Origin of the sequence: Sulfuricurvum sp. (assembly GCF_023229695.1) — a bacterium.
Lineage (GTDB): Bacteria > Campylobacterota > Campylobacteria > Campylobacterales > Sulfurimonadaceae > Sulfuricurvum.
This window is the reverse complement of record NZ_JALNYS010000001.1, coordinates 57,672-113,243: the sequence shown is the minus strand read 5'-3', so window position 1 is coordinate 113,243 and position 55,572 is coordinate 57,672. Positions and strand designations below refer to the sequence as shown.

Sequence of the window (55,572 nt, the reverse complement as noted above, 5' to 3'; positions counted from 1 at the left end):
AGTTATTCTTATCAAGATTTTGTTGAGGGAATTAGTGTTGAAACTACAGAGAAAAATCAAATTATTTACAAAGCAAAAGATGGGATTTTCAAAAAAATTTGTGATAGGGCGATAGGGAATCCAACTTATAATTATGTCCTGATTATTGATGAAATTAATAGAGGTGACATCTCCTCTATTTTTGGTGAGCTTTTTACACTACTTGAGGATAGTAAGCGAGCAGGTGAAAAAGAGGTAATGTCTATCAATTTACCTTATTCCAAAGATGACAAAGGGAATCCAAAAAGATTAACTGTCCCAAAAAATTTACACATAGTCGCTACAATGAACACCGTAGATAAATCCATTGCTCTTATTGATGTTGCTTTAAGAAGACGATTTGACTTTATAGAGTGTATGCCTGACTACGATCTTGAAGAATTCAAAAAATGTAAAGAGGTTGATTTAGCAAAATTACTACGAACGATCAATGAACGGATCATGATACTCAAAAATGAACATTATCAGATTGGTCACTCTTATTTTTTAAATATTGATAACCGTGAAAAATTTGTAGAAGTTATGAAAAAAAGTATCATTCCTCTCCTTCAAGAGTATTTTTACGATGATTGGAAATCTATCTGTGCAGTTTTAAATCAGTCCTATGATACGTCTACCGATAATAGACTTTTTACTGTCAATCAAAAAAATACAACACTTTTTAGAAAAGAATTCGATGAATTGCTTGAATATCAAAATAAAAAAATATTTATATTAAAAGAAACTTTCACAATTGAAGATATAAAATCAATCTATGCGTGATATTTTAACCGTTAGTGAACATCAAGAAATTTTGGTTGCTTCCAAAAGAGATGTTGAAAATAATACTATTTCAAATGAGGACAAAGAGCTTTTATTTGAAGTTGTCCATCGTGATAGACAAAATAAAAAGCGGAATATTGTTTCTCATAATGGTAGGAATAAAATCAAAGCCAACGCTATCGTAGGGACAATCTCCCTCAAAACAGGTTTAACATTAGAGATATTGCCAAAATTTTCCAAAAATAATTTAGATAAAGAATCAATAAAAAAACATCGTAAGATGTTGCTTCAAATATTGAGAGTTTCTCATGAGAAAAATTTTATTAGTTCCTCTTCGCAAAGTTCAAAAGTATCAGCGGATGAAATGCCCCTTATCCACTACATTATTGAACTTTTTAGTGAGGAATTATTACATACTCTTAGAACGGGAGTGTATTCAACTTACAATAAAAAAGTAGAAAATAGTCCTCATATTAGAGGGAATATTTTAATCTCAAAAACCATCCAAAATAATAATATTGATAAATCAAAAGTGTATACATCCTATAATAAACATTCATCAAATAATCACCTAATGCAAGTTTTTAGAACACTTGCCAAGATATTACTTAACGATAATAACCTTTCCTATAAAGCCAAGCAAACATTGCATGAAGTTTATTTGTCGCTTGATGGTATTGATATTATCTTACTGAAACAACAAGATTTTAAATCTGTTACTTTCAATCGATTAAATGAGAAATTTGAGGTACTTTTCAAGCAAGCAGAGTTTATCTTTAATCGTTATATGCCTTTTAGTAGCCATATAAATTCAACCCCTTTTTGGTCAATTCTTTTCAATATGGATTACCTGTTTGAAAAATTTTGTGCTTATCTTTTTAGAAAATCAGATTTAGAAATTGAAGCACAAAGTAGTATCAAATGTTTTGAGAATCACAAATCAAGTGTAAGCGCAAAGCCTGACTTTATTGTTAAGGGAAATAGAAATCTATTTGGTACAGAAATCATTAATGTTGTTGATGCGAAATGGAAACTATTGAATAGTGATAAAAATTTATATGGGCTAGATGCTCAAAACTTTTGGCAACTTTTTAGTTATATGAATTTACTCAATCATGATCAAGAACTTCATGGATATTTTATCGTCCCTAAAAACAGTAAAGATTTTGAAGATGAAATCATTTTTACCCCTATCAAAGAAGGAAATAAATCTATTACTATTTTGAGCATTGATTTTTCTTTAAGCTTTGAAGAGTTGATCGAAAAATATCGTTTTAGAATTATTGATAAGGTATTGAAGTTAGATATTAGGATTGTTGAAGAAATTGTAGTAGTCAAGGAAGAAATTTTTGAAGACTCAATAGAGATTGAAAAAAGTAGTGAAGAAGTGTTTGCATTTAGTTTTGAAAATTTTATTACTGAACTAGAAATCTTACATAATAATAAAAATATACTCAAGCAATTATCTCCAGCAAAGAAAGATGAAAGATTTAGAAATATTTTTTATTTAAAAGAAATATATAATGCAAATAGTCAAGTTTTCAAGGTAGCAATTAAAGAAAATTTAACTAAAGAATCTTGGGATTTAGAAGGCCTAGCAATAGATACTATCCCAAATAATATTATAAAGCTTAAAGGTCTTGTTAGATTAAGCTTAAAAGATAACCGTATCCAAGTGCTGCCAGAACCGTTCTTTAAGTTAAAACATTTAGAAAAATTAAACTTATCCAAAAATCTTACTAAAGATTTACCCAATGAAATACTCAATCTAAAATCACTAAAAGTTTTATCGATAGATAAAGATATTGTTGAAGCAAATCTAAAAGTTATAACAGAGTTACAAAAAAATAACGTACTGATTAAAGACGAAGAAGATAATGATTTGAGTGAGTATATTGATTCACTTCTAAAGCTTATTGAAATTAGAAGTATAGAAGGAATTATTGATCCTGAAGAGGTAAAAGAAAATGTCCATGATAAAACTATGGAAGTAATAACTTTTAATAGCGAAGATGTAGAACAGTATTATAGCAATAATTATGACACTATTATATCTTTGGCTAATTATAAAAATTTACCTGATGAGTATAAAATTATTTTGTTTTTTCGTGAATATGATGACGTGAAAATAAAGAATGAAGTTCGAAAGATTTTAAAATCACATGCAAACCAAGAATTAAAAGAACTATTTGAACTTTCAATTAAATCATTTATAATTGATATACTTGAGGTGAATTTTGAACAAATATCTGAAAAGCATATTTCATGGCTTAGAGGTTTTGTCTACTGTAATAACAATAGTGCTTTATTTAAAATAAAAGTTATTATCGCTAAGCATACCGACAATCAGGAGTTGATTGAAAAATTAAGTAATGAAACCAATGAAAAGAAAATCATATTTGCACTTTTGACAAACTTTAATAAAAATGGAAAAGATGATTATGTTGTAAATAGTGCTATTTTAAGAAAAATATTTATCAATTCAATTAATAACTTTGACTACAAAATAGCTATTGCTATTTTGAAAAGAAAAGAATTGGAATATTCCTTATTTTATGATATTTTTAAACATTGTAAAGACGAAATAAGTTTAACACGCTTACAAAATAATGAGTATTTTGATACAAAAATTACCCAATACATTGAAGAGCAATTAATCTCAATTGATAAGAAGCAAAAAAATATTTATGAAGAGACAAAAGTAGCCATTGATCCTCCTAAAATTACTTTAGATGATTATCAAAGTATGAACGATCATGAAAAAATGAATTTTTTAGAAAATGTCGATTTTACTTCAATAGACTCAAATGTTATGAAAGATATTATCTATCATGAAAAAAATGAACAAATCTTTTTAAAAATTATTCAACAAAAAATACATTTAAGATTTATCATACTTATTTATTTACTAAATCTTGAAAATAAAATTATTCCTGAGAAGATAGATGAAATTATTCCATTGGAACAAGAGTATATCGCCGATCATTTTATTGGTCAGTTAAATAAAAATTTCAATACGATTGATAGAGAAATACTTTTAGGTTATGCTATGACAGCAGGAAAAAAATTTTATGATATCAGAGAAAAAATTTCTGAATTAACAAATGATTTGGATGTTTTAAATGAGCTATCAAAACACAGAGACGACCAAAAAGTTTTAGAGATAATTAGGTATAAAAATACAACTACAAAGTATGAATATTTTAGAAAAAAAGACTCAATTTATTCTACTGAAATTCTTGATCGAATCGCTAGATACGAAGAATACTATGAATTTGAAAATACTTTTTGTCTTATAATTAAACTTGCACGTAATTTTTCTTTACTAGAAGAAACAAAAGAATATTTATTTGAAAAATATAAAAATGATAAGATTTTTTTAGAAGCACTTTCTCAAAATAAATCTTCTAGGGAATTACAAAATAAAATTGAGAGTGCTCTACATGACCCTTATAATGAGCGTAGCAATAATGAAATTTTTAATGGAATAAAACTTAATTAAATAAACATATAAAAACATAAACAGGGGTCAGCTATTCAATCTTCACTTTTAGAAATTTAAATGGAATGCCAATTGGATATGCGATAATGCTTTAGAAGATTATGCCCGTAGACACAATAAATCATCTCCATGCTTATCGGTATAGGTACGAAAACCAAATTGCTCGATATAATGGAGTTTTAGTCGTTCATTATCGGGGACTAAGACAAGCCATCGTACTGCTGAAAATGCTCGGGTATTTGGGATAACAACACTGGTAATATACGCCATCAAATATTCAGAAGCACTTCCCCCTAAATCGTCGATTATGCTTCCCCGAAAACTCGGATTGACAAAAATAAAATCGACGAGTAATGCAGGAAGATGATCGACTTTTGAACAACTAAGCCCGACTAGTGCGATGATAGTTTCCTCAGCATCGATGAGAATATGGATAGTTGAGGATTTGTTTTCGGAGTCTTTGATAAGTTTTTTGAGGAAACCGCGTTCACGCTCATTGGTGGAGAGTTTTAAAATTCTTTGTTTATAGGTAACGCTGTAGTGAATGATCTTAAAAGTCATATACTACTTTTGCGTTCTTGATGATACTTTTAGCACGCTTCAAGAATTTTTCACCTTTTGGGTTTTCTTCAACAGAGGCAATAAATTCTTTCGGGAGCTTATTGGGCAAATTGACACGAACGATATGTCCAGCTTGGGTCATTTTATACGCCATATCTTTTTCTCCTTTTTTAAAAATATGTAGAAATATTATAACATATTATTTACGGTCTAAAAACCTCTATCTCCACACACTTTGATGGATACCATTAGCGGTAAGGAGTTTCATCCCGTATGTCGTATATCATAAGGGTTAAAACGCTCTACGTTTTCGCATATTTCGCACTAGCGTATCAACATCATCATTTAGCTCACTCCACATCCCAAACATCGTATCGTCTTTCGGTGTTTGTTTAGAGTCGTCATACGAGATAAGCTTGGCTCCACGGTGTGTGATCGTCACATCTTCCCCTTTGTTGAGGACATCAAATAAAAATGAGACATTAAAACGGAGGTCTTTGGCGGTTACTGTCATCAAAGATCCTTTAACTATATACTTGAAGTATAAACTATATAGCTTTATAAACGATTAAAAAGAAGCAACAGGTGATAACTATAGCTATCGCCGATTCAAGTAGTAATTGCAATACCCCAACACATTAATTTTTCCCGCATTTGCGGGCAAAGTGCCCTTTTAGATAAATCTTCAACCCCTTAATAAACCTTAAACCCCAACTGCGCTAAAATCTCCCAATTTTTCTTTTGGAGATTTTCCCTATGAACGAAGCCAAATTTATTTGGATGAACGGTAAATTAGTCCCGTGGAATGACGCAAAAATTCACGTCCTTTCTCATACGCTGCATTACGGCAATGGTGCCATTGAAGGGACAAAAGCCTACAAAACCCCAAAGGGGTATGCTATTTTTCGTCTGAATGACCATACGAAACGTCTGCTTGAATCCTCAAAAATCACGTTGCTTGATGTCCCCTATACCCTCGAAGAACTCAATGAAGCCCAGATTCAACTGCTGAAAGCAAATGAATTTACCGGTGAAAATGTCTATCTTCGCCCGATCGTTTATCTAGGATACGGAGTGATGGGTGTGTATCACAAAGAGGCACCGGTAGATGTTTCCATCGCGGCATGGGAATGGGGCGCTTATCTGGGTGAAGAGGGGCTTAAAAAAGGGATCCGCCTTAAAATATCCTCCTTTAACCGTACTTCCAACCGTTCCAATATGGGAAAAGCCAAAGCGGTAGGAAACTACCTCAATTCCCAAATGGCAAAATATGAAGCGGTTGAATCCGGATACGATGAAGCACTTCTTCTTGATGATGAAGGGTACGTCGCCGAAGCAACCGGTGCCAGCTTCTTTATGATCCGAGACGGAGAGATCATTACCCCCCCTAGCGATAATGCCCTCCAATCAATCACCCAGAAAATGGTCATTGAAATGGCCGAAGATATGGGATATAAAGTGATCCGCCGTCGTATCAGCCGTGAAGAGATTTACGTTGCGGATGAAGCATTCCTTACCGGAACGGCTGCAGAGATCACACCGGTACGTGAAGTCGATGCACGTATCCTAGGTGGCGGAGGATGCGGACCCATTACCGAAAAGATCCAGAGCGGCTATTTTGATATCGTATATGGACGCAACCCCGAGTACGATCACTATTTGACATATATTGACTAATTTAAGATATAACACCACGAGACGTTTCTTTTAGAAACGGACAACATAAAGGAATTACAATATGGCGAGTGATATGAATGACTATTTCAACAAGAAAAAGAATGAGGGTCAAAAAGGGGGAGGATTTCAATCTCCCAAACCTCCTAAGTTCGATTTTAATATGAACGGACAAAAAACCGGTATTTTTTGGCTTATCGGCGGAGTCATACTATTTCTTTTCCTTGCAAAACCTTTTGTTATTATCACCGAGGGTGAACGTGGTATTTTGTCAACCAACGGTAAATATGAGGAACATACCTTATTGCCGGGGCTCCATTTTTTGATCCCCGTCATCCAAAAAGTTTATTTGGTTGACACCAAAGTCCGTATTATCAATTATGCCGATAAAGTTGATCGTGCTTCCACAACAGGGGATGGGATTTTACTCAAACCGGCAATTACCGTTTTGGATAAACGGGGCTTGCCGGTTTCCATCGATATGACGGTTCAATACCGCCTCAACGCACAATTGGCGGCACAAACCATCTCCAACTGGGGTTTTAGCTGGGAAGATAAAATCATCGACCCCGTAGCTCGTGACGTAGTCAGAAATGTCATCGGGCAATATGAAGCCGAGTCGTTACCGATCATGCGCAATGCGATTGCCCAAAAGATTGAAGAAGGGATACGCAATACGGTAGAAGGGCAGAAGAATGCACCTGCCGAACTTGCATCGATCCAGCTTCGCGAAATCGGTTTACCGCAAAAAGTAAAAGATCAGATCGAACGGGTACAGGTAGCAAAACAAGAAGTTGAACGGGCTCAGCAGGATGTCGAACGGGCCAAACAAGAGGCTCTGAAAAAAGAGACCGAAGCACAGGGGAGCGCCAATGCCGTTACCATTGAGGCAAAAGCCAGAGCACAAGCCAACCATCTGATCGCACAATCTCTCACTCCGGGTTTGCTCAAGCTTGAACAAATCCAGGTTCAAGGTAAATTCAACGAAGCGCTCAAAGAGAACAAAGACGCCAAAATTTTCCTCACCCCGGGAGGATCTACTCCAAATATCTGGATCGATACCAAAACGCCGGATTCTCAAAAAATCACTTCAGCGCAACACTAACTCTCCCTTCGGAGAGTTTATCCCGCCTCCACTCGTGGAGACGGGATAAATACTTAAAAGGTCACCTATGAATCTCGATCACATCGATTGGCAAAAATCCGCGCTTCTTCCCGTCATCGTTCAGGACTCTACCTCTCTGGAAGTGTTGATGATGGCCTATATGAACCGTGAAGCGCTTGAGCTCTCCCTCTCAACCAAGACGGCTCACTATTTCTCCCGTTCCAAACAGCGTCTATGGAAAAAAGGGGAGAGCAGCGGACATCTTCAGCATATTGAGCAGTTTTTACTCGATTGCGATAACGACACCCTCCTCATCAAAGTACGGCAAGAGGGAGTTGCCTGCCACACAGGGCGCAAATCGTGTTTCTTTACCGATATCGAATCGGGTGAAAGTATCAGCCGGCCGGAAATTGACACGACTGCCGCATACGGTGTGATCGATGAGCTTTACCACACCATTCTGTCGCGAAAAAACGCAGACCCCTCTACATCCTGGACGGCAAAGCTTCTCTCGAAAGGGGATAACGCCATTCTTAAAAAAGTGGTCGAAGAGGCCGGCGAATTCAGTTTCGCGATCAAAGACGGCAATGAAAATGAAATTATTTATGAATGCGCCGATTTAGTCTATCATGTCCTCGTTGCACTGGGGCATAAAAACATCTCTCCCGATCGCATCAAACAAGAGCTTGCGCGCAGATTCGGAACAAGCGGTATTGCGGAGAAAAATTCCAGGGACCAATGAAAGCACTTATTCAAGACTTTATCGCCCGTTTAATCATCTACGATTACCTTCTGATAGGAGGTGTTGTCGTTCTTTTTATCATTTTGCTTCTTTTGGCAATTCTCATACGGCATAAAATGCGCTTGGCAATTTTTCTCGTCATACTTGCATTTGGTCTGCTAACCGCAGGATCCGTTTGGGGATACATGGCGCTGCATCACTATCTGTTTCAGCACACGATTCTCCTCAATGAAGTCAAAGCGCTTGAATTTACCGAAGCTCTTCTGATTAAAGGCGATCTTAACAATACCTCTCAACGCCCTTTTCATGAGTGCACCATTACGGCGAAAGTGTATAAAGTGAGTCATAACAAATTGATCGATCCGATTTATCCCTATATCCCGTTCAAAAAAAATACCTTAACGATGGCAGAGGAGATTCTTCCGGGTCACTCGGCCTCTTTTAAACTTTTTATTGAACCGTTTCGCTACGCAAAAGACTATAACGTTACCGTAAAGGGAGAATGCAGATGAGCCCGTTAACCTATTGGCACTACCTGTTTATAAGTACGCTGTTGCTTATTTTTATTTTAGGGGTTGCGCTGTCATTTCGCAGCGATTCAAAATGGTCAATTATTACCAGTATTAGCCTCGCTCTTTTATTGATAGGTATTTTTGGATGGATCACCATTAACGGTAACGTATATCACGTCGAAATTATCCGTTCCGATCACCATCGAAATTATCAAACCGAACAAATCGTCATTACGGGAGTAGTCAAAAACACCGGAGAATTTCCCGTATCAAACGTTATCGGTACGGTCAAGCTTGTCAATTCACGGGGAGGCAACGAAGAAAAAGCAAGTCAATTTCGCCAGCCTACCGCTTTTGCAGAAATCATGGGGGATGATCCCCACTTTAAAGCTCAAAATATTACAACCCAGCATGTTATTGCCAATGCACTGAGCCCCAAAGCATCAAAGTCTTTTACAATCATCATAGATTATCCCCCCTATTTTGGGCACGGAGCCTATGAAATCGAAGCCTCTGCAAATTAATATTTGAGATTTGCCTCTTTGAGGCTCTTGTTGATCATTCGAAATTGCTCATTTTTATCTTTGCACCACTCCGGTGCAATCAGGGAATCATCGCCGATCCCCGCACTGATACGTTGGACGCTTACCCTTTCAGGCTTGAGAAGAAGGGCCTCTTTTAGAACCTCGGTGTAAAGTTCTTGCGTAATCGGAACAAATTCCCCCCGCCCGTACTCATTTGCCAGAGCGGTCCGCTTCACGACATAAAGCGGATGATATTTGACGGAATCAATCTCAAGATCGTACGCCTCTTTTGCCGTTTCCAGCATCATCTCTTTCGTCTCTCCAGGAAGGCCGAAAATCAAATGACCGCATACGTTAAGGCCATAACGTTTTGCTTTCATTATCGCCTCTTTGACATTCTGACTGTCATGACCTCGATTAATCCGCTTTAGCGTTTCGTCATAGATAGATTGAATTCCAAATTCGAGCCACACCTCTGTTTTTTTTGAGAGTTCGCTCAAATATTCCAACGTCTCTTCGCTAATGCTGTCTGAGCGGGTACCGATACTAATCCCTACAACACGATCAAAGGTCAATGCTTTGTCGTAAAGGGCCTTTAGCGTCTCTTGCGGTGCATAGGTATTCGTAAAACTCTGAAAATAAACCAGATACTTTTGTGTACCCTGCTCAGAAGCGAGTTTTTTAGACAAGGCGTTAAATTGCCATTCAAGCTGCTGCAGTTGCTGATCTAGGTAAGGATTGTCTACAGAGTGAAGGTTCAGAAAGAACCCTTTTAGCGGCTTTGCTTTGTCCAAACTCGGACTAAAAGAGTCGTTTTCGCAAAAGGTGCACCCCCCTTTTGCAACGGTTCCGTCGATATTCGGACAGGTAAATCCGGAGATAGAGATGGGAACTTTAGAGACTTTCCCACCGAATTTGCGGTTCAGATATTGTCCGAACGTAAAGATCTGCTTCCGCATTAAACCCTCTCTATTTTGTACATCTCAAAAAACAAAGTTTTTTGTAGCTTTAGGGGGTTGCAAGGGACATTTGTCCCTGCCATTAAAACGGACGAGTTCGTTTTAATGTGTAGCATTAAATAATATACTTGCCGGTAAAACAGGCGGTACAGTAATTTTCTTCTTTCCCGTTAACACTGAAGAGAAGCGATTCATTACTAAGATATCCGAGAGAATCGGCTTCGATAAACGCACAAATCTCATCGATTGTCATATTTGCCGCAATTAGTTTCTCTTTATCCGGAGTATCTACCCCATAATAACACGGGTCCGTCGTCGGAGGGCTCGAGATACGCATATGCACTTCAGAGGCACCGGCCGCTTTTAACATACGGACAATTTGACGGCTCGTCGTCCCGCGAACGATCGAATCATCGATAACAATGAGCCGTTTCCCTTTAATGAGCCGTTCAATCGGGGAAAGTTTCATTTTCACTTTTAGATCGCGCATCTCCTGTGTCGGTTCGATAAAGGTACGACCGATGTAATGATTACGCATAATCGCCATCTCAAAGGGAATGCCGCTTTCTTGTGAGTAACCGATTGCTGCAGGAACTCCGCCATCGGGGACCGGGACAACCATATCGGCTTCAACCGGCTGCTCTTTCGCCAACTCTTTTCCCATCGCTTTACGCATTTCATACACATTTTGCATATACACGTTGGAATCGGGACGGGCAAAATAGACATACTCAAAAATACAATGCTTCGGTGTAGGCTCAAATACTTTAATGGATTTCGGCGCTTTGTCTTTTTCAAAAATCAACAGTTCGCCTGGCTCTACATCACGAATGTACTCAGCTCCGATCAAATCAAAGGCACAGGTTTCGGATGCAACAACATATCCATCCCCCACCCTTCCGAGACTTAGGGGACGAAATCCGTGAGGATCGCGCATTGCAAACATTTTTGATCGGCTCAAAAAAACAAGAGAGTAAGCCCCTTCAATCTTTTTAACCGCATCAATGATCCGATCTGTCAAATGGTGCTGGTCACTTTTTGCGATCAGATGAATCAAATTTTCGGTATCCATAAAGGTTTGAAAAATTGCCCCTTTTTTAATCAAAGCATCACGTACCTCTTTGGCATTGGTCAGATTACCGTTATGGACAATCGACATCTCTCCTAAATCATACCGCGCAAAGACGGGTTGGGCATCAAGGATGGAGTCATCACCCGCTGTTGAGTAACGGGTATGTCCGATTGCCATCTCCCCTTTGAGGGTATGAAGCTTTTGATTGTCAAATACCTGTGTTACCAAACCGCGATCTTTGATCGTATACAATTTTTCACCGTCACTCGTACTAATCCCAGCTGCTTCCTGCCCTCGATGCTGCAGAGCATGAAGGGAAAAATACGCCAATTTAGAGGCCTCAGTATGGTTAAAAATACCAACTACCGCACATTTTTCATTTAAGCTACGCACAAAAAAATCCTTACCGTCAGAGTTATTTTGAACTCTATTTTTGAACACCAAAAGGATCACACCCCTTTGGCAACACTAGCCGATTAGGCACTGAAACTTGCTTCTACAAAGCAGAAATCAACTATCCAAACAATCACTGATCGAATAAAGCCCATTAGGCTTGCCTACGATCCATTTTCCGGCACGGATTGCCCCTTTTGAAAATGTATTGCGACTCGTTGCGGTATGGTGAAGCTCAATAAACTCACCGTCATTGTAAAATCCGACTGTATGACGTCCGACAATGTCGCCGCCGCGTAATGCCATAACGGCAATTTCATCCTTACTTCGTTCCCCGATGTTACCGTTGCGTCCGCTGACACGGACGGTATTTAAATCCAAATCACGGCCTGCGGCGGCTGAATGGGCCAACGTCAATGCGGTTCCGCTTGGGGCATCTTTTTTGTGTCGGTGATGCTGTTCAACAATTTCAATGTCAAAACCGGAAAGTGTTTTGGATGCGGTATAGACCAGCTTGTTCAATAGCGCCACCCCCAATGACATATTGGTTGCATACAAAATCGGCATAGACTCACTTGCCGTTTTAAGAAGATTCATTTGATGTTCATCCATCCCTGTCGTCCCGATCACAAGAGGACACGGATGTTTCATTGCCTCTTCCAGCAATAATTGCGTCGCTTCAGGAAGAGAAAAATCGATAATAACATCGGAGCTTTTGAGCAATGTGGCCATGTCATTAGTCACCAATACCGACGGATCAATTGAAAAATTCAATTCATTGCGGACATATACGGCCGCTAACGAAATTGCTTTTTCTTCTCGCAAATCATCGATCAACAATCTCCCTACACGGCCACCTGCTCCAAATACTCCTGCTTTCACCATATCAGTCATCCCCAATTCTTATTCTAACTGATGTTACGCACATTAGGAACAAATCCCCTAAAGCTACCCGCACCTTTCGGATGCGGGAGATTAACCGATCTTTATTTGCACTTTTCACTCATAGCCCGTAAAGTACGTAACATCAGATTCTAAAATGTATTCTATCTTTTTAGTGTTTAAAAGGACGAAATTTTTCTCTTCTCACAATAATTTGCGTAGAAACCGATTTAATCAAATACTTTTCACCTATTCGGATTAATGACTCTGTTCGTCCACATACGCAATTGCCTGTAAGGCCGCTACGGCACCGTCACCCGCTGCACACACCACCTGCTTCGGTGCTTCCGCACGCATATCCCCCGCTGCAAAAAGACCCGGTACGGAAGTTTTCATGCTGAGATTGACATTGACTTCTCCCCATGGGGTCATATCACACAAAAAGGTGCCGTCTTCTTGAAGCAATACCTGATTATTAACGTTATTTCCGACAAAAACAAATACACCGGGAACATCAATATGACGCGTTGATCCATCCTTAAGAGCAACACGTATTCCCGTTACCCCCATTTTGTCTCCTAACACCTCTTCAGGAATCGCATTGACGACAAGCTCAATATTGGAGGTATTTTTCACCCTCTCAATCGTATTGGGAGCGGAACGGAACGTATCGCGTCTGTGGATAAGATAGACACGAGAACAAATTTTGGCCAGATAAAGTGCCTCTTCCAAAGCGGTATCGCCGCCGCCGATCACGGCAACCTCTTTCCCTTTATAGAAAAAACCGTCACACGTCGCACAGGTACTGACACCGCGCCCGAAATAGAGATCTTCACCGACGAATCCGGCCCGTTTAGGGGTGGATCCGGTACAGACGATGACGCTTTTGGCTTCATCACTGCTTCCGTCCGATTTATTCACGATAAAAATACCGTCTTCACGGCGAGAGACCCGGATTACTTCCGACATCTCATGCTTCAATCCGAAACGTTGGCACTGCTCCGGCCAGGGAATCATCAAATCCATACCGGTCATATGGCCGGTCACCCCAGGATAGTTCTCGATCTCCGAACTCATCGTAATTTGCCCTCCGGGCATCCCTTTTTCAAACATAACAACGTTCTCTAACCCGCCTCGCGTAGCATACAGTCCTGCTGTCAGCCCTGCAGGACCTCCTCCGATAATAGCACAATCCAACATCCAAGTCCTCCGCTTTTGTAATTTCAAATGATACCCTCTTGTAGTTAAAACCGACTACACGAAGAAGAGGATAACAATTGCTTTAGAAAACTTTTAGAAGGGGGGGGGAAAAATAAAAATATAACTGATGTTACGCACATTTCTTTAGCAAGTGCTACATGGGGAATTATTCTCCCGTATCCGAAAGATACGGGAAGCTTCAGGGGGTTGTAGGGACTTTAGTCCCTGCCACTTTACGGGCTTCGCCCGAAAAGTGCGTAACATCAGAATATAAGAGAGGATTCTGACCCGAAAGGGTCAAGCTTTAGTGCCATAGAGGCAAGTGTAGACGAGGAAATGGATCCCCTCAGAGTTGAAAATTATAGTAATGCGTTTAATTTATCAGCGAATGCTTGCTTGGAAGCTGCGCCGACCATTTGCTCAACCACTTCGCCGTTTTTAAAGAAAAGGATAGTCGGGATAGAACGGATACCGTATTTTACAGCGATATCTTGTTCTTCATCTGTATTAACTTTACAAATTGCCGCTTTTCCCTCAAATTCAGCAGCCAGTTCTTCAATTACCGGAGCGATCATACGGCAAGGTCCACACCATGGAGCCCAAAAATCAACTAACGCGACACCCTCTTTGGTTACTTCTTCAAAATTTGATACTGTCAATTCAATGTATTTACCCATTGTACTTCCTTGCGTTTATGAATATTTATGGGAACCATTATAACGCCTCAATCTTTAAAATGTCTTATTATGTATGTTGAGCGTTTTTTCTCAGCAATGCTACCGATTTAACCCATCCGATTCAATTTATTCGGACTCCGGATTATCCTCTGATGTTACGCACTTTCCGGGCATAGCCCATAAAGTGGCAGGGACTAGAGTCCCTACAACCCCCTAAAGCTACCCGCATCTTCCGAATGCGGGAGAATTCCCCCTTTTCGCACTTGCTACAGCAAGGTGCGTAAGGTCAGTTATTCTCTCTCCTGCACGATTCTTCGCTCAGCATATAGGCATACTTGCTTTTAATCTCTTCCAGAGTCAACTCTCCGGGCGGTTTTCTCACAGCGATAAATCCGCAATGTTCTCCGTGTTCATCATACTTCGGGGTGACCAAAACGATGACCCAATAAAAAGCGCCATCCTTTCGCAAATTCTTCACATACCCTTCCCACGGCTCACCCTTCAAAACACTCTCCCACATCGATCGAAAACAACATTTCGGCATATCCGGATGGCGTAGAAGCGAGTGAGGCTTGCCGATCAATTCATCCTTCTCATACCCTGACATTTTTATAAATAGACGATTGACATAGGTGATTCTCCCGCGTAAATCAGTTTCGGTAATCATATTACCACCCTCAAATTTCACTTCAACATCCGTCGGGGTAGGCTTAGCCATTTTAAAACCTTCTATCACTAAAATGATTACCCAAGATTATATCAATGAAAGCCGGTTCTGTCAAATAAAATATAACTACAATCTATAACTTAAAGTTTTTAGAGTGTAGTATTTTCAATCCATTCAATCCCTTCATCAGAGATAATAAGGGCATCAATGCAATACTCTCCATCCCATTTTATTTTTTGTAGATATGCCTGAATCGCGCGGTTAAGTTTTTGCAGTTTGGCGGGGGTAATATTGTAAACGGCCTGCTCATAACTTTGAGCGCTTTTGACCTCAATAAAATGGAGCACTCTCTCTTTTAAGGCGATAATATCGATCTCTCCGAATCGGTTATACACATTGCGATCGATAATTCGTATCCCGCGTCTTCGTAGGTATTCACATCCGCGTTCTTCGGCAAGCGTCCCCTTGGCGCGGCTCATCGGTCAATCCAGATAATCGGGCTTGATCACCTCGACTTTGACTGACTTGAAGCGTGCTGTTTTAATCAGCTCATCATACTCATCACCGAATAAAAAGTTAATCCGGCTCTTAGCATGGTGAAACGTTGTAAAAAGGGTCCCTTTTTTCACCGTCGAACTCACTTTTACCCGCAAAGGGGCACTTTCACCGTACTGGCTTTTGAGGACGACAAAATCTTTATATTCGAAAAATTCTTCATCGTCAACACTGACGAGAAGGATATCTTCACTATGACTTCGCCCCAGCTTCTCACACGCATTGGTCTGAGCGGCATTATTGTAATGGACCAGGACCCGCCCTGTTGTCAGATAATACCCTTCATACTCCGGCCCCTTCAACAGCTCTTCAATCTGACCGCGCGGCTCATATTGTTTGTAGCGAAATGCCCCTAATCCGTCCTTGGTACGGAAATCATGCAGATGCAGCACGGGAGTATCCTCGTCTTGAACGGGCCATTGAAGCCCTCTAAGGCGGTTGGCTTCGAGTTTTTCATAACTCGCTCCGCCAAAACGCTCCGGAGCATCAACCCGTACCGATTCCCATACATCGCGTGAACTTTTGACACCGAGATCTTTGCCGTAGCGCTTGGAAATCTCGGCGATCACTTCCCAGTCATCAGGCATCGTGACATGAATAAACGGCTGTGAAAGGTGCAACCGCCGCTCGGCATTGACGTAGACACCCGTCTTTTCATAGGCGCTTTTGACCCCGAAAATAATGTCCGCAAATTTGGTGATCTCGTTATCAAAAAGCTCATTGACAATCAATAAATCGAGATTTTTGAGTGCCGAATGGATTTTGTTTTGGTTCGGATGGATATGGGCGATATCCTCGCTGATATTAAAAAGAGCTTTGATTTTACCCTCGATCATGGCATTGATCAAATCGGGAGTCATCATACCGACCTCCTTGGGAGGCTGATAATCGGGGGCATAATAGGGGAGCATTCCGACATCGCAGGTCCCCTGAACATTATTCTGCCCCCGAAGCGGCATTAGCCCGGCCCCCCGTTTTCCGATATTCCCCGTCAATAAAGCCAAATGGGTAATCGCCATTACGGCATACGACCCGTCCAGATGCTCCGTAATACCCAGACCCCAGAAAAAAAGGCTTTTTCGCGTCGCGTATTTTCGGGCAACGCTGTGAATCTCTTCCCTCAACGATTCATATCCGGGGATCTGAAGGAGGTAATCGGGATTGGCATACGGATCGTTCAAGATCGATTGTTTGTACGCTTCGTACCCCTTGGTACGGGCCGCAATAAAATCGGCATTGACCAGATTTTCGGAAATGATGACGTAGGCCATCATATTGAGCATCATCAGGTTCGCTTCATACGGGATACTCAAATGGTGGGTCGCCGATTTGGAAAGCTGAATCCGCCGCACGTCCATAACCGCCAGCTCAACCCCTTTTTGTTTGATCACATCGAGCATTCGATTGGCAACAATCGGGTGTCCTTCGGTCGTATTGGACCCCATTACCACCAAAAATTCGGTTTCGTAAATATCATCGAACGGATTGGTAGCAGCCCCTTCACCGATTGTCAGACGCATCCCCTTGAGTGAAGGGGAGTGACAAACGCGGGCACAGTTGTCGACATGCGGAGATCCGACGACATGACGGGTAAAATGCTGGAAAAGATAAGAACTTTCGCAGCTGGTACGAGCTCCTCCGATCGCGGCAAATGTATGGGAACCAAATTCATCGGTTAAGGATTTCAGTTTTCGGGCGGCGAGCTCATAGGCGCTTTCATAGCTGATTTCGTAAAAATCGTGATCGACCGGTTCAAGATAATCCATATCAAAATCCGAAAACAGTGCCGCATTGGCACTTAAAAACGATTTACGCACCCGTGCATTACGCAGACGCTTGGGGTGGGTTACAAAATCCCATCCCTGTTTCCCTTTGATGCACAACCGCCCTTGAGAAACAACCCCCTCTTCTTTTGCAAACATTTTGAGGATTTTGTTCTCTTCCACCTCAGCGGAAATATCACATCCTACACCGCAATAGGTACACACGCTGTCGATAACCATCGGATATTTCCTTGATAGTACGGGTTATGCACCCTTTTTAAAATTAGTGAAGTTTACAATTTTGTCTCTTAAGGACTGCGGAAATAGCGAGACAATTTGAATCATTAAGTAAAATCTAAAAGGGAAAGCGTATCGGATTTTTTTCCGTTCAATCGCATGGGCAATTCGGGCTACCCCCTCCTCCGTCTTCATGAAAAACGGCATTTTAAACCGATTCTTCCGCGTCATCTCCGTATCGATAAATCCGGGCAGTATCGTCATAACACTCATTCCATACGGGTGAAGCTGATAATGGAGCCCCTCCGCATAGGCATTAAGTGCCCGTTTGGAACTGCTGTAAGCGATAGAGGTCGGCATGGTAAAGAGTGACGCAAGTGAGGATATAAAAACAATCTCTCCGGATGTTTGCTTTATTAGTTTAGGAATGATCGGTTCCAACAGCGCATGGATACTCAAAAAGTTGGTTTGAAAAACTCGATGAAAATCATCAAACGGCGTCACACCCCCCGCATGCCCCACCGATACTCCCGCATTAAGGATAATCCGATCGATAGGTGTTTGGGCCAATTGTTTTCCAATCTCCCCCATCTTCTCGAAATCGTTGACATCGGACACCACCGTTTCGACTGAAGCCCCTTTGTCTCGGCAGCGGCGTGCGACCTGCTGCAATTTCTCTTCTCTGCGTGCAATCAAGACAAGTTCAGTCCCCTTCGTCGCATAGTGCAAAGCCATCGCTTCACCCAATCCGCTGCTTGCCCCGGTAATAACTATTCGCATGTCTCTCCCTACAGTGAATCTCGATATAATTATATCCATGAATGAAACATTAGCCATCGGGGAAATCAATACCCTCGTTATCGACCGCAGTACCGTGCCGGGACTTTTTCTCAGAACCCTGGGTGAAGAGGATGTACTCCTCCCCAACCAATACGTCACTGATGCGATGCATATCGGCGATACCATCGACGTTTTCGTTTATACGGACAGCGAAGACCGCCCTGTTGCGACGACACTAAAGCCTAAAGCGATGCTAGGAGAGATCGCGTTTCTCGAAGTGATCGATACCGCCTCTATCGGGGCCTTTGTCGACTGGGGATTGCCAAAAGACCTGTTTGTCCCAAAAACGCTTCAAAAGCGCCCCTTTGTCGTCGGTGAAAAACGGCTGATCCGTGTCATCCTCGATGAACAGACCAATCGCCTCGTCGGAACCGAAAAAATCAGCGGCGCCCTCATCGATGCCCCGAGGGATTTTTATCCCAATACTCCCGTCTCGTTTAGAATCATCGCCAAAACCCCCCTCGGGTACAAAGCGATCGTTGAGCATAAATATGAAGGGATGATTTACACCAACGAAATTTTTGAAACCGTCCGTGTCGGCGATATCAAAAACGGTTTTGTCAAACAGCGGCGCGATGACGGCAAACTCGATCTGTCGCTGCAAATGATCGGCAAAGCAAAAGTGGGGAATGCGTCGGCAAAAATTTATGAAATGCTCCGGCAAAACGGCGGCATGCTCCCGTACAATTACAAAAGCGATCCTGACGCGATTCAGCGGACGTTCGGCTTAAGCAAAAAGAACTTCAAAAGCGCCCTTACCGAACTCAGTGAGGGCGGAAAAATAACCATCAAGGAGAGCGGAATTTATGGGATATAGACCTCGAAAAAGCCCTTTTACCCATCTGAAAGCACGCAACTTATCGTACAGTGAAAATGATCAAACCTTTACCCTTATTAGTTTTAATCGCGATACAATGACACTTGAAATGCACATTGCCGATGGTAAATCCGAAAAAACCCTTACCGATTTTCCGTTTGCCCACCTTCCCAAAAAGATCAAGCAAGAACTCAATCCGCTATAATTGCGGCACACAATTACAAAAGGGGCTACATGTCACAGTTCACCAATATCACCATCGATAAAAAAGCCAACGTCTATTTTGACGGTAAAGTTACGAGCCGTACCCTTCATTTTGTCGATGGGAGCATTAAGACTCTCGGAATTATGTATCCGGGTGAATACACCTTCGGAACGGGTGATAAAGAGATCATGGAGATAATGAGCGGAGAGATGGAGATTCAGCTTCCGGGTTCAGAAGAGTGGAACACGATTGTAGGACCTCAGTCATTCGAAGTCCCTGCGAACAGCTCTTTTAATCTTAAAGTGAAAACGCTTAGCGATTATTGTTGCAGTTATATTAAATAATTGATGTTACGCACATTAGGAACAAAGTCCCTAATGTGGCAGGGACAGATGTCCCTACAACCCCCTAAAGCTACCCGTATCTTTCGGATACGGGAGATTAACTCCCCTTGAAGTACCTGTTAAGGCAAGGTGCGTAAGGTCAGTTAAATAATTTACCCCCGTTCAACAATCAGTGTCGAATGTCGACACTGTTCTCATCAATCCACCCCTCTTTTGGGTACCCTTTCCATTTACCGTTCATTACGATTCCGCTGATTTTATAATACTCCCCTTTTTTCTCTTTTGTTGTTAATACACTCCCTTTTCTCAATATATCGCACTCCCCTTTATTCTTGTATTGGGTGCATACACTGCTTTTCTTTTTGCAAATCAGTGTTAAAGGGGCAATAAATATTTCATTCTCAGCCATCAGGCTCATTTGCATCTGCGATTCATCCGTTTTTTCGGACTTCTTATCCACTTCTTGATCAATCAATTGTAAAAGCAATCTACGGGCTTCCTGATCTCCTTGCTTTGCGGCAAGGCCAAGCCACATTATCGCAAATGCGTCACTCTTCTCTACCCCACGCCCGGTAGCATATAAAATACCTAAATTGTATTGACTATCGATGTATCCTTGAAGTGCCGACTTTTTGTACCACTCAGCTGCGTGTGATGTATTGACCTCTACCCCAAGCCCCCGTTCATACATTACCCCGGTCTGATACTGGGCAACCTTGTCTCCTCTAAGGGCATCGGTATAGCGCTTCCATAGGATATCTTGGCTTTTTACTTCGTCGCTGTTTTGCGCTTTTGCAAAGAGACTCTCGCTCAAGCACAGTATGTATATTATGATTGCTATCCACTTTATCATAGCCGTTCCCCTATCTGTTCAGTGCTCGTATCTGCTTATCAACGGATAAAGCAATTTTCATTGCAGTGTCAAATTTACACTTATGATTGTCGGAAGGAGATGTGAAGGTGCAGGTAGGAAGCATTTATCCCCTTTGGGTTTAAGTGCACTATTATAATCAATAATTCCCTATGATTCGCCGCCTGCAAAGAGCAGGGGTGAATTATTTGTAGCGATAGGTAATTCGCCCTTTATCAAGACTGTAAGGGGTTAATTCGATTTTCACTGTATCTCCGGGGAGAATTTTAATGTAATGCATCCGCATTTTACCTGCGATATGACACAATATTACATGGCCGTTTGGCAACTCAACACGAAACGTTGCGTTTGGTAGTGCCTCAATAATCTTTCCGTCAACTTCAATGACATCATCTTTTGCCATAATGATCCTTTTTACGCGATTGATAATATTTCAGCTCTACCGTTGATAATCGCAACCGTATGCTCATAATGAGAGCCTCTCAGCCCATCCGTACTCACTACATCCCAGCCATTTGCCAAAATTTTGGATGTCCCCTCTTTTTGACAAATCATCGGTTCCAGACAAAAAACCATTCCGTTTTTAATTTTTGGTCCCGCTTTTGCATTCGGGCCATCCATATAATTTGGTATTTCCGGTTCTTCATGCGGTTTTTTTCCGATTCCGTGACCACAGAACCCTCTTAGAGGAACGAACCCACGCCCTTTAATGAACTGTTCAATCTCATACGAAAGTTCTTTAAAACGCATACCGTCCCGGATGATATCAATGGCAAAATAGAGGGCATCTTTTGCACACGCGATTAATGCTTCATCCTCCGGAGTGATTTTTTCCACTCCGACCGATATGGCAGCATCGCCGAAATAGCCATCTTTTTGTGTTCCTACATCATAACCGACGATATCGCCCTCGCGAAGGGCATAATCGGTTGGGATTCCATGAATGATCACATCATTGACAGAGGTACAGACAGCACTGGGAAAACCGTAGAGACCTTTAAAAGAGGGCTTTGCGCCAAGGCTCCGGATATGCTCCTCACCCATTGCATCAAGTTCTTTTAACGTGATCCCCGGTTTAGTATGTTGAGCCAATAACTCTAACGTCGATCCGACGATTTTATTCGCCGCTCGAAGCTTTGCTATTTCATCATTTTTGCGTAGCGCAATCGCCATTTTTAAAGGCCAACCGCACTAAGGGTTTGATATTTGCTCATGTAAATCTGAGCTTCAATCCGTCTCATCGTATCCAAAGCTACCTGAACAACGATCAAAACTGCCGTCCCTCCGAAGAAGAAAGGAACACCCATCGCCTTGACCGCTACCCACGGAAGAGTCGCAATCAAACCAAGATACAACGCCCCGGTAAATGTTAATCGGCTCGCCGTTTCATTCAAAAAATCTTTGGTAGAATCCCCCGGACGTACACCCGGAATAAAACCACCTTGGCGTTTCAGATTATCGGCAATATCTTTTGCATTAAAAACGATCGATGCATAAAAATAGGCGAAGAAGACAACAAACAAAAAGGTCAAAAAGTTAAAGAAATAGTGGTTCGGATTCAAAACATCCGCCACCGATTGGACCATCGGATTGGTACTGCTTGAGAGCACCGTCATCGGAAACATCAAAATAGCCGAAGCAAAAATGACCGGGATAACCCCTGAAAGATTCACTTTGACCGGAATATAGTTCATAACCCGCTTATTTTGATTTTGGAGCATTGTCTTTTTCGCATAGGTAACCGGAATACGGCGTTCACCCAGTTCCACATAGATAATGACCAGAATAGTTCCCACAATCAGCGCTAGAATCGCCAATACCGCTAAAAAGCTCATTGCTCCGGTATTGACCATCGTTATGGCCTGAGAAATCGCACTCGGTATGGCCGAAACGATACCCGCAAAAATAATCAACGAAACACCGTTGCCGATACCGCTTTGAGTAATCTGTTCGCCGATCCACATCAACAGCATGGTTCCTGCCAACATCGAGACAACCGCCAGAAGCATAAACGTCGAATGATCGACCAAGATAGCGCTGCTGCCGTCTTTTCCGGTCATACTCTGCAATCCGACACTCACACCGATCGCTTGTACAATCGTAATAGCAATGGTTGCATAGCGGATAATCTGCATGTACTTCACCATACCGTCACGCTCTTTTTTCATTTGCGCTAAATTGGGGAATGTAGCTGCTAAAAGTTCCATGATAATTGATGCGGTGATGTAGGGCATGATACCGAGAGAGATAATCGAGAGGCGTTCTACGGCATTTCCGCTGAACATATTAAATAGACCCAACGCGTCTGCTTGATGTTGATCAAAGAAAGAAGCGATAACGGCTGTGTCAACACCCGGTACCGGCACGTATGCCAGTAAACGGAAGATAAAAAGAAAACCGATCGTTATTAAGATCTTGTTTACAAGTTGTTGGTTCATTATTTACCAGTAGTTGTAACGTTTTCATCTTTGATTTTAGATGCTAAATCTTTAGCGCTTGCGCCGACAAGTTTAACACTTGTGCATGACTTTTTAAGTCGATGTACACTACGAATAGTTTCCATCGTGATCTCTTCGAGTGCCGCAACTTCTGTCACGCGCTCAACATTGATCACATACGGTTTAATCACACGTGATTGAAAACCGATTTTCGGCAAACGGCGCGCAAGTGGCTGTTGTCCACCCTCAAAGTTACGTTTTTCGTTGTAACCTTTACGCGCTTTTTGACCTTTGTGCCCTTTACCGGCAGTTTTACCGGTTCCGCTCCCTTGGCCGCGACCAAGACGTTTTTTGTTGTGGGTTGACCCCTCAGCAGGTGTAAGATTTTCGAGTGCCATAGCTTATCCTTTGATACGTGAAAGCGCATCGATTGTTGCGCGAACCACGGTATTTGGATTGTTTGAGCCCAAAGACTTCGTTAGGATATCTTGGATTCCCGCAAGTTCAAGTACCGGACGGGTAGCGCCACCGGCGATAACACCGGTACCTTCAGATGCAGGCTTAAGCAAAATGCGGCTTGCATTGTATTTAACTTCGATATCGTGCGCGATTGTAGTCCCTTTGATCTTAACTTCCGTAAGATTTTTGAACGCTTCGTCAACCGCTTTACGGATAGCATCGGGAACCTCTTTGGCTTTACCGACGCCGTAACCGACAGTCCCTTTTTTGTTACCTACGACCACAAGAGCCGTAAAGCGGAAACGACGTCCACCCTTTACAACTTTTGTAACACGACCGATATTTACGATCGCTTCTGAGAATTCTTCTCTATTAATCGGATTCATCCATCAGCCCTTAAAACTTAATTTCATTTGCACGAAGTGACTCGGCAAACGCTTTTACAACACCGTGATACAAAAATCCGTTACGATCAAACGTAATTTCATTGATTCCGGCATCTTTGAGGGTTTGTGCGAACACAGCAGCAACTTTTTCAGCATCCGCTTTGTTCACTTTTAGACCCAAAGTTTTTGAGTGTACCGCAGCAAGAGTTACCCCTGCTTCATCGTTAATCGCTTGCGCGCTGATGTAACGGTTAGAACGAAATACAGAAACACGCGGCAATGCCGCACATCCTGAGATTTTAGAGCGAATACGGCGTTTACGCTGAAGACGTTTTGCCGATTTATTTTTAAGTGTTTTACCTGTCATATCATCGCCCCTTATTTCTTAGATGTCTTACCGGCTTTACGCAGGATAGTTTCATCAGAGTATTTAACACCCTTACCTTTGTAAGGCTCTGGCGGACGGAATGAACGGATAACAGCAGCGATTTGACCCACTTGTTGTTTATCGGCACCTTTGATGCTGATAACGTTTTTCTCAACAGCCATTGCGATACCGCTCGGGATATCGAAATTAATATCGTGGCTATAACCAAGCTGTAAATTCAAGACATCGCCTTGAACCGCAGCACGGTATCCAACCCCGTTGATCTCAAGTTTTTTCTCAAAACCGGTAGTCAATCCGGTAACGATGTTCGACGCCAATGCGCGATACGTTCCCCAGAATGCACGGTCAGCACGCTGATCAGAGTTAGTGCTGAATGTCAAAGTGTTATCTTCTAATACAACACCGCAGTTACCACGGGTATCCAGAACTTGAGTCGTAGAACCTTTCACAAATGTGATTACCGTTCCGTCAAGAGTTACTTTAATATCGCTAGGGACAGAAACAGGAAGTTTTCCAATACGTGACATCTTATCTCCTTACCATATCGTACAAAGGACTTCACCGCCAACGCCAAGCTCGAATGCTTTGTCGTTAGGAAGAACCCCTTTAGAACTGCTGACAATAATAGTACCGTAACCGTTTTTGAAACGTTTAAGCTCGTCTTTGCCTTTATAAACACGGCGACCCGGTTTAGAAACACGTTTTACCTCATTGATAACCGTGCGACCTTTTTCGTCGTATTTAAGTACAACGTTGATGCTCTTTTTTACACCGTTTTCGACAACATTAAAGCTATCAATGTAGCCTTTGTCTGCCAAAATAGCGACAACCGCTTCAACCGTTTTTGAGTGAACCAGTGTGGTTACATCTAATCTGCGCATTGCAGCATTTCGGATACGTGTCAACGAATCCGAGATCAAATCATTAATCATTTAATATTCCTTATCTAATCATTAGGAGTTTCACCTTGATAATTGGGCGTACCGCCGAGGTAAACTCAGCGTTAGCGTAGGCGGATGGGCTTTGCTCATCCGCCGTTCAAATTACCAAGAAGACTTTCTAACGCCTGGGATTAACCCTTCGTTTGCCATTTTACGGAAGCAAACGCGACAAATTCCGAAATCGCTGATAACAGAGTGCGGACGTCCGCAGATCTGGCAGCGAGTGTAAGCACGAACGGCAAATTTTGGTGTGCGGTTCGCCTTAGCGATCATTGACTTCTTAGCCATTATTCTCTCCCTTTAGCAAACGGCATACCAAGCATTTCGAGAAGCTTGAATGCATCTTTATCCGCTGTAGCACTTGTTACCACGGTGATGTTCATCCCGTGAATTTGCATGATTGAATCGTAATCCACTTCCGGGAAAATCAACTGCTCGGTCAAACCGAAGTTGTAGTTTCCGCGACCGTCAAAACCGTTACGCGGAATACCGCGAAAGTCTTTTACACGAGGAAGTGATACAGAGATCAATTTATCCATGAAATCGTACATTTGAGCACCGCGAAGGGTTACTTTAACACCGACCGGCATCCCTTCACGTACTTTAAATCCTGCAACCGATTTTTTCGCTACCACAACCGAAGCACGTTGACCGGCAATGTTGCTGATCGTGTCTTGGATGTTTTGGATCAATTTGTTGTCTTTCATGGCAAAACCACAACCGACAGAGATGATCACTTTTTCAAGTGCAGGAACTTGCATTACGTTTGCAATTCCAAGTGCTGTTTGAAGCTCAGGCTTAAGCGCCAAATATTTATCTTTTAGTCGTGCCATGATTACGCCTCTACTTTGCGGACATTCGATGCATCAATCGGCATCTCTTTGCTCATAAATCCGCCTTGTGGATTTTGCTCGCTAGGTTTGATTGCTTTTTTAGCAACACGGCAACCCTTAACGATCACTTTGTTTTTCTTAGGCATTACTTGAAGCACTTCTGCTTTTGTACCTTTGTCATCACCGGCGATCACTTCAACAGTGTCACCTTTTTTGAAATTAAATTTTGCCATCATACAACCTCCGGAGCCAGGGAAACGATTTTCATGAAACCAGCGTAACGAACTTCACGGCTTACAGGTCCGAAAATACGTGTACCGATAGGCTCACGTTTTTTGTCAAGGATAACGGCAGCGTTTTCGTCGAAGCGGATCAATGAACCGTTTTCACGGTGAACCTCTTTCTTCGTACGGACAACAACCGCTGTAACAACCTGACCTTTTTTTACTTTACCGGTTGGAGCCGCTTTTTTGACAGAAGCGATGATAACATCACCGACTGTCGCATAACGACGTTTTGAACCGCCAAGAACTTTAATACACATAATCTCTTTTGCGCCAGTGTTATCGGCTACTGCTAGACGAGTAAAACTTTGAATCATGCCTGAACCCCTTTAACCAGAGTTTTAAGACGGAATGATTTGCTTTTGGAAAGCGGTCGGCACTCGATCGCGATTACTTCATCACCAACGTTAAGCTGATTGTTTTCATCGTGGATCATGTATTTTTTAAAACGTTTTACCGTTTTGTGGTAACGTGGGTGCATTACGCGGCGCTCAACAACGATCGTTGCTGTTTTTTCGCCGGCTTTGGTTACTACGATACCTTGAATTTCACGTTTATGTGTCATTGATCAGCCCTTACTTCACTGCGCTTAACGCAGTGTTGATGCGTGCAATATCTTTTTTCGCCGTGCGAAGTTCGCTCGTGTTGGTCAATTGCATCATTTTTTGCTTAATTTTCAAAGTGAAAAGCTCAATCTTTTTCTCTTTGAGCATACCTTGAAGTTCAGCTGCTGTTTTACCGTTCAAATCAGTATATTTCATTGCTCATCTCCGCAGTTACAATTTTTGTTTTGAATGGGAGTTTTTGCATCGCAAGCGCTAGTGCTTCACGAGCAAGAGTCTCTTCAACCCCACCCATTTCAAAAATAATACGGCCCGGCTTGATGTTCATAACCCATTGATCCACAGCACCTTTACCTTTACCCATACGCACTTCAAGTGGTTTGGCAGTCAAAGGTTTCGCCGGGAATACACGGATCCAGATTTTACCGCTACGTTTAATGTGACGGGTAGCTGCGATACGTGCCGCTTCGATTTGACGGGAGTTGATACGTCCCGCTTCCGTTGCCTTGAATCCGATAGTACCGAAATCAAGTTTGTTTGCTCTTTGAGCGTAACCACGGTTACGCCCTTTCATCATTTTACGATATTTCGTACGCTTAGGCATCAACATGATTATTTAGCCTTTCTGCGTGGACGACGTTGTTGATCATCGCCGCGCTCTTCATTTTGTTCTTTTGCTTCCGGTTGGATCCCTTTAGTGAGAACCTCACCTTTGAAAATCCAGACTTTGATACCGATTACACCGTATGTGGTGTGCGCTTCAGCAAAGCCGTAATCGATTTTTGCACGAAGGGTGTGCAACGGTACGCGCCCCTCAAGGTACCATTCCGTACGAGCGATCTCGGCACCGCCAAGACGACCTGCTACGGATACTTTGATCCCTTTTGCCCCTGCACGTTGTGCATTTTGCATAACTTTTTTCATTGCGCGGCGGAATGCAACACGTTTTTCAAGTTGAGTAGCCACGTTTTCAGCAACCAATTGGGCTGAAGCTTGCGCACGCTTCTCTTCTTTAATATTAACGGCAACCGGTTTTCCGATAAGGTTTTGCAAAGAAGTTTTAACCTTCTCGATATCAGAACCTTTTTTACCGATGATGATACCCGGACGCGCAGCAATGATCGTAACGCGAAGGCGTTTCGCCGTACGCTCGATCACGATGTTGCTCACACCCGCGTAGTAGAGTTCTTTTTTCAAATAAGTTCGGATTTTGTGATCTTCACCTAGGGAAACCGCAGCTGTTTTAAAGTTAGGAAACCAACGAGATTCCCAGTTGCGGTTGATACCAAGACGAAGTCCGATAGGATTAACTTTATGACCCATAATTATTTACCCTCTACTTCTACCAAAATGTGTGCTGTCGGCTTACGGATTCCTGATGCGGTACCACGTGCACGCTGAGTGAAACGTTTAAGTACCGGACCGTTGTCGACGCGGCATGATTTGATAACACAATCTTCCGCTTCGCTACCGCTGTTAGCAACTGCGGATGCAACCACTTTAGCAATAATTTTTGCCGCTTTATTAGGGGTGAACTCTAACGCAGCCAATGCTTGTTCAGCATTCATACCCTGAACTTCGCGAGCGATCAAACGAGATTTAGTCGGAGATACGCGAACGAATTTTAATAGTGCTCTTGCCATATCTCTTCCTTATTTCCCGATTTTCTTCTGTACAGAACCTTTATGGCCCTTAAACGTACGTGTTGGTGCAAATTCACCAAGCTTGTAACCAATGTGGTTTTCCGTTACGAAAACCGGTACAAACTGACGGCCATTATGGACGGTGAACGTTAAACCGATCATATCTGGCAAGATCACGCTACGGCGTGACCATGTTTTGATTGGTTTGTTGCTTTTCGTCTCTTTGGCAGCAATCACTTTTTTCATAAGGTGTCCGTCAACGAACGGCCCTTTTTTTACTGATCTAGCCATACTCTACCTCTTCGGATTTGATTTACGGCGAGTAATAATCAATTTATCACTTGCTTTCTTCTTACGTGTTTTAGCACCTTTAGTCGGTTTACCCCATGGAGTAACCGGGTGACGTCCTGAATTCGTTTTACCTTCACCACCACCGTGCGGGTGATCGATAGGGTTCATCGCAGAACCACGCGTCTGAGGACGGATACCCAAGTGACGTGAACGTCCGGCTTTACCGATTACGATGTTGATAAACTCTTCGTTACCGACAGTACCGACAGTCGCCATACATTCGCCAAGAATGTAACGCATTTCGCTTGACGGAAGACGTACGGATACGTATTTCCCTTCACGCCCCATGATTTGAGCAGAAGTTCCCGCTGAACGGACGATTTGTCCCCCTTTGCCCGGCTTAAGCTCGATATTGTGAACCGTAGTCCCCACAGGGATGTTCATCAACTTCATCGCGTTACCCGCTTTAATATCCAAACCGCTCTCAGCAGCAGCGATAACATCACCCACTACCAAACCTTTCGGCTGAAGGATATAACGCTTGTCCCCGTCAACATAATTGACAAGGGCGATACGGCAGTTACGGTACGGATCGTATTCGATTGCTGCAACAGTACCGGCAATACCCAATTTGTTACGTTTGAAGTCGATGATACGGTAAAGCTTTTTCGCTCCCGCCTCTTTATGGCGTGATGTGATACGACCGTTGCTGTTACGACCTGCATGTGCCGGAAGTTTTGTCAACAATGAGCGAACCGACGCTTTTGCCGTGATATCCGAGTTATCGACGTTTGTCATAAAACGTCGGCTCGGTGTGGTTGGTTTATACGTTTTGATCGCCATATTACACCGCCAAACTATCGATTTGTGCGCCTTCTGGCAATTTCACATAGAACTTTTTAAAGTCGTTTTGTTTACCAGCAAGACCACGGAAACGTTTTACTTTTCCGCTTTGGTTCAAAGAGTTAACACGAGACGGAACAATTCCGAAGTACTCTCTGAACACCTCTTTAAGGGCGTTTTTAGTCATACGCGTAGACGTTTGAACTACAATTACACCCTCTTCTTGAAGACCGAGAGTCTTCTCTGTATACAGGATTGATTTAATATCAGTAATATCTGCCATCTTAGCTCTCTTTAGTCAGATTTTCCCATACCGCTTTTTCGATTACTACCGAACGGTATGTCGCAGCCAAAAAGGCGTTGAGTTCATTCTCTTCAACCACATAGGTAGAAGCAATGTTGCGGAATGCAAGATAGGTTTTCTCATCGAGAATCTTTTTCACCAATAGCGCATCGCGAACGTTCAACGTATTGAACAATGCCAATGCGTCTTTTGTTTTACCGCTTGGAACTTCGATCGAATCAACGATGAACAGTTTCCCGGCAGTTGCCAAAGCATCCAATGCACATTTAAGTGCCAATTTCTTTTGCTTTTTATTGATCTTCTGATCGTAGTTACGACCCGTGTTTGGACCGTGAGCGATACCACCGCCAACCCAGATAGGGGAACGGCGAGAACCGGCACGAGCGCCACCCTTGCCTTTTTGAGCCCATGGTTTTTTACCGCCGCCACGAACTTCAGCGCGAGTTTTCGCAGAAGCCGTATTTGAACGGATACTCGCTTGATACGACTTAACGTACAAGTAGAGATTGTGCGGGTTGATACCGCTAAAGCTCTCAGGCAATGCCAATTCAGAGGCTTTTTCGAATTTTTCGTTCAGTACAATCGCGCTCATTATTTAACAACCTTTACTCGACCTAGCGCACCGTTTGCACCCGGGATTGAACCCACGACAACCAGTACACCGTTTTGTGCGTCATATGACATGACTTCGTTTTTAACGGTTACTTGCTCGTTACCGTATTGACCCGACATTTTACGCCCTTTTTGGACTTTACCCGGCCATTCGCGGTTACCGATAGATCCACCCGTACGGTGGAAACGGTGACCGTGTGCACCCGGTCCGCCGGCAAAATTCCAACGTTTCATAACGCCGGTAAAACCGCGACCTTTTGTTTTGAATGCGCTCTTAACGGTTTTAGCATCCGCCAAAGGATTCATATCCAAATCGCCTGCTTCTGTATTAGCAACTTCCAATGTAGCGAATTTGTTGAATTCAGCAGAAAGGTTATATTTCTTTTGCTGACCTTCAATCGCTTTATTGGCTGCCTTACCTTGGCTATACGCTACAAGCGCTGTACCTTCGTTCACTGAACAAACTTTTACTTCTTTTACTTTTAAAAGAGTAACCACTTTGCTCGGAACGCTAATCGTTCGGCTCATGCCGATTTTTTCTACAATGTATTCCACACCCTACTCCTTACTTGTCCATAGAGCGAACTTCTACGTCCACTTCCGGAGCCAAGTCAAGCTTCATTAATGAATCAACGGTATCCGGCGTAGCCGATACGATGTCGATCAAACGAGCGTGCATACGAATCTCAAATTGCTCACGTGAGTCTTTATTGACGTGCGGAGATTTAAGAACCGTATACTTACGAATCTTGGTTGGCAAAGGGATTGGGCCGCGAATTTCCGCACCCGTTCGCTTTACAGCTTCTACAATAGAGGCAACTGAACGATCAAGAACACGATGATCGTATGCTCTAAGTTTCAAACGAATCTTTTCCATAATGTTTTCCTTAAATAAAGAACTCGTCAGTATCATCTGACTATGATAAGGCAGCGAAATTATATCGACTTACCCCCATTGGGTCAAGCATTTTAGGTACGAAAAGTCATTTTTATCTATATTTTATTTCCTTTTAATAAGGAAGCTATGTTTTTTAGGTTATTATTTTCTCTATGAATACTTTACTTGATGAATATTATCGCTACGATCTGCACAATAGCGGCTACATAGAGAGAAAATGTACCTTATCGGAAAGCAGCACTTCCGTAATCGGCGTCGCCCAATCGGGGAAAACGTCTCTGATCAAACACTACCTCCTCTCCCATAAGAAATCGACTTACCTTTATCTCGATTGTCGAGACATGCGTATTGACCCCAAAGTGTTTAATACACAACTCGAATCATTTTGCCGTGAAAACAAAATCTCGATACTCGCTCTCGATAATTATCGTGAAGATATCCACCTTTTTGAGATGGAACAGACGATTATTGCTACCGAATACCCGATTGAAACCCCATTCGAACTTCTCGAACTGAATTTGCTGGATTATGAAGAGTTTCTCGCTTTTGAGCCTAAATTCGATTCAACGGCGCTCAACCATTTTTTTCAGCTCGGTGGTTTTCCGGCTATGCATCGCGTTACGGCGGAAGAGCGGCCCCTCTATCTTCAGAAAATTCTGATGCGTGCTTTAACCGATATCGAGCTTGCCATCGTCATACAAGCCAGTAAAATGGTGACCCAGAAAGTCTCGGCTTTCAATCTGTACGAACGGCTAAAAAGCGAACGGAAGATTTCCAAAGATAAACTCTATCACTCGCTTCAAATGCTACTGCAAAAAAAATATCTGTATGGGTTGGAGAAGTTTAACCACCCGAGTGCCATTCAGAAGCTCTATCTTTGCGATATCGCGATCAAGCATGCCCTTAATCTCCAGAAACACTTTGGAAGGCTGTTTGAAAATCTGATTTTTTTGGAATTGGTCAAACATCGCATTCGATGCTATTACGATGAGGGGATCGATTTTTACCTTCCGGAACGGAGGCAGATTGTGCTGGCACTCCCGTTTGCCAACGAACACGCTTTGTTTAAAAAAGTAGAAGGGCTGGAGGGGTTTATCATTACAAACGGGGTACGCGAAGTGATTGCCGTAACAATGAATACGGAGAGTTCCCTCTCCCACCCGATCGCCCTTATTATGATGGTACCGTTTTCGATGTGGGCTTTGGGAGAGGAGTAGTCACGGCCGTTTATTTTAAAAATTGACCTTACGCACCTTCTCTAAACACGTGCGAAAAGGTTAGTAATCTCCCGCATCCGACAGATGCGGGTAGCTTTAGGGGGGTGCAGGGGACAAATTGTCCCCGCCACTTTACGGGCTATGAGCGAAAAGTGCATAACATCAGTTAAAAACTATAGCCGACTCCGACAAACGGCCCTTTAAAGGCGACGTTTGATGTGATATCAAAACGGTCCTTCACCTCAATTGATTCGTAACGGTAACCGGCTTGCGCCTGAAGACCCGCTAGAACATTCCATACCGCTTTCACCCGTGCATCGGTGAGCGAATCACCGCTAAATCCGATGTACTTGACGCTTCCCGAAAAACTGATCGGCATTGCGGGGATACTTACGGCAGCACCTACGTATCCCATCGGGATGACCTGATTGAAATTTTCGTTGGCCTTCCCTTCAATTTTACCGTCTAGTACTTTGAAGGAGACCCCAATATCTAAATCAACGATATTGTCCAATATTTCATAATAGGGGGTAACGTCAAGCTGCTTGAAGGTTACTTTATTCGTTCCTAACACCGAATCCGAACCGCTAAAAGAGGTATCGGGGGTATAATCAATACGAAGATTAGGGAGCATCGGAACCGGGTGTTCCAAATAGAGCCCGATTTGATATGCCGACTCTTTGTCGCTGGCAAAATTGGTCGAGGTCGTTTTATATTTAAAATCCCCGCTTGCACTCGGAGCATAATAATCAACCTCCGCACCGAACCCTAAAAGAGTCGCCGCCGATGCAGCACTTACACCCAGACATAACGCCAATAAAGCTGATTTCATCATGATAAGTCCTTATTTTTTCATATCATATCGAATTTACGGGTAAAATTTCACAAATATCAGTGGAGTGTTCATGCAACTATGTGGAATTGATGAAGCGGGACGGGGGCCGTTGGCGGGCCCTCTTACTATCGCGGGGGTCATCTTAAACCATCCCATCAAAGGGTTGGCAGATTCTAAAAAACTGACCGAAAAAAAACGGGAAATACTTTTTGAGGAAATATGCCTCACGGCAACCTATCATATCGTCCGCTTCGATGCATCGCAAATCGATACGATGGGTCTTTCGGCGTGCCTAGCCCAAGGGCTGCGCGAAATTATGGAGCGTATCGGCGAAGCGGAATATCTGTATGACGGAAACTCCGCTTTTGGCGTAAGCGGCTTGAAAACAATGGTTAAAGCCGATGCTACCGTCCCCGAAGTGAGCGCCGCATCGATTTTGGCCAAAGTGAGCCGTGACCGGGAGATGGTAGCCCTGAGTCCGCTCTATCCCGAATACGGTTTTGAAGGGCATAAGGGGTACGGTTCGGCCTCCCATATCGAGGCAATCCGCCGATTCGGATACTGTGATATCCATCGCAAAAGTTTTAAACTTAAATCGTTGCAACCATCACTCTTTTAAATTCCGATCGCTATAATCTCACGAAAAAAGGGGACTCTATGGTTTCTCTCACCCATTTGGAAGCGGCCCTTGCCGCCGTTGACGCCGAAGTCAAAGCACTGTTGTACAATCAGTCTCTTTCTCTTAATGAAAAAGATGAAAAAATGCTCCCCCTCTTGCGGGAGAGCAAAGTCCTGAAACAAGCCTATGAAGATCTGTGTTATTTAAAAGCAAATCCGCCCAGCAGTACAACCGGATGCAAAGCGGGACAATATCGTGAATCGGAAAAGTAAAAAAAGATTAAACGGGAAAATTGATAATCAAGGGATGGATGTTAAATCGGGAGACTCCCTCCCAGATACCTGCGGCACAAAACACGTATAAGTGTGCTGCTGTATTCCTACCCTGACACGCTGCTTACACGCACCCTTGCACAGGTCTAGAAGAGAGAACCGAAATTATACTCTATTTAACTTAAAAAATGTTGTTTTTGTTTTACGCACTTTTCGGGCGAAGTCCGTAAAGTGGCAGGGACTAAAGTCCCTACAACCCCCTGAAGCTTCCCGCATCTGTCAAATGCGGGAGATTACTAACCTTTTCGCACTTTTTTAACTAAAGTGCGTCATAGCAGATCACAACACACAAAGCCAATGTAAAAATTACTAATAATGGTACAATACTTCCATGATTTACCTCACTTGTGCCCTCGATGCCGAAGCCAGACCGCTCATAGAACATTACCGCCTCAAACGTGATTATACGCTTCCCTATACTTTTTATAAAGGGGATGGTATCCTTTTGCTGGTCACCGGAATCGGCAGGAGCAATGCGATGCTTGCGTTAAGTGCCCTGATGGGGTATCGTATCCCCACAAAGGACGATCTCCTGATCAATATCGGAATTTGCGGTGCACCCGATACCTATCGGCTCGGCGAAGCACTCCTGATTCACCAGATTATGGATACGGATCGTTCCTACTATCCCGATATTCTCTACCCCCATCCATTACGGGAAACGGGTCTGATGTGCGTTGACACTCCCGTCTCTTCCCCATGTTTATCCCCTGTCGATATGGAGAGCGGGGGGATATTTCAAGCCGCTTCCCGATTTTTAAAACTGCACCAAATGGCATTTATCAAAATCGTTTCTGACCATTTTGAACCCCATAAAGTGACCAAAGAGGGGGCAATTCATTTGGTAAAATCGCATATTCACACGTTAGAATCCCTGATCGCTTCGCTCCAAAAGGTCTCTTCCGATCCCTCACTGTTTACTCCGGAAGAGATGGAGAAGATCGGCGAATGGAAAACCCATTTTACCGTTTCCCAGGGGGTAAAGCTAGAGGAGGCCCTCTTCTATTTCCGGCTCAAAATCCCAAAACGCCCCCTCCCGTTTCCGACAGACCCCATCCCGACTTCCAAACGTGAAAGGAGTACGCTGCTTGAAACCTTTATCGCCCACCTCACCGCCTAAGCTTTATTCCCATTTATACGTTGAAAAAAGGGTTTTAAATCACCCGCAAACCCGTTTTATTATGGAAAAATTCGACCGCTCCGCCATTGTTCTGATTGACCATTATAAAGAGGTTTTCAACCGTCCGAATCAAAGTTTTGCGGCCCAAAGCGACTCCAAAAAACTGATTCTTGCCCATAAGGATGGGAAGTTTCTCCATGAGGGGTCCCAGTACAGCGACGGGTTTGAACATCCCCAATTTTTTTACGCTTCCAGTATTATGGGATGTTTATACGACTGTGATTATTGCTACCTGCAGGGGCTTTACCCTTCGGCGAATACCGTCCTCTTTGTCAATCTGGAAGATGCGTTCGAACAACTTCTCCCGTATCTGGATAAAGACACCCTGATCGCGACCTCGTACGATACCGATACCCTTGCCATCGAATCGCTTACCCGTCAAACACTGCTCTGGCTTGAGTTTGCAGAGAATCAGAAGAATCTTCATCTCGAAATTCGGACCAAAAGCGCCAACTTTAAACCCCTTAAAAAGATGAAGCCCAACCAACGGGTCATCCTCGCATGGACCCTTTCGCCGCAGAAAATTATCGATCGCTACGAACACGCCACCCCCTCGCTGGCGCAACGGCTCCGTGCGATCAAGGAAGCGGTGGAAGCGGGGTGGAATGTCCGCGTCTGCATCGATCCGGTCATCTATACCGATGCGTTTGAAACCCTCTATCCCGACCTCATCGATATCTTGTTTCATCACATCGATCCCTCGACAATCACCCATCTCACACTGGGGAGTTTCCGGATGAGTACCCCTCATCTGCGCGCACTCAAAAAACTGCACCGCAGTGATGTCGCGTTTTATCCTTATGAAGTATCCGATGATATGGCAACCTATCCCGAAACCATCGAATCCACGATTTTAGAGACACTGGTTGCCAAGGCACGAACCTATTTGAACGAAGAGAGGATACGGACATGGCAACGGCAATCGTAACGGGATCAAGCTCGGGCATCGGAGAGGCGATTTCCCGGATGTTTTTAGGGGAGGGGTATCACGTCATCGGAATCAGCCGCCGTAGAGGAACCATCGAACACCCCGCGTTTGAGCATCTCGCATGCGACTTAAGCAATGGGGGATCGATCGACGCAATCACGCAACACCTCCTGAAAACAAAAGAACTTGCCGTATTGGTCAATGCCGCCGGATTCGGACGCTTCGAACCCCATGAAGAGCTCTCCCCCAAAACTATCACCGAGATGATTGCGCTCAACCTTACCGCACCGGTGCTACTGACCAATCTCCTGCTGCGCCACCTCAAAACAACGCAGGGGACCATCATCAACATTACCTCCATCGAAGCGACACGCTCCTCGAAATTTTCAGCCCTCTACAGTGCTACCAAATCCGGACTCCGGGCGTTCGGGCACAGTCTGTTTGAAGAAGTTCGCACGAGCGGAGTTGCGGTGGTAACGATCAATCCCGATATGACCGATACCCCGTTTTTTGATCCGCTTCGCTTCGGTGTCGGCGAAGATGACGACACCAAACTCCTGGCTACCGATATTGCCCAAGCGGTTCAGAACCTCCTTACGATGCGCCAAGGACTCAGTATCACCGATCTCACGATTCGGCCCCAGCGATTTGGCATTCGTAAAAAATGGTGATACGAGAGCTACAGATTTGAGTATTTCGGTCGATATAGTTATACAATCTACAAGGTAAAAGGATTTACCATGGCTGGAACCATTAATTCACTCGGAATCGGCTCCGGGGTTTTGACATCGAATATTATTGATCAGCTGAAAGCGGCCGATACGGCGGCGCTTGTTACGCCGATTGACAGTAAACTGCTTTTACAAAAACAAAAAGACGGAGCTCTAAGCCTTTTGAGCAGTCTCCTCTCCACATTCAAAAGCAGTGCAAATGCACTTGGAGACAGTTCCCTTTATCAGGGAAGAACCGTCTCGGGAAGTAATGACTCCGTAAGTGTCACGGCAAGTGCCGGGGTTGCGGTGCAATCGTTTTCCATTGCAAATACCCAAATGGCACTCAAAAATGTAAAAGAGTCCGGAAGCTTTGCCGCTACAACCAACAGTATCGCTACGGGAGCTGGCAGTATGGGGCTCACCGTCGGGGGGGTCGTGTACAATATTGATTATACCGCTTCAACGACGCTGGAAGATCTGAGAGACTCCATTAATAACGTAGCGGGGACCAGCGTCAAAGCTTCCACGTTGCAAGTAGGAGCTAACGATTACCGTCTCATTCTGACATCGGCTCAAACCGGAGCGAATCAGACGATTTCTCTTACCGATTCGGTAGGGGGGGCGTTGGATACCAAATTGCTTGCGTATGACGTGGCAACCAATCCGACCGGAATGCAAGAGATTCAAGCGGCTCGGGATGCTACGTTTCAATACAACGGTATCACCCTTACCCGAAGTACCAATACCATTACCGATGTTACTCCCGGTATGACCATTAACCTTCTCAAAGATGCCGGGAGTGCCAATATCTCTATCGCGCAGGATACGCAGGCCATCACCGATTCGATGAGTTCATTTGTCCAGAATTACAACTCTTTAACGTCTCAATTGACGATGATGACGACGACGGATGTCGCTGCGGGGAAAGTGGGCATTTTTAACGGAGACAGTACGATCAATACCATCACACGCGAAATCAACCGGCTCGTCACCTCAGTCAATAAAGACGGATTGTCCCTCGCCCAATTCGGGATCGATCTGACGGAAAGCGGGACAATGGTTTTAAACAGTGCCACCTTCACCACCAAATTTAAAGAGAACACGACCCTCTCCGAAACGTTTTTCAGCGGTATGACCACGGTCAACAGCAGCGGAGGGACCAATAAAGTAGATGGCTTATTTACCTCGATGGATACATTGCTTTCCAATTATACAAAGTCGAACGGGATTATGGATACCCTGACGACCGGTTCGGCCAACGAAATGAAATCGCTCAATGAAAATAAAAAACGGGCTCAAACGCTATTGGAGGCGCGGTACAACTCGATGTCGGCCAAATTTGCCCAATACGATTCCATGATAAGTCGACTCAATAATCAGTTTAGTTCTCTGCAACAACAAATTAGTATGGCGGTCAATGGGACAAATAACTAACTGATGTTACACACTTTCCGGGCAAAGCCCGTAAAGTGGCAGGGACAATTTGTCCCCTGCACCCCCCTAAAGCTTCCCGTATCTTTCGGATACGGGAGAACCTTTTCGCACGTGTTTAGAGAAGACGCGTAAGGTCAGTAACTAAGATTGGTATTAATTTTGCTTTATTCATCCATCTAGGTCAATAGGACGCATATGCTAAACGGAAAGAATATTCTGATTACCGGCGGAACCGGGAGTTTCGGAAAACAATTTGTCAAAACCATTTTAAAACATTACCAACCGAATAAAATCATTATCTATTCCCGCGATGAACTCAAGCAATATGAGATGGCGCAGCGGTTCAATGATCCGTGTATGCGCTATTTTATCGGTGACGTACGTGATCTTCCCCGCCTTGAAAAAGCGATGAGCGGAGTCGATTACGTCGTTCACGCCGCCGCACTCAAACATGTCCCGATTGCCGAATACAATCCGATGGAAGCGATCAAAACCAATATTAACGGTGCCCAAAACGTCATCGATGCATGTTTACGCTGCGGTGTGCACAAAGTGATTGCCCTATCGACCGATAAAGCGGCCAGTCCGATCAATCTGTACGGTGCCACCAAACTCGCATCGGACAAACTCTTTGTCGCGGCCAACAATATCACCGGAGGAAACCCGATACAGTTCTCCGTCGTCCGATACGGCAACGTCATGGGATCACGCGGTTCCGTCATACCGTTTTTCCAAAAACTGATCGATCAGGGGGTCAGCGAACTCCCCATCACCGATGAACGGATGACCCGATTTTGGATCACCCTCCAAGAGGGGGTTGATTTCGTCCTCAAAAATTTTGAGCGTATGCAGGGAGGGGAGATCTTTATCCCTAAAATTCCCTCCATGAAAGTGGTCGATGTCGCCGCCGCAATGGCGCCGAATATTCCTCATAAAATCGTCGGCATACGTCCCGGAGAAAAAATGCACGAGGTGATGTGCCCTCGGGATGATTCGCACCTGACCCTTGAGTTTCATGACCATTACGTCATTAAACCGAGTATTCAGTTCACCCATACCATTGATTATACCCTCAACCATTGCGGTGAAACGGGCCTCCCCGTTGCCTACGGGTTCAAATACAGTTCCGACAGCAATGGCGAATGGCTAAGAGCACAGACACTTCTTGAAAAAATTTCCCTTACCGAGAGTGAAGAAAAATGATCCCCTACTCTACCCAACTGATCGAAGAGGATGATATCGCTGCGGTGGTGGAAGTTCTGCGCAGCTCCCACCTCACTCAGGGGGCAAAAGTCGAAGAGTTTGAAGAGGCGATTTGCCACTACATCGGTGTACGCTATTGCGTCCTTTTTAATTCAGCCACTTCGGCCCTGCACGGTGCTTATGATGCCTTGGGGCTTCGTGAGGAGGATGAGATTATTACCACCCCGATCAGTTTTGTAGCAACGTCCAATATGGCAATTTCTCTGGGTGCCAAACCGGTCTTCTGCGATATTAAATCCGACGGCAACATCGATGAAAATCGGATCGAAGCCCTGATAACACCAAAAACAAAGGCTATTGTCCCCGTCGACTTTGCCGGCAAACCGGTCGCGATTGAGTCGATCAACGCCATTGCCAGAAAACACAATCTTCGGGTGGTTGAAGATGCGTCGCATGCATTCGGAAGCGACATCAACGGTAAAAAAATCGGTTCATCCGCCGACATGACCGTTTTCAGTTTTCATGCGATCAAGCCGATCACTACCGGTGAAGGGGGAGCCGTAGTCACCGATAATGCCGAATTCGCTGCCAGACTCCGACTATTCCGTTCCCACGGCATCATCAAAAAACAGCTCTGGAATTCCGATATGGTCAGTTTGGGACACAATTTTCGCCTTACCGAATTTGCCGCAGCCTTGGGACTCTCCCAACTCCACAAACTGGATCGCTTTATCAATATACGCGAAATGATTTCCCGCTATTACGATGAACGCTTCGAAGGTCAAAGACTCTTTTCTACCATCCACATCGACCCGCTGGAACAAAGTGCACGTCACCTCTATCCCCTCTTGCTGGTACCGGAACTGTTTTGTGTGAAAGAGGAGATATTTGCCGAACTTCAGCAACGCGGTTTGGGGATGCAGGTCCATTACAAGCCGATTTATCAAAACAGTTTTTACAAAGAGCGCTTCGGTGTGATGCGGCTGCCCGAAAGCGACCATTTCTATCGTGCCGAGCTCTCCATCCCCTGCAATCATAAAATGACGATGGAAGATGCCAAAACGGTCGCCGACACGGTACTCGAAGTGATCGAAAAATACGCCTACCGAGGATGCAGTTTCTAATGCGTATCGCCATTATCCCCGCACGCGGCGGCAGCAAACGGATCCCCCGCAAAAATATCAAAAATTTTGCCGGCCTTCCCATGATCGCATACAGTATCCAAGCGGCACAACAAAGTGCGCTGTTTGATAAAATCATCGTCTCCACCGACGATGAAGAGATCGCCGATATCGCACATAGCTTTGGGGCTGAAGTCCCCTTTCTCCGTCCCAAAGAGCTGAGTGATGATCATACGGCCACCATCCCCGTCATTGCCCATGCAATCCAAACACTGCAGCAGCAGGGGGATGATATCGAAGCGGCCTGCTGTATCTACGCAACCGCACCGTTTATCCGTGCTGAAGACATTGCCGATGCCTATAACGCCCTGATTTCCCGTCAAAAACGGTACGCTTTCCCCGTCACGACGTTCCCTTTTCCGATCTTTCGGGGGGTAAAACGGGACGAAGAGGGAAATATCGAAATGTTTTGGCCCGAACACTTTGCAACCCGGAGTCAGGATCTCCCTGAAGCGTACCATGACGTCGGGCAGTTTTACTGGGGGACTCCCGATGCGTGGCTGAGCGGTACACCGATTTTTTCCGATGCGGCGACGACCATTGTCCTTCCCCGCCATCTCGTGCAGGATATCGATACCCTGGAGGATTGGACAAGGGCCGAATTGATGCATCGGGCACTTTTTCTCTCCCACGCATGAATCTCCTGATCCGATCCGACTCCTCCAGCCAAATCGGGCTGGGACACATTATGCGCGATCTCGTCCTCGCGGAAACCTATTGCGGTGCAAACATTACGTTTGCCTGCCGGGATCTGCCGGGAAATATCATCGATAAAATCCCCTATCCCGTCCATATCCTCTCTTCCGACACCCCCGAAGAGCTGATAGAAATAATCCGTGTCCATGCTATTGACATGGTGATTTTTGACCATTACGGTATCGATGCGGCGTATGAGAAAAGGGTCAAAGAAGAGACCGGAATCACCCTCCTTTGTCTGGATGACACCTATCAGCCTCACCACTGCGACATCCTCCTGAACCCGAATCTGTATGCTCAGAGCGAACGGTACGGATCGCTTGTCCCGGAATATTGCGAACTCCGGTGCGGGGTTTCGCTGATCCGTAAAGAGTTCAAAATCGCCAAACAGCATCCGAAACCACCGATCGATACCCTCTTTATCGCTATGGGGGGGAGCGATCCGGCCAATCTTTCCGGCCAAATTCTGGAGGTGCTTGCGTCCGATACGAAGATTCACCTCGTGACGACATCCTCCAATCCCCATCTCGAAACGTTGCAACGCTATACGGCACGGTTTCCGAATCTGCAGATCCATCTCAATGCCGGCAACATCGCCGAAGTGATGCAGCAGTGTTCGTTTGCCATCATCACCCCAAGCTCCATTGCCCAGGAGGTGATGTTTATGGGGCTCCCCTTTATTGCCGTCCAAAGCGCCGACAACCAAAAAGAGTTTACCGCCTACATGCAGCGCGAAGGGCTGAGCGTGATGGAGTCGTTTGAGCCGAACGCTTTTATCGCCTTGCTGGAGCGGTTGCAATGATCCGCCTCATCCCTTTTGGAGATATGGATGATACCCGGAAGCGGATGGTCTTATCCTGGCGAAACCACAATAACGTGCGTATTTGGATGGTTCATCACGATATAATAGCATTGGATACGCATCTTCATTTTATCCAATCCCTCGAAAAGCGGCCCGATAAAGCCTATTTTCTGGTGCAACGGGATGAAGAGTATCTCGGAGTGATCGATTTTAACGCCATCACCCACGATTCCGCCGAACTGGGCATCTATGCCAATCCCGACTTGCATCGCGTCGGGACGATTCTGATGGAGACGCTTCTGGAGTATGCGTTTAACACGCTCAACCTTACACGGTTGTATGCCAACGTATTCAGCGATAATATTCGGGCTAAACATTTATACGAAAAATTCGATTTTACGGAAACCGGCCGCATCACCTCTGAGGGGCGGGAAATGATTTGTATGGAGCGTACACATGAACATCGGACACCATAAGAGCGACGAAAAAGTCTTTATCATCGCCGAACTCTCCGCCAATCATAACGGCTCATTGGAGACGGCACTCAAAACGATTACCGCCATGAAAGCATCCGGTGCCGATGCGGTAAAACTGCAAACCTATACCCCCGATACGATCACCCTCGATTGTGATACCGAAATGTTCACCATCGCTCAGGGGACGTTGTGGGACAAACGGAAATTTCATGATCTTTATGCTGAAGCGATGACCCCGTGGGAGTGGCATGGAACCCTTTTCGAACATGCCAAAAGTCTCGGAATGGAGACATTCTCGTCTCCATTTGATCCCACTGCCGTTGATTTTCTCGAAAGTTTAAACGTTCCCGCCTACAAAATCGCCAGTTTCGAAATTACCGACATCCCCCTGATCGAATATACCGCCTCCAAAGGCAAACCGATCATCATCTCTACGGGAATTGCGACACTGAGCGATATCGAGGATGCACTCGATGCGTGTCACCGGATGGGAAACGCTTCAATCACCCTGCTCAAATGCACCTCCGCCTACCCCGCACCGCTTGAGGAGATGAATCTCCTCACGATTCCCGACATGCAAAAGCGTTTCGGTGTGGCCGTCGGACTAAGCGACCATACAATGAGCATCGCCGCCCCGGTAGCGGCCGTCGCTCTGGGGGCACGGGTAATTGAAAAACATTTTATTCTCGATCGCAAAATGGGGGGAGCCGACAGCGCATTCAGTCTGGAACCGGCCGAATTCAGGGCAATGGTCGATGCCGTGCGCGATACCGAACGGCTTTTGGGGAGCGTCACCTATGACCTTTCGGAAAAAAGTCTCAAATCGCGCGAATTTTCCCGCAGCCTTTTTGTCGCCGAAAACGTCAAAACCGGAGAAATGCTCACCCGTGCCAACGTCCGTTCGGTTCGTCCGGGATTTGGAATGGCCCCAAAATATCTAAACGCCGTTCTCGGAAAACGTTTCATTCGCGACCTCCCCAAAGGGACACCTCTCTCTTGGGAGCTGATCGGGTGACCTTTGCCGTTATCTCCCATGATGCCGGGGCATCGGAACTTCTCTGTGCTTTTATCCGCGAACATCAGAGTGCGGCGCAATGGCATATTTTCGCCGCGATCCCAAGCCCGATGGCGACGATCTGTGAACGCAATGCTCTACCGCTCATCCCGATAGGAGATGCCGCCGAACAGCTCGAAACGCTTCGTCCCGACGCCTTGCTCTTCGGAACGGGATGGCAAGAGAGGGTAGAGCGCCCCTATGTGCGCTACTGTAAAACGCATCACATCCCGACGGTCGCTTTTCTGGACCACTGGAGCAACTATCGGGAACGGTTCGGATATCCGGAGGCGGAGTGGGAAATGAATCTGGGAGACTTTACGGCCCTCAGTGACGAGAAAGCCTTTGGGCTTGCCGTTGAGCTGGGGCTTCCCCATCCCGTTGCCCTCTCCAATTATTATCTCCTTCATTTTCTGGATGCGGCGCAAAAACGTTCCGTTTCCCCCAACGAAAACCTCCTTTTTTTAAGCGAACCGACGGATGCGGTCGCCAAACGAACCTACGGCGATCCGAATTACTGGGGATTTACCCAATACACGGCACTCGAAGATATCTTAAAAAACTTTGAGCGCTTCGGATGCCGGGGGCTCACCGTCCGCCTCCATCCGAGTGAAACCTCATCGGGATACAAAGCGCTGCTGAAAAAATATCCCCATATCCGTGTCCAGATCAACGATGCGAAAACCTTTGCGCTGACCGACCAGCTTCTGGCCGCAAAACTCATTATCGGCTTCGATACGATGGCACTCTACAGCGCAGCGTTACTGGGCAAAGCGGTCGTGTCCTATCTCCCTTCCGTCAAACGGGAGTTTTTGCTCCCCCTCCCTTCCGACAGACAACTGCGCGATCTGCAAAGGTTTACAAAGGCCCATTGCGATTCAATCCGTCTCACCCTCGGCACATTCGGCATGGATTTTGCTTCTTTTACCCATCTGCTCAAAGGGGAACAATGATACGCTGTGCACTCGTCGGATGCGGCAATATGGGAGGTTTTCTCGATTCGCCGGAAGATCTCCATATTGTCACCCATGCCCATGCCCTCGCCGCTCACCCGGATACCCTTCTCGTCGCCTGCTGTGACCCCGATGCGAAGCAGCGTCAACGCTTTCGGGAGCGATGGGGTGAAACGATAAAGCCCTACGCTTCGCTTCAGGAGATGCTGCAACACGAAACGATCGATCTTCTCATCATCAGTTCTCCGACGCCGTTTCATGCGGATGCGCTCAAGCTGGCCCTCAATTCTCCCGCCGTGCACACCGTCATTTGCGAAAAACCGTTTGTGGAGACGCAGCAAGAACTCGATGAGCTTCTTCCGATCATCTTTGATGGCAACAAACGGCTTCTTATCAATTTTATGCGCCGGTTCGACCCCTCCATCCGCAAAGCGGCGGCGCTTCTGCATGCCAAAGAGCTGGGAGAATTGCGCCATTTTCACGGAACGTTTACCAAGGGGCTCTACCATAACGGTTCGCATATGCTTGAACTGATCGAGCATCTGTGCGGTCCCATCCTAAATCTCACCGCCATCCGCTCCGAAACGATCAAGGATGACTTTTACGGCTCATTTTTTCTCGAAACCCCCCAATGCAGAGGAACTCTCAGCAATGAAACGGGAGACCACTACGCTCTTTTTGAGCTCACCGTTGTCCTTTCACGGGGGCGAATCCGTATTCTCGATTCCGGGCACACCATTATCATCGATACCCTGACCCCCTCAAAACGCTACAGCGGCTATACCAACCTCACTCCGACACATACTCTGGAAGAGACAATGAGTGCCAATACCCTGAACACTTTGAACTTTGCTCTCACAGAGGAACTCGCACCCCTACTCTCCCACCACCTGAAGCTGAGCCAAAAGCTTCTGGATATTAAAACCGCTTTGCACGACCATCTCACGTTACATTGGAGTCCGCATGTCTAAATTAGCCCTCTTGGGGGGAGAAAAACTCCGTTCCACCCCATTTCCCGCCTACAATACCATCGGAGCAGAGGAAGAAGAAGCGGTCCTGCGCGTCCTGCGCTCCGGTAAACTCTCCACCTTTTTAGGAACCTGGCACAGCGATTTTTACGGCGGCCCCGAAGTGCGTGCCCTCGAATCGGAATGGGCAGCGCATTTTAGAGTCAAACATGCCATCAGCGTCAACTCCGCCACCAGCGGCCTTTAGGCCGCCGTCGGTGCGTGCGGGATCAGCCCGGGAGATGAGATCATCGTCTCCGCCTACACGATGAGCGCCTCCGCGACCGCCGCTCTCGTCTACGGGGCCATCCCGATTTTTGCCGATATCGAAGAAGAGTATTACTGCCTCGATCCCCGCTCCATCGAATCAAAAATCACCCCCCGGACCAAAGCGATCATTGTCGTCGATATCTTCGGACAACCCTACGACCGTGATGCGATCAACGCCATTGCCGCAAAACACAATCTCTACCTCATCGAAGATACCGCGCAAGCTCCCGGGGCGATGCTGGGGGGTCAATACGCCGGAACCCTCGGAGATATCGGCGTTTATTCGCTCAACTACCATAAACATATCCATTCAGGGGAAGGGGGCATTATCGTCACCGATGATGATGCCCTAGCCGAAAAACTCCGGCTGATCCGCAACCATGCCGAAGCGGTCCTCTCGGCCAAAGGGATCAGCGATAAAAGCGAACTGGTCAATATGGTCGGATTCAACTACCGGATGACCGAAATCGAAGCGGCTATCGCACGGGAGCAGCTCAAAAAACTTCCGACGCTTCTTGCACAGCGTCTTGAAAACACCGCCTACCTCAATGAAAAGTTGGCACAAGTCCCCTGTATTCTCCCCACTAAAATCAGAGAAGGGGCCAAACACGCCTTTTACGTCCATCCGCTCCAATTCGACGCCGAGATCGCACAGATGCACCGCAACCGCTTTATTGATGCCATCAAAGCGGAGCTTCCGCCGACTCTACTACGCGAAGAATCGACCGTGCTTCTGAGCTACGGCTACGTCAAACCGCTCTACCTTCAACCCCTCTATCAGGAAAAAATTGCCTTCGGACGGGACGGATTCCCGTTCACCCTCAGTGACGTCACCTACCCCAAAGGGCTCTGTCCCGTAACTGAAACCATGCATTATGAACGCCTTGTAACCCACGAATTCATGCGCCCCGGAATGAGCCGATCGGATATGGACGATGTCATCCATGCCTTTGAAAAAGTCTGGGAAAACCGGGACGAGTTGTTATGATCTTGCAAGGAAAACAGATCTATTTACGTCCGATTGAACCCGACGACGCACAGGGGGATTACCCCAATTGGCTCAACTACCCCGACGTCTGCCGCTACAATTCCCACGGCGAAACCCTCTATACACGGGAAATGGCCCGCTCTTATATCGACCGTGTCACCGCCGATCCCTCCCAGCACGTTTTCGCTATCTGTTTGTCCGAAAACAACCGCCATATCGGAAATATCTCCCTTCAGCAGATATCCTTACGAAACCGAAATGCCGAATTGGCCATCCTCATCGGCGATCCTTCAGTTTACGGCCGTGGAATCGGCTATGAAGCGGGGAAACTTCTCCTCGATTATGCGTTTGGCGTTTTAAAACTGCACCGCGTCTATTGCGGTACCCACGGTGAAAATAGTGCAATGCAGCGTCTTGCCCTCGCATGGGGAATGACGCTAGAGGGGAAACGGCGTGACGCTATTTTCAAAAACAAAAAATTTGCCGATGTAGTGGAATACGGTTTATTAGATAATGAGTATCAAAAGGATGAATCATGACCAAACCATTAAGTACGACAGAAACACCGCCCAATCGGTACGGTGAACCTTTATACAAAGATTATTTACAATACTGTACCCGCTGCTGCATGCCCAGTTCGAATGAAGGGATGCAGTTCGATGAACTCGGCATCTGCCTTGCCTGCCGGGCACAAGAGCAGAAAATGCGCATCAATTGGAAAAAAAGCGAAGCGGTATTACGAGATGTCCTCCAAAGCTACAAAGAAAAAGCGGGGGATAATTATGACTGTATCATCCCGATCAGCGGGGGGAAAGACAGCGTATTTCAGCTCCATGTCCTCAAAAAAGTGTACGGTATGAAACCCCTTGCCGTGACGTTCAACCACAACTGGTATTCGGAAATCGGCAAGTATAATCTCGACAATGCCCTTGAAAAACTCGAAATCGATCACATCATGTTTACCCCCAACAAAGCGCTGGTCAAGAAGCTCTTTGTCAAATCGTTTTACAAAATCGGCGATTCGTGCTGGCACTGCCACGCGGGCGTGGGGGCATTTCCTCTCCAAATCGCCGTCAAATTCAACATCCCCCTCCTTATCTGGGGCGAATCGGTATGCGAGAGCAGCGGACGGGCCGATTTTAGGGACAATGTACAGAAATTTGACCGGGATTATTTCACCAAAGTATCGGCGAAACTTTATCCGGAACAAATGATCGATGAGGAGATTACCCGCAAAGATCTCAAACCGTTCGAACTCCCGAGCTACGAAGAGATCGAACGAGTCGGAGTGGTCGGACTGCATTTAGGAGATTACCTCTTTTGGGACGATGAACGACAAATGGAATTCATCAAAAAAGAGTATGGATGGAAAGAGGAACATCGTCCCGGCCATTACAAAGGGTTCAAAGGAAATGAATGCAAATTCGAAACGCTGCATGACCACATGAAATTTGTCAAACGGGGATTCGGACGGGGAACCGATCAGGCCAGTGCCGATGTACGCGCCGGGCTCCTCACACGCGAAGAGGGGTTTGAAGTGGCCAAAAAATACGACCTGCAGCGTCCCGCCTATCTGGATGAATTTTTGGATATGGCCCATATCACCGAAGAGGAGTACCATAATGTCCTCAAGGCGATGCGTCAAGGAAAATTCAGAGAGTCACTATGAGAACATTAAGCGATCTAACAGCTACCGAACTCTTAAAGCTAATGAAGGAAGGGGAAACAACCCCAAAAGCGATAGCAGATGCCTGTTTGGAGGTCATTCGTACCCTTGACCCTCTTATCAACGGATGGGAATTTATCGATGAAGCGGTCATTCAGGCACAACTTGAGAAAATCAGCGGATATACCCAAAGCGACTACCCTCTTCTGGGAATCCCTATCGGTGTCAAAGATATTTATAATACCTTTGATATGCCGACCCAAATGGGATCGCCTCTGTGGAAAGATTTTACCCCCGGTAACGATGCGCGCATCATCCATTACCTTCGCCGTGCGGGAGCACTCATGCTGGGGAAAACCGTTACCGCCGAATTTGCCGTCCATTATCAAGACAAAACACGTAATCCCCATGACCTTTCCCGCAGTCCGGGAACCTCGTCAAGCGGCTCGGCCGTTGCCGTAGCAACAGGGATGGTTCCAATCGCATTGGGGAGTCAAACCGCCGGATCGATCGGAAGACCGGCAAGCTACTGCGGTATTTACGGATTTAAACCGACCTTTGGGGTACTCCCCCGCATCGGGGTCCTCAAAACAACCGATTCATTGGATACGCTGGGGTTTTTCACCCGAAGCGTCGATGATGTGGAACTGATGTTTGAGGCCGCACGGGTTCACGGAGAAAATTATGAATTTGTCCATCGCTACATCGATCAGTATCAAACCGATCCACAGAAAATTTTTCGGATCGGGATTGTAAAACACCCCAAATGGGATCTGGCCACCCCTTATGCGCAACAACAGTTCGAAACGTGGTGCGCGCAGCTGAAAGACCCGAGGCTGGAAGTCAAAGAGGTCTCGTTACCGCCATTTTGCGACTCCATTCACGCCACCCATCAGCTGATTTACGATAAATCCCTCGCCTATTATTTTAAAGACGAATACGCCCGACATGAACTGATGAGCCCCATTTTTTACGACATTATTCAAGCAGGGGAGAAAATTACCAAAGAGGAGTATACGCAGGCGATTGAAAAACAATCGCGTGAAACGGTTGCGTTTACAAACTGGATGGAAGATTACGATATTCTCCTCACCCTATCCACCGCCGGTGAAGCGCCGATCGGCCTCACGACGCCCGATATCCCCGATGCCAATCTCATCTGGACTTATCTGGGGTTACCCATTGCAACTTTACCGGTTTTAAAAGGGGAAAACGGACTCCCCCTCGGTATAAATGCCGTTGCACGAAAATATAATGATAAACTGCTGATTGATTTCCTGCACCATTGTCAACATATCGGTCTGCTTGGCGATATCCGCCCCCATACACCTCAATATAAGGATTCCAATGAGTGAAACGTTTACCCCTCTTCACCCCGTTCTCGAAAAAAACCTTCAGGCTCTTTTTCATATCAATCCCAAATTAGCCGGAAAACTGTTTCAAATACAGACCAATACCCGGTTTGAAGTGTTTCAGGGGAAAGATCTGGCCGATATCAACATACTGGATATCGAACTGCAATCGTTCATGTACGCCAACCCGATCAGCGATACTCTGCTAAAAGCGCAAATGATTCGCGAAGGGGATTGCCTCCCCTACCGCTATGTATACGGAATCGGTACCGGCGTCGTCCTCCAGATGATCCTAAGTGACGAGTGGCTTAAATCGGTCCTTGTCATCGAACCGAATCTGGAGCTGCTCTATATTGTCACCCATCTGTTTGATTTTTCAGAAGCGCTCCAAACACGCAAATTGGTGCTGGAACATGCGGAGGATTTTGATTTTGTCAAAGCCTCCTATCTCATCTCCAATTCCAATGCACAGCTTTTCGCCAAACTGTTCAAGCTTGAATACGTTTCGAACTATTATGAACACTTTTATATGCCCAATATCCTTGAGATCAATAAAATCCTGATCAAATCCTTTGAAGTCACCATTATCGGGTATGGAAATTCGGCGGAAGACACCCTGATGGGGATCGAGCACCACGTCCGAAATCTTCCCGCGATGCTTGAGGGGCCTCAACTCAATTCGCTCCTGAGCCTAACCTACCCCAAAACGGCCATCGTGGTCTCAACCGGGCCGAGTTTGACCAAACAAATTCCGTTGTTGAAAAAAATCAAAGATTACGTCACCATCATCAGTGTCGACGCCAGCTTCCCCATTCTCGAAAAGCACGGGATCAAGCCGGATTTTGTCACCGTCCTGGAACGGATCCCCGAAACGGCCAATTTTTTTAAAAACAATGCCCCAGAATTCCAAGAAGGGGTCCATTTTGTCTGTGTCTCCATCGCCCATCAGGAGGTATTGGACGCCATCAAACACGGTACCAAAATTTTGGAAATGCGTCCCCACAGCTATACCCACTTTTTTGAGCTCAACCCATACGGATATTTGGGGATCGGGATGAGTGCCGCCAACCTTGCCCATGAGTTGGCCATTGCGCTGCAGTTTGAGCAGGTGATATTGATCGGTCAGGATTTGGCTTTCGGACGGGACGACACGTCGCATGCCAACGACCACTTTTTCGGCGTCAACGAAGAGAAAGTCGAAGGGCACGATATCTACACCGAAGCGTACGGGGGAGAGGGGGAGATTCGGACAACGATGTATTGGAATATGTTCAAAAGCTATTTTGAACGGGCGATCAATATCAGCAAATCCTTTATCCAGACCGTCAATTCAACCGAAGGGGGGGCACGTATCCCCGGCGCGACCGAACTTTCTTTTGCCGAGGCGATCGAACGCTACGTCGATTTTTCCACCCCGAAAACCCCTTTTACCATCCCCAATACCCCGGTGCAAGAGTCTCTCCAATACAAAAAACAGATGATTGAAAAGATCAATGTATGGCTGCAAGATACCGTCAACCGTCAAGAGGTGATTGAAGAGACCTTTATGGACGTTCAGGAAGCTTCGGAAAATTTCATCATCCTGCTAGAAGAGCACCGGTTAGAAGAGATCACCGTTGAAAAACTCTCCCCCCTCATGGATAAAGTCGATACGATCAAAGCCTATTTGGGCGAACCGATCTTCAAACAGCTCTATTACGATATTCTCCAATCGATGCTGCTCCATTTCGAACTCGATTTTGTGAAAATCGAAGTGATGCCGGTAAAAGATGAAGAGGATATCAAAGCAAAAATGATCAGCTGGCTCCTCGCCCACCGCTATTGGCTCTTTACCTTCGCCGGAGGGATTGACGCGGAACGCGAAATTGTTTTGCGTGCCATACAGTCATGGCCGGAGGAACTTCAAAAACAGGTGATTATTCCGAAGAAGAGAGAGATAGCGATCGATGAAGCAAAATACGAAGAGCTTATGGCGAAATTTAAAGAGCAGATGGCTCAAAGGTTTAAATTCGAACAGTAAACTCCATTCTCAAGAAGAGAGAGTTGAAACTACTGCAGTAGTTTCAACACGTTTTGCTGCACCGCATTCGCCTGACTCATCGCATACGATCCCGATTGGGCAAGGATATTGAATTTGGAGAAATTCGCCGACTCCGCCGCGAAATCGACGTCACGGATTTGAGATTCCGCCGCTTTGATATTAACCTGACCGCTTGTGATATTGTTCACGGTAGAGATCAGCTGATTTTGAACCGATCCGAGGTCTGAACGGATTTTATCGAGCAATTTGGTCGCCGATTCGGCAATCGTCATCGTCGCCATCGCGCCGCGAAGTGATGTTACCCCCGCTCCGATACCGGTTGAGACATCCCCCAACGCCGACGAGTAGGCGTTCGCCCCGATCGCATTGGCATCGGTGGATTCGATATTCCCCCGGACACTTTGAAGATTCAGAACCGAAGCGGCCAGAGCGGAGACTCCGATACCGTCACCCGAAACCTTGATCGCACGGGCATCCAGACGCGAAAGGGTCAATTTCCCGAGGTTCTCCCCTTCCGTAATCCCTCCGACCGCAATACCCGATACGTTAATCGCACGCCCGTCAAGAGATTTTAAATGCAAAACACCGCCTTGATCCACCGACGCTTCAACTCCGGTCAAATCTTTAACCGCATTGATCGCATTCACAACCTGCCCGTCAGTATCGTTCGCTTTGGCACTCGTAATATCCCCGATGACGATACCGTTGATCGTAAGACCCGAGATACTCCCCGCTGCAATAGCGGCAGACATAACGGTCTCAACACGGTACGATGCACGTACCCCCGTCTGATCCGATACGTTGTTGATCGCATCGGCCACTTTGTTGATCCCGTTGGCCGCACCGTTACTGACGATTACCGCTGCCAAAGCAACCGATTTACTCCCGGTACTAAAGGTCAATGAGACCGGCCCTTCCGTCGACATCGAGACACCCGTTGCAAACGTCGAAGCACCGATTTTACTCGACGTCGTATTTCCGATCGACGCGGTCACCGTCTGGTTGCTGTAGGCACCGACTTGGAACTCTTTGTTCGTAAACGAACCCGCAAGGAGATTTTGTCCATTATATGCAGTCGTATTCGCAATATTGTCCAAAGACTCCATCAAACGGTTAATATCGGCCTGAATCGCTTTACGCGATGTGGTTGTCTGACCGTCTTGCGCCGCTTGCGTCGCTTTGGTTTTAATCGTATCGAGCAGTTTAATCTGCTCATCCATCGCTTTATCAGCAATCTGTACGATACTGATTCCGTCGTTCGCGTTCGCAATCGCCTGACCGAGGGAACTCGCCTGTGAACGGAGCGCATCCGCAATCGCCATACCCGAAGCGTCGTCTGCCGCCGTATTAATACGAAGGCCCGAGGAGAGCTTAGAGAGCGAACTGTCGATATTACGATTATTCATTGTCGCGTTAGCGTGGGCATTCATTGCCGTACTATTGGTATTAATTCTAAATCCCATAATAAATCCTTCTTTGGTGGTTTCGCGTCCATGCGCTTTTCAAATACTATTCCTATAAAAGCAAAAAGAGTTCCATAATTGACAAAAATGCAAATTGATCAAATTTTTTGAAAAAAATGGCTAATACCGTCTATCTTTAAGTGTACATACGCATTTTGTCATCCCGTACTTGATACGGGATCCATTTCTTGCATTGGATTTTGTGTCGTAGCACGGAATGACGAGAGTATGCCTAGTTAATAAAGTTTGGTATAAGATGAGAGAACAATAGAGGGATAGGCGTGTCAAAAATCATCTCGGAAACGATAGAAAGGGGGAGTGAGCAGAAACTACCCGCACAGAGCGGGTAGGGAAGAACTACTGAAGCAGTTTGAGGACGTTTTGCTGAGTGGCATTCGCCTGACTCATCGCATACGATCCCGACTGCGCAAGGATATTGAATTTAGAGAAATTCGCCGACTCCGCCGCGAAATCGACGTCACGGATTTGAGATTCCGCCGCTTTGACGTTAACCTGTGTCACCGTAATGTTGTTCACGGTAGAGACCAACTGATTTTGAACCGATCCGAGGTCTGAACGGATTTTATCGAGCAATTTGGTCGCCGATTCGGCAATCGTCATCGTCGCCATCGCGCCGCGAAGAGAGGTGACCCCCGCTCCGATACCGGTTGAGATATCCCCCAACGCCGAAGAGTAGGCGTTCGCCCCGATCGCATTGGCATCGGTGGATTCGATATTCCCCCGGACACTGCCGAGATTTAAAACCGAAGCGGCCATAGCGGAGATACCGATACCGTCACCCGAAACCTTGATCGCACGGGCATCCAGACGCGAAAGGGTCAACTTCCCGAGATTCTCCCCCTCCGTAATCCCTCCGACCGCAATACCCGATACGTTAATCGCACGACCGTCCGTTGATTTCAGATGCAGTGCACCGCTTTGATCCACCGACGCTTCAACCCCGGTCAAATCTTTGACCGCATTGATCGCATTCACGACCTGCCCGTCCGAATCGTTCGCTTTGGCACTCGTGATATCCCCGATGACGATACCGTTGATCGTAAGGCCCGAGATACTCCCCGCCGCAATAGAAGCAGACATAACGGTCTCAACACGATACGATGCACGTACCCCCGTCTGATCCGATACGTTGTTGATCGCATCGGCCACTTTGTTGATCCCGTTGGCCGCACCGTTACTGACGATTACCGCCGATAATGCGACCGATTTGGTCCCCGTACTGAAGGTCAATGAGACCGATCCTTCCGTCGACATAGAGATACCCGTTGCAAAACTGGAGGTACCGATTTTACTCGACGTCGTACTTCCGATCGACGCGGTCACCGTCTGGTTGCTGTAGGCACCGACTTGGAACT

68 protein-coding genes, 1 other RNA gene and 1 pseudogene (2 of these 70 running past the window's edge) are annotated in these 55,572 nt (G+C 45.4%); 30 read left to right on the top strand and 40 right to left on the bottom strand.

Annotated features, from left to right (window positions below; all coding sequences use genetic code 11):
- Together M0P91_RS00630 and M0P91_RS00625 are read left to right on the top strand one after the other, a co-directional pair.
- A protein-coding gene (locus M0P91_RS00630) for an AAA family ATPase (RefSeq protein ID WP_295062998.1) crosses the window boundary here: on the top strand, positions 1–801 show its 3' portion. The gene continues 363 nt to the left of window position 1, outside the view; only the last 801 of its 1,164 coding nucleotides appear in the window; its start codon lies beyond the left edge, outside the window; the stop codon is at positions 799–801.
- Complete coding sequence (locus tag M0P91_RS00625) at positions 794–4,303, top strand: hypothetical protein (RefSeq protein ID WP_295062996.1); 3,510 nt, start codon at positions 794–796, stop codon at positions 4,301–4,303. Before M0P91_RS00630 ends, M0P91_RS00625 begins: the two co-directional genes overlap by 8 nt.
- 99 nt (positions 4,304–4,402) lie before the next feature.
- Here the strand turns inward: M0P91_RS00625 and M0P91_RS00620 are convergent, their stop codons facing one another.
- The 3 genes from M0P91_RS00620 to M0P91_RS00610 all read right to left on the bottom strand — a co-directional run bounded on the left by M0P91_RS00620 (position 4,403) and on the right by M0P91_RS00610 (position 5,378).
- Positions 4,403–4,864 (bottom strand): hypothetical protein, encoded by a 462-nt coding sequence (locus M0P91_RS00620; protein ID WP_295062993.1) that lies wholly within the window; start codon positions 4,862–4,864, stop codon positions 4,403–4,405.
- Entirely contained in the window at positions 4,854–5,018 is a 165-nt protein-coding gene (locus tag M0P91_RS00615; RefSeq protein ID WP_295062990.1) for a hypothetical protein, read from the bottom strand. Before M0P91_RS00615 ends, M0P91_RS00620 begins: the two co-directional genes overlap by 11 nt.
- 138 nt (positions 5,019–5,156) lie before the next feature.
- A complete protein-coding gene (locus tag M0P91_RS00610; protein WP_295062987.1) occupies positions 5,157–5,378 on the bottom strand; it encodes a hypothetical protein in 222 nt (73 codons plus the stop codon).
- 242 nt (positions 5,379–5,620) lie between these two features.
- On the opposite strand from M0P91_RS00610, the gene M0P91_RS00605 reads away from it, so the two are divergent.
- From M0P91_RS00605 to M0P91_RS00585, 5 genes are all read left to right on the top strand, one after another.
- Entirely contained in the window at positions 5,621–6,541 is a 921-nt protein-coding gene (locus M0P91_RS00605; protein WP_295062984.1) for a branched-chain amino acid transaminase, read from the top strand.
- 61 nt (positions 6,542–6,602) lie between these two features.
- Positions 6,603–7,643 carry a prohibitin family protein gene (locus M0P91_RS00600; RefSeq protein WP_295062981.1) on the top strand — a complete coding sequence of 347 codons (1,041 nt, stop codon included), beginning with the start codon at positions 6,603–6,605 and terminating at the stop codon, positions 7,641–7,643.
- A 67-nt stretch (positions 7,644–7,710) separates the two neighbouring features.
- On the top strand, positions 7,711–8,385 hold the full coding sequence (gene hisIE, locus M0P91_RS00595) for a bifunctional phosphoribosyl-AMP cyclohydrolase/phosphoribosyl-ATP diphosphatase HisIE (RefSeq protein ID WP_295062978.1): 675 nt from the start codon (positions 7,711–7,713) through the stop codon (positions 8,383–8,385).
- Positions 8,382–8,897 (top strand): DUF2393 family protein, encoded by a 516-nt coding sequence (locus tag M0P91_RS00590; RefSeq protein ID WP_295062975.1) that lies wholly within the window; start codon positions 8,382–8,384, stop codon positions 8,895–8,897. Before hisIE ends, M0P91_RS00590 begins: the two co-directional genes overlap by 4 nt.
- A complete protein-coding gene (locus M0P91_RS00585; RefSeq protein ID WP_295062972.1) occupies positions 8,894–9,421 on the top strand; it encodes a DUF2393 family protein in 528 nt (175 codons plus the stop codon). Before M0P91_RS00590 ends, M0P91_RS00585 begins: the two co-directional genes overlap by 4 nt.
- Here the strand turns inward: M0P91_RS00585 and M0P91_RS00580 are convergent.
- From M0P91_RS00580 to M0P91_RS00540, 9 genes are all read right to left on the bottom strand, one after another.
- Complete coding sequence (locus tag M0P91_RS00580; protein ID WP_295062969.1) at positions 9,418–10,380, bottom strand: TIGR01212 family radical SAM protein; 963 nt, start codon at positions 10,378–10,380, stop codon at positions 9,418–9,420. The two genes, M0P91_RS00585 and M0P91_RS00580, sit on opposite strands and share 4 nt — an antisense overlap.
- A 115-nt stretch (positions 10,381–10,495) precedes the next feature.
- Positions 10,496–11,845, bottom strand: a complete 1,350-nt coding sequence (gene purF / locus M0P91_RS00575; protein ID WP_295062966.1) for an amidophosphoribosyltransferase — start codon at positions 11,843–11,845, stop codon at positions 10,496–10,498.
- Positions 11,846–11,962: 117 nt separating this feature from the next.
- Positions 11,963–12,730, bottom strand: coding sequence for a 4-hydroxy-tetrahydrodipicolinate reductase (gene dapB, locus M0P91_RS00570; RefSeq protein WP_295063408.1), 768 nt, complete (start codon positions 12,728–12,730; stop codon positions 11,963–11,965).
- A 255-nt stretch (positions 12,731–12,985) separates the two neighbouring features.
- On the bottom strand, positions 12,986–13,927 hold the full coding sequence (locus M0P91_RS00565) for an FAD-dependent oxidoreductase (RefSeq protein WP_295062964.1): 942 nt from the start codon (positions 13,925–13,927) through the stop codon (positions 12,986–12,988).
- A 359-nt stretch (positions 13,928–14,286) separates the two neighbouring features.
- The gene (trxA, locus tag M0P91_RS00560; protein ID WP_295062962.1) at positions 14,287–14,604 is read right to left on the bottom strand and encodes a thioredoxin; all 318 of its coding nucleotides are present in this window, start codon (positions 14,602–14,604) and stop codon (positions 14,287–14,289) included.
- 286 nt (positions 14,605–14,890) lie between these two features.
- Positions 14,891–15,322, bottom strand: a complete 432-nt coding sequence (locus M0P91_RS00555) for a PAS domain-containing protein (protein WP_295062959.1) — start codon at positions 15,320–15,322, stop codon at positions 14,891–14,893.
- Between the two features lie 98 nt (positions 15,323–15,420).
- Positions 15,421–15,750: a YraN family protein gene (locus M0P91_RS00550; RefSeq protein ID WP_295062957.1), complete on the bottom strand. Its 330-nt coding sequence runs from the start codon at positions 15,748–15,750 to the stop codon at positions 15,421–15,423.
- Positions 15,751–15,753: 3 nt separating this feature from the next.
- Positions 15,754–17,829: a molybdopterin-dependent oxidoreductase gene (locus tag M0P91_RS00545; protein ID WP_295062954.1), complete on the bottom strand. Its 2,076-nt coding sequence runs from the start codon at positions 17,827–17,829 to the stop codon at positions 15,754–15,756.
- 24 nt (positions 17,830–17,853) lie between these two features.
- On the bottom strand, positions 17,854–18,606 hold the full coding sequence (locus tag M0P91_RS00540) for an SDR family NAD(P)-dependent oxidoreductase (protein WP_295062951.1): 753 nt from the start codon (positions 18,604–18,606) through the stop codon (positions 17,854–17,856).
- Between the two features lie 37 nt (positions 18,607–18,643).
- On the opposite strand from M0P91_RS00540, the gene M0P91_RS00535 reads away from it, so the two are divergent.
- From M0P91_RS00535 to M0P91_RS00525, 3 genes are read left to right on the top strand one after another with little or no spacing between them, the layout of a single operon-like run.
- Entirely contained in the window at positions 18,644–19,483 is an 840-nt protein-coding gene (locus tag M0P91_RS00535; RefSeq protein WP_295062948.1) for a S1-like domain-containing RNA-binding protein, read from the top strand.
- Positions 19,473–19,688 carry a hypothetical protein gene (locus M0P91_RS00530; protein ID WP_295062945.1) on the top strand — a complete coding sequence of 72 codons (216 nt, stop codon included), beginning with the start codon at positions 19,473–19,475 and terminating at the stop codon, positions 19,686–19,688. The genes M0P91_RS00535 and M0P91_RS00530 overlap by 11 nt, the downstream gene beginning before the upstream one ends.
- A gap of 29 nt (positions 19,689–19,717) precedes the next feature.
- Positions 19,718–20,032: a pyrimidine/purine nucleoside phosphorylase gene (locus tag M0P91_RS00525; RefSeq protein WP_295062943.1), complete on the top strand. Its 315-nt coding sequence runs from the start codon at positions 19,718–19,720 to the stop codon at positions 20,030–20,032.
- 169 nt (positions 20,033–20,201) lie between these two features.
- On the opposite strand, the gene M0P91_RS00520 is transcribed toward M0P91_RS00525, so the two are convergent.
- The 24 genes from M0P91_RS00520 to rpsJ form a co-directional block, all read right to left on the bottom strand.
- Positions 20,202–20,846, bottom strand: coding sequence for a tetratricopeptide repeat protein (locus tag M0P91_RS00520; RefSeq protein WP_295062940.1), 645 nt, complete (start codon positions 20,844–20,846; stop codon positions 20,202–20,204).
- 241 nt (positions 20,847–21,087) lie between these two features.
- Positions 21,088–21,306 carry a translation initiation factor IF-1 gene (gene infA / locus M0P91_RS00515; protein WP_013459075.1) on the bottom strand — a complete coding sequence of 73 codons (219 nt, stop codon included), beginning with the start codon at positions 21,304–21,306 and terminating at the stop codon, positions 21,088–21,090.
- A gap of 11 nt (positions 21,307–21,317) precedes the next feature.
- Complete coding sequence (gene map, locus M0P91_RS00510) at positions 21,318–22,076, bottom strand: type I methionyl aminopeptidase (RefSeq protein ID WP_295062937.1); 759 nt, start codon at positions 22,074–22,076, stop codon at positions 21,318–21,320.
- A 2-nt stretch (positions 22,077–22,078) separates the two neighbouring features.
- The gene (secY, locus tag M0P91_RS00505; RefSeq protein ID WP_295062934.1) at positions 22,079–23,341 is read right to left on the bottom strand and encodes a preprotein translocase subunit SecY; all 1,263 of its coding nucleotides are present in this window, start codon (positions 23,339–23,341) and stop codon (positions 22,079–22,081) included.
- Entirely contained in the window at positions 23,341–23,739 is a 399-nt protein-coding gene (gene rplO, locus M0P91_RS00500) for a 50S ribosomal protein L15 (protein ID WP_295062931.1), read from the bottom strand. Before rplO ends, secY begins: the two co-directional genes overlap by 1 nt.
- A gap of 3 nt (positions 23,740–23,742) precedes the next feature.
- Positions 23,743–24,186 (bottom strand): 30S ribosomal protein S5, encoded by a 444-nt coding sequence (gene rpsE, locus M0P91_RS00495; RefSeq protein ID WP_295051673.1) that lies wholly within the window; start codon positions 24,184–24,186, stop codon positions 23,743–23,745.
- A gap of 10 nt (positions 24,187–24,196) precedes the next feature.
- A complete protein-coding gene (gene rplR / locus M0P91_RS00490) occupies positions 24,197–24,553 on the bottom strand; it encodes a 50S ribosomal protein L18 (protein WP_295062928.1) in 357 nt (118 codons plus the stop codon).
- Between the two features lie 11 nt (positions 24,554–24,564).
- Complete coding sequence (rplF, locus tag M0P91_RS00485; RefSeq protein WP_295062925.1) at positions 24,565–25,101, bottom strand: 50S ribosomal protein L6; 537 nt, start codon at positions 25,099–25,101, stop codon at positions 24,565–24,567.
- 9 nt (positions 25,102–25,110) lie between these two features.
- A complete protein-coding gene (gene rpsH, locus M0P91_RS00480) occupies positions 25,111–25,506 on the bottom strand; it encodes a 30S ribosomal protein S8 (RefSeq protein WP_295062923.1) in 396 nt (131 codons plus the stop codon).
- 111 nt (positions 25,507–25,617) lie between these two features.
- A complete protein-coding gene (locus M0P91_RS00475) occupies positions 25,618–25,803 on the bottom strand; it encodes a type Z 30S ribosomal protein S14 (RefSeq protein WP_295062920.1) in 186 nt (61 codons plus the stop codon).
- Positions 25,803–26,348 (bottom strand): 50S ribosomal protein L5, encoded by a 546-nt coding sequence (rplE, locus tag M0P91_RS00470; protein ID WP_295062918.1) that lies wholly within the window; start codon positions 26,346–26,348, stop codon positions 25,803–25,805. Before rplE ends, M0P91_RS00475 begins: the two co-directional genes overlap by 1 nt.
- A 2-nt stretch (positions 26,349–26,350) precedes the next feature.
- Positions 26,351–26,581, bottom strand: coding sequence for a 50S ribosomal protein L24 (gene rplX / locus M0P91_RS00465; RefSeq protein ID WP_295062915.1), 231 nt, complete (start codon positions 26,579–26,581; stop codon positions 26,351–26,353).
- Positions 26,581–26,949, bottom strand: coding sequence for a 50S ribosomal protein L14 (gene rplN / locus M0P91_RS00460; protein ID WP_015652602.1), 369 nt, complete (start codon positions 26,947–26,949; stop codon positions 26,581–26,583). The genes rplX and rplN overlap by 1 nt, the downstream gene beginning before the upstream one ends.
- On the bottom strand, positions 26,946–27,197 hold the full coding sequence (gene rpsQ / locus M0P91_RS00455) for a 30S ribosomal protein S17 (protein WP_295062914.1): 252 nt from the start codon (positions 27,195–27,197) through the stop codon (positions 26,946–26,948). Before rpsQ ends, rplN begins: the two co-directional genes overlap by 4 nt.
- Positions 27,198–27,207: 10 nt before the next feature.
- A complete protein-coding gene (rpmC, locus tag M0P91_RS00450) occupies positions 27,208–27,393 on the bottom strand; it encodes a 50S ribosomal protein L29 (RefSeq protein ID WP_037949675.1) in 186 nt (61 codons plus the stop codon).
- Positions 27,380–27,805, bottom strand: coding sequence for a 50S ribosomal protein L16 (rplP, locus tag M0P91_RS00445; protein WP_295062910.1), 426 nt, complete (start codon positions 27,803–27,805; stop codon positions 27,380–27,382). The genes rpmC and rplP overlap by 14 nt, the downstream gene beginning before the upstream one ends.
- Before the next feature lie 2 nt (positions 27,806–27,807).
- On the bottom strand, positions 27,808–28,518 hold the full coding sequence (gene rpsC / locus M0P91_RS00440; RefSeq protein WP_295062907.1) for a 30S ribosomal protein S3: 711 nt from the start codon (positions 28,516–28,518) through the stop codon (positions 27,808–27,810).
- Positions 28,519–28,520: 2 nt separating this feature from the next.
- Entirely contained in the window at positions 28,521–28,838 is a 318-nt protein-coding gene (gene rplV, locus M0P91_RS00435; protein ID WP_295062904.1) for a 50S ribosomal protein L22, read from the bottom strand.
- A 9-nt stretch (positions 28,839–28,847) separates the two neighbouring features.
- Positions 28,848–29,129, bottom strand: a complete 282-nt coding sequence (rpsS, locus tag M0P91_RS00430; RefSeq protein WP_295062901.1) for a 30S ribosomal protein S19 — start codon at positions 29,127–29,129, stop codon at positions 28,848–28,850.
- A gap of 3 nt (positions 29,130–29,132) precedes the next feature.
- Positions 29,133–29,972, bottom strand: coding sequence for a 50S ribosomal protein L2 (gene rplB / locus M0P91_RS00425; protein ID WP_295062898.1), 840 nt, complete (start codon positions 29,970–29,972; stop codon positions 29,133–29,135).
- Position 29,973: 1 nt separating this feature from the next.
- Positions 29,974–30,255, bottom strand: a complete 282-nt coding sequence (locus tag M0P91_RS00420; RefSeq protein WP_295062896.1) for a 50S ribosomal protein L23 — start codon at positions 30,253–30,255, stop codon at positions 29,974–29,976.
- A gap of 1 nt (position 30,256) precedes the next feature.
- A complete protein-coding gene (gene rplD, locus M0P91_RS00415; protein ID WP_295063405.1) occupies positions 30,257–30,871 on the bottom strand; it encodes a 50S ribosomal protein L4 in 615 nt (204 codons plus the stop codon).
- Positions 30,868–31,443, bottom strand: a complete 576-nt coding sequence (rplC, locus tag M0P91_RS00410; protein WP_295062893.1) for a 50S ribosomal protein L3 — start codon at positions 31,441–31,443, stop codon at positions 30,868–30,870. The genes rplD and rplC overlap by 4 nt, the downstream gene beginning before the upstream one ends.
- Positions 31,444–31,453: 10 nt before the next feature.
- A complete protein-coding gene (gene rpsJ, locus M0P91_RS00405; RefSeq protein WP_013459053.1) occupies positions 31,454–31,765 on the bottom strand; it encodes a 30S ribosomal protein S10 in 312 nt (103 codons plus the stop codon).
- Between the two features lie 173 nt (positions 31,766–31,938).
- On the opposite strand from rpsJ, the gene M0P91_RS00400 reads away from it, so the two are divergent.
- On the top strand, positions 31,939–33,003 hold the full coding sequence (locus M0P91_RS00400) for an ATP-binding protein (RefSeq protein ID WP_295062890.1): 1,065 nt from the start codon (positions 31,939–31,941) through the stop codon (positions 33,001–33,003).
- Between the two features lie 166 nt (positions 33,004–33,169).
- Here M0P91_RS00400 and M0P91_RS00395 read toward each other — a convergent pair whose 3' ends face one another.
- Positions 33,170–33,838: a TIGR04219 family outer membrane beta-barrel protein gene (locus tag M0P91_RS00395; protein ID WP_295062887.1), complete on the bottom strand. Its 669-nt coding sequence runs from the start codon at positions 33,836–33,838 to the stop codon at positions 33,170–33,172.
- A 70-nt stretch (positions 33,839–33,908) separates the two neighbouring features.
- Between M0P91_RS00395 and M0P91_RS00390 the strand changes: the two genes are divergently transcribed.
- Together M0P91_RS00390 and M0P91_RS00385 are read left to right on the top strand one after the other, a co-directional pair.
- Positions 33,909–34,457, top strand: a complete 549-nt coding sequence (locus M0P91_RS00390; protein ID WP_295062884.1) for a ribonuclease HII — start codon at positions 33,909–33,911, stop codon at positions 34,455–34,457.
- Positions 34,458–34,495: 38 nt separating this feature from the next.
- Positions 34,496–34,729: a hypothetical protein gene (locus M0P91_RS00385; protein ID WP_295062881.1), complete on the top strand. Its 234-nt coding sequence runs from the start codon at positions 34,496–34,498 to the stop codon at positions 34,727–34,729.
- Positions 34,730–34,784: 55 nt separating this feature from the next.
- On the opposite strand, the gene ffs is transcribed toward M0P91_RS00385, so the two are convergent.
- Positions 34,785–34,882, bottom strand: an RNA gene (gene ffs / locus M0P91_RS00380) — signal recognition particle sRNA small type.
- 238 nt (positions 34,883–35,120) lie between these two features.
- Between ffs and M0P91_RS00375 the strand changes: the two genes are divergently transcribed.
- From M0P91_RS00375 to M0P91_RS00295, 17 genes and pseudogenes are all read left to right on the top strand, one after another.
- Positions 35,121–35,909, top strand: coding sequence for a hypothetical protein (locus M0P91_RS00375; RefSeq protein ID WP_295062879.1), 789 nt, complete (start codon positions 35,121–35,123; stop codon positions 35,907–35,909).
- Positions 35,860–36,897 (top strand): spore photoproduct lyase family protein, encoded by a 1,038-nt coding sequence (locus M0P91_RS00370; protein ID WP_366934038.1) that lies wholly within the window; start codon positions 35,860–35,862, stop codon positions 36,895–36,897. The genes M0P91_RS00375 and M0P91_RS00370 overlap by 50 nt, the downstream gene beginning before the upstream one ends.
- Positions 36,879–37,568, top strand: a complete 690-nt coding sequence (locus M0P91_RS00365; RefSeq protein ID WP_295062874.1) for an SDR family oxidoreductase — start codon at positions 36,879–36,881, stop codon at positions 37,566–37,568. Before M0P91_RS00370 ends, M0P91_RS00365 begins: the two co-directional genes overlap by 19 nt.
- Positions 37,569–37,637: 69 nt before the next feature.
- Positions 37,638–39,044 (top strand): flagellar filament capping protein FliD, encoded by a 1,407-nt coding sequence (gene fliD / locus M0P91_RS00360; protein WP_295062872.1) that lies wholly within the window; start codon positions 37,638–37,640, stop codon positions 39,042–39,044.
- A gap of 195 nt (positions 39,045–39,239) precedes the next feature.
- Positions 39,240–40,247, top strand: a complete 1,008-nt coding sequence (gene pseB / locus M0P91_RS00355; protein WP_295062870.1) for a UDP-N-acetylglucosamine 4,6-dehydratase (inverting) — start codon at positions 39,240–39,242, stop codon at positions 40,245–40,247.
- Positions 40,244–41,371 carry a UDP-4-amino-4,6-dideoxy-N-acetyl-beta-L-altrosamine transaminase gene (gene pseC, locus M0P91_RS00350; RefSeq protein ID WP_295062868.1) on the top strand — a complete coding sequence of 376 codons (1,128 nt, stop codon included), beginning with the start codon at positions 40,244–40,246 and terminating at the stop codon, positions 41,369–41,371. Before pseB ends, pseC begins: the two co-directional genes overlap by 4 nt.
- Complete coding sequence (gene pseF / locus M0P91_RS00345; RefSeq protein WP_295062865.1) at positions 41,371–42,066, top strand: pseudaminic acid cytidylyltransferase; 696 nt, start codon at positions 41,371–41,373, stop codon at positions 42,064–42,066. The genes pseC and pseF overlap by 1 nt, the downstream gene beginning before the upstream one ends.
- Positions 42,063–42,926, top strand: coding sequence for a UDP-2,4-diacetamido-2,4,6-trideoxy-beta-L-altropyranose hydrolase (gene pseG, locus M0P91_RS00340; protein ID WP_295062863.1), 864 nt, complete (start codon positions 42,063–42,065; stop codon positions 42,924–42,926). Before pseF ends, pseG begins: the two co-directional genes overlap by 4 nt.
- A complete protein-coding gene (pseH, locus tag M0P91_RS00335) occupies positions 42,923–43,402 on the top strand; it encodes a UDP-4-amino-4,6-dideoxy-N-acetyl-beta-L-altrosamine N-acetyltransferase (protein ID WP_295062860.1) in 480 nt (159 codons plus the stop codon). The genes pseG and pseH overlap by 4 nt, the downstream gene beginning before the upstream one ends.
- Positions 43,383–44,417 (top strand): pseudaminic acid synthase, encoded by a 1,035-nt coding sequence (gene pseI / locus M0P91_RS00330; protein WP_295062857.1) that lies wholly within the window; start codon positions 43,383–43,385, stop codon positions 44,415–44,417. The genes pseH and pseI overlap by 20 nt, the downstream gene beginning before the upstream one ends.
- Entirely contained in the window at positions 44,399–45,409 is a 1,011-nt protein-coding gene (locus M0P91_RS00325; RefSeq protein ID WP_295062854.1) for a hypothetical protein, read from the top strand. The genes pseI and M0P91_RS00325 overlap by 19 nt, the downstream gene beginning before the upstream one ends.
- A complete protein-coding gene (locus tag M0P91_RS00320) occupies positions 45,406–46,380 on the top strand; it encodes a Gfo/Idh/MocA family oxidoreductase (RefSeq protein ID WP_295062851.1) in 975 nt (324 codons plus the stop codon). The genes M0P91_RS00325 and M0P91_RS00320 overlap by 4 nt, the downstream gene beginning before the upstream one ends.
- Positions 46,373–47,674, top strand: a pseudogene (locus tag M0P91_RS00315) (DegT/DnrJ/EryC1/StrS family aminotransferase). Before M0P91_RS00320 ends, M0P91_RS00315 begins: the two are co-directional and overlap by 8 nt.
- Complete coding sequence (locus M0P91_RS00310) at positions 47,671–48,213, top strand: GNAT family N-acetyltransferase (protein ID WP_295062848.1); 543 nt, start codon at positions 47,671–47,673, stop codon at positions 48,211–48,213. The pseudogene M0P91_RS00315 and the gene M0P91_RS00310 overlap by 4 nt, the downstream one beginning before the upstream one ends.
- Positions 48,210–49,343: an N-acetyl sugar amidotransferase gene (locus tag M0P91_RS00305; RefSeq protein ID WP_295062845.1), complete on the top strand. Its 1,134-nt coding sequence runs from the start codon at positions 48,210–48,212 to the stop codon at positions 49,341–49,343. Before M0P91_RS00310 ends, M0P91_RS00305 begins: the two co-directional genes overlap by 4 nt.
- Positions 49,340–50,695, top strand: a complete 1,356-nt coding sequence (locus M0P91_RS00300; protein ID WP_295062843.1) for an amidase — start codon at positions 49,340–49,342, stop codon at positions 50,693–50,695. The genes M0P91_RS00305 and M0P91_RS00300 overlap by 4 nt, the downstream gene beginning before the upstream one ends.
- Positions 50,688–52,712 (top strand): 6-hydroxymethylpterin diphosphokinase MptE-like protein, encoded by a 2,025-nt coding sequence (locus M0P91_RS00295; RefSeq protein ID WP_295062840.1) that lies wholly within the window; start codon positions 50,688–50,690, stop codon positions 52,710–52,712. The genes M0P91_RS00300 and M0P91_RS00295 overlap by 8 nt, the downstream gene beginning before the upstream one ends.
- Before the next feature lie 29 nt (positions 52,713–52,741).
- Here M0P91_RS00295 and M0P91_RS00290 read toward each other — a convergent pair whose 3' ends face one another.
- Both M0P91_RS00290 and M0P91_RS00285 read right to left on the bottom strand, forming a co-directional pair.
- Positions 52,742–54,196, bottom strand: coding sequence for a flagellin B (locus M0P91_RS00290; protein ID WP_295062837.1), 1,455 nt, complete (start codon positions 54,194–54,196; stop codon positions 52,742–52,744).
- Between the two features lie 357 nt (positions 54,197–54,553).
- Positions 54,554–55,572: the 3' portion of a flagellin B gene (locus M0P91_RS00285; RefSeq protein ID WP_295062834.1), read on the bottom strand. The gene runs 436 nt beyond the window's last position; 1,019 of the gene's 1,455 nt are visible here — the last part of the coding sequence; its start codon lies off the right edge, out of view — the gene reads right to left on this strand; it ends in the stop codon at positions 54,554–54,556.

What these genes read in the sequence shown, in the direction of transcription:
- rpsH (WP_295062923.1), bottom strand. Translation starts at nt 25,506, where the DNA reads ATGATTAATGATTTGATCTCGGATTCGTTGACACGTATCCGAAATGCT.
- pseH (WP_295062860.1), top strand. Translation starts at nt 42,923, where the DNA reads ATGATCCGCCTCATCCCTTTTGGAGATATGGATGATACCCGGAAGCGG.
- M0P91_RS00545 (WP_295062954.1), bottom strand. Translation starts at nt 17,829, where the DNA reads ATGGTTATCGACAGCGTGTGTACCTATTGCGGTGTAGGATGTGATATT.
- M0P91_RS00620 (WP_295062993.1), bottom strand. Translation starts at nt 4,864, where the DNA reads ATGACTTTTAAGATCATTCACTACAGCGTTACCTATAAACAAAGAATT.
- secY (WP_295062934.1), bottom strand. Translation starts at nt 23,341, where the DNA reads ATGAACCAACAACTTGTAAACAAGATCTTAATAACGATCGGTTTTCTT.
- M0P91_RS00385 (WP_295062881.1), top strand. Translation starts at nt 34,496, where the DNA reads ATGGTTTCTCTCACCCATTTGGAAGCGGCCCTTGCCGCCGTTGACGCC.
- M0P91_RS00580 (WP_295062969.1), bottom strand. Translation starts at nt 10,380, where the DNA reads ATGCGGAAGCAGATCTTTACGTTCGGACAATATCTGAACCGCAAATTC.
- rplN (WP_015652602.1), bottom strand. Translation starts at nt 26,949, where the DNA reads ATGATTCAAAGTTTTACTCGTCTAGCAGTAGCCGATAACACTGGCGCA.
- rpmC (WP_037949675.1), bottom strand. Translation starts at nt 27,393, where the DNA reads ATGAAATATACTGATTTGAACGGTAAAACAGCAGCTGAACTTCAAGGT.
- M0P91_RS00585 (WP_295062972.1), top strand. Translation starts at nt 8,894, where the DNA reads ATGAGCCCGTTAACCTATTGGCACTACCTGTTTATAAGTACGCTGTTG.
- pseI (WP_295062857.1), top strand. Translation starts at nt 43,383, where the DNA reads ATGAACATCGGACACCATAAGAGCGACGAAAAAGTCTTTATCATCGCC.
- M0P91_RS00420 (WP_295062896.1), bottom strand. Translation starts at nt 30,255, where the DNA reads ATGGCAGATATTACTGATATTAAATCAATCCTGTATACAGAGAAGACT.
- rpsE (WP_295051673.1), bottom strand. Translation starts at nt 24,186, where the DNA reads ATGAATCCGATTAATAGAGAAGAATTCTCAGAAGCGATCGTAAATATC.
- rpsS (WP_295062901.1), bottom strand. Translation starts at nt 29,129, where the DNA reads ATGGCTAGATCAGTAAAAAAAGGGCCGTTCGTTGACGGACACCTTATG.
- rpsQ (WP_295062914.1), bottom strand. Translation starts at nt 27,197, where the DNA reads ATGACACATAAACGTGAAATTCAAGGTATCGTAGTAACCAAAGCCGGC.
- rplO (WP_295062931.1), bottom strand. Translation starts at nt 23,739, where the DNA reads ATGGCACTCGAAAATCTTACACCTGCTGAGGGGTCAACCCACAACAAA.
- M0P91_RS00535 (WP_295062948.1), top strand. Translation starts at nt 18,644, where the DNA reads ATGAATGAAACATTAGCCATCGGGGAAATCAATACCCTCGTTATCGAC.
- M0P91_RS00600 (WP_295062981.1), top strand. Translation starts at nt 6,603, where the DNA reads ATGGCGAGTGATATGAATGACTATTTCAACAAGAAAAAGAATGAGGGT.
- M0P91_RS00530 (WP_295062945.1), top strand. Translation starts at nt 19,473, where the DNA reads ATGGGATATAGACCTCGAAAAAGCCCTTTTACCCATCTGAAAGCACGC.
- M0P91_RS00375 (WP_295062879.1), top strand. Translation starts at nt 35,121, where the DNA reads ATGATTTACCTCACTTGTGCCCTCGATGCCGAAGCCAGACCGCTCATA.
- hisIE (WP_295062978.1), top strand. Translation starts at nt 7,711, where the DNA reads ATGAATCTCGATCACATCGATTGGCAAAAATCCGCGCTTCTTCCCGTC.
- rpsJ (WP_013459053.1), bottom strand. Translation starts at nt 31,765, where the DNA reads ATGGAAAAGATTCGTTTGAAACTTAGAGCATACGATCATCGTGTTCTT.
- infA (WP_013459075.1), bottom strand. Translation starts at nt 21,306, where the DNA reads ATGGCAAAAGATGATGTCATTGAAGTTGACGGAAAGATTATTGAGGCA.
- M0P91_RS00565 (WP_295062964.1), bottom strand. Translation starts at nt 13,927, where the DNA reads ATGTTGGATTGTGCTATTATCGGAGGAGGTCCTGCAGGGCTGACAGCA.
- M0P91_RS00290 (WP_295062837.1), bottom strand. Translation starts at nt 54,196, where the DNA reads ATGGGATTTAGAATTAATACCAATAGTACGGCAATGAATGCCCACGCT.
- M0P91_RS00550 (WP_295062957.1), bottom strand. Translation starts at nt 15,750, where the DNA reads ATGAGCCGCGCCAAGGGGACGCTTGCCGAAGAACGCGGATGTGAATAC.
- M0P91_RS00390 (WP_295062884.1), top strand. Translation starts at nt 33,909, where the DNA reads ATGCAACTATGTGGAATTGATGAAGCGGGACGGGGGCCGTTGGCGGGC.
- pseG (WP_295062863.1), top strand. Translation starts at nt 42,063, where the DNA reads ATGAATCTCCTGATCCGATCCGACTCCTCCAGCCAAATCGGGCTGGGA.
- rplV (WP_295062904.1), bottom strand. Translation starts at nt 28,838, where the DNA reads ATGGCAAGAGCACTATTAAAATTCGTTCGCGTATCTCCGACTAAATCT.
- M0P91_RS00610 (WP_295062987.1), bottom strand. Translation starts at nt 5,378, where the DNA reads ATGACAGTAACCGCCAAAGACCTCCGTTTTAATGTCTCATTTTTATTT.
- pseC (WP_295062868.1), top strand. Translation starts at nt 40,244, where the DNA reads ATGATCCCCTACTCTACCCAACTGATCGAAGAGGATGATATCGCTGCG.
- trxA (WP_295062962.1), bottom strand. Translation starts at nt 14,604, where the DNA reads ATGGGTAAATACATTGAATTGACAGTATCAAATTTTGAAGAAGTAACC.
- M0P91_RS00605 (WP_295062984.1), top strand. Translation starts at nt 5,621, where the DNA reads ATGAACGAAGCCAAATTTATTTGGATGAACGGTAAATTAGTCCCGTGG.
- fliD (WP_295062872.1), top strand. Translation starts at nt 37,638, where the DNA reads ATGGCTGGAACCATTAATTCACTCGGAATCGGCTCCGGGGTTTTGACA.
- rplF (WP_295062925.1), bottom strand. Translation starts at nt 25,101, where the DNA reads ATGTCACGTATTGGAAAACTTCCTGTTTCTGTCCCTAGCGATATTAAA.
- rplR (WP_295062928.1), bottom strand. Translation starts at nt 24,553, where the DNA reads ATGACAGGTAAAACACTTAAAAATAAATCGGCAAAACGTCTTCAGCGT.
- M0P91_RS00555 (WP_295062959.1), bottom strand. Translation starts at nt 15,322, where the DNA reads ATGGCTAAGCCTACCCCGACGGATGTTGAAGTGAAATTTGAGGGTGGT.
- M0P91_RS00295 (WP_295062840.1), top strand. Translation starts at nt 50,688, where the DNA reads ATGAGTGAAACGTTTACCCCTCTTCACCCCGTTCTCGAAAAAAACCTT.
- rplP (WP_295062910.1), bottom strand. Translation starts at nt 27,805, where the DNA reads ATGTTGATGCCTAAGCGTACGAAATATCGTAAAATGATGAAAGGGCGT.
- M0P91_RS00310 (WP_295062848.1), top strand. Translation starts at nt 47,671, where the DNA reads ATGATCTTGCAAGGAAAACAGATCTATTTACGTCCGATTGAACCCGAC.
- M0P91_RS00320 (WP_295062851.1), top strand. Translation starts at nt 45,406, where the DNA reads ATGATACGCTGTGCACTCGTCGGATGCGGCAATATGGGAGGTTTTCTC.
- dapB (WP_295063408.1), bottom strand. Translation starts at nt 12,730, where the DNA reads ATGGTGAAAGCAGGAGTATTTGGAGCAGGTGGCCGTGTAGGGAGATTG.
- M0P91_RS00625 (WP_295062996.1), top strand. Translation starts at nt 794, where the DNA reads ATGCGTGATATTTTAACCGTTAGTGAACATCAAGAAATTTTGGTTGCT.
- M0P91_RS00475 (WP_295062920.1), bottom strand. Translation starts at nt 25,803, where the DNA reads ATGGCTAAGAAGTCAATGATCGCTAAGGCGAACCGCACACCAAAATTT.
- rplB (WP_295062898.1), bottom strand. Translation starts at nt 29,972, where the DNA reads ATGGCGATCAAAACGTATAAACCAACCACACCGAGCCGACGTTTTATG.
- pseF (WP_295062865.1), top strand. Translation starts at nt 41,371, where the DNA reads ATGCGTATCGCCATTATCCCCGCACGCGGCGGCAGCAAACGGATCCCC.
- M0P91_RS00305 (WP_295062845.1), top strand. Translation starts at nt 48,210, where the DNA reads ATGACCAAACCATTAAGTACGACAGAAACACCGCCCAATCGGTACGGT.
- M0P91_RS00540 (WP_295062951.1), bottom strand. Translation starts at nt 18,606, where the DNA reads ATGCGAATAGTTATTACCGGGGCAAGCAGCGGATTGGGTGAAGCGATG.
- M0P91_RS00365 (WP_295062874.1), top strand. Translation starts at nt 36,879, where the DNA reads ATGGCAACGGCAATCGTAACGGGATCAAGCTCGGGCATCGGAGAGGCG.
- M0P91_RS00590 (WP_295062975.1), top strand. Translation starts at nt 8,382, where the DNA reads ATGAAAGCACTTATTCAAGACTTTATCGCCCGTTTAATCATCTACGAT.
- M0P91_RS00300 (WP_295062843.1), top strand. Translation starts at nt 49,340, where the DNA reads ATGAGAACATTAAGCGATCTAACAGCTACCGAACTCTTAAAGCTAATG.
- rplE (WP_295062918.1), bottom strand. Translation starts at nt 26,348, where the DNA reads ATGGCACGACTAAAAGATAAATATTTGGCGCTTAAGCCTGAGCTTCAA.
- M0P91_RS00615 (WP_295062990.1), bottom strand. Translation starts at nt 5,018, where the DNA reads ATGGCGTATAAAATGACCCAAGCTGGACATATCGTTCGTGTCAATTTG.
- rplX (WP_295062915.1), bottom strand. Translation starts at nt 26,581, where the DNA reads ATGGCAAAATTTAATTTCAAAAAAGGTGACACTGTTGAAGTGATCGCC.
- M0P91_RS00395 (WP_295062887.1), bottom strand. Translation starts at nt 33,838, where the DNA reads ATGATGAAATCAGCTTTATTGGCGTTATGTCTGGGTGTAAGTGCTGCA.
- rpsC (WP_295062907.1), bottom strand. Translation starts at nt 28,518, where the DNA reads ATGGGTCATAAAGTTAATCCTATCGGACTTCGTCTTGGTATCAACCGC.
- map (WP_295062937.1), bottom strand. Translation starts at nt 22,076, where the DNA reads ATGGCGATTGCGCTACGCAAAAATGATGAAATAGCAAAGCTTCGAGCG.
- M0P91_RS00525 (WP_295062943.1), top strand. Translation starts at nt 19,718, where the DNA reads ATGTCACAGTTCACCAATATCACCATCGATAAAAAAGCCAACGTCTAT.
- M0P91_RS00400 (WP_295062890.1), top strand. Translation starts at nt 31,939, where the DNA reads ATGAATACTTTACTTGATGAATATTATCGCTACGATCTGCACAATAGC.
- pseB (WP_295062870.1), top strand. Translation starts at nt 39,240, where the DNA reads ATGCTAAACGGAAAGAATATTCTGATTACCGGCGGAACCGGGAGTTTC.